The organism is Streptomyces sp. NPDC002809, assembly GCF_040295435.1.
Taxonomy (GTDB): domain Bacteria; phylum Actinomycetota; class Actinomycetes; order Streptomycetales; family Streptomycetaceae; genus Streptomyces.
The window spans coordinates 113,157-170,827 of the sequence record NZ_JBEOVJ010000001.1 but is presented as its reverse complement, the minus strand read 5'-3'; the positions used below and the strand labels follow the sequence as shown (position 1 = coordinate 170,827).

Sequence of the window (57,671 nt, the reverse complement as noted above, 5' to 3'; positions counted from 1 at the left end):
TCAGCACCCAGCCAGTCGTTCGAGCGGAAAGGTGTGGCCGACCGGCCCGCCGTAAACTGCGGGCCATGAGCCCCACTCTGCGCCTCAGCACTGTCATCCTGCCCGTCCGCCGTTGGAACGAGGGAGGGCGCACGCAGTGGCAGCGCGCTGAGGAGCTGGGTCTGCACGCGGCGTACACCTATGACCACCTGGCCTGGCGTGCCTTCCGGGACCGGCCGTGGTTCGGCGCCCTCCCCACCCTGACGGCGGCCGCCTGCGTGACCTCGCGTCTGCGACTGGGGACGCTCGTGACCTCGCCGAACTTCCGGCACCCGGTCATCCTGGCCAAGGAACTCATCTCGCTCGACGACATCTCGGACGGCCGCATCACCCTGGGCATCGGAGCCGGTGGCAACGGGTTCGACGCGACGACGCTCCTGCGGGGTGACGAGCAGCCGTGGACCCCGCGTGAGCGGGCCGACCGGTTCGGTGAGTTCGTTGCGCTGCTGGACGGACTGCTTCGGGAGCCGGCCGGGCTGACGTCCGAGGGCGAGTTCTACGCGGCCACCGAGGCGCGCAATCTTCCTGGCTGCGCACAGCTTCCGCGGCTGCCGTTCGCCGTGGCCGCCACGGGTCCGCGTGGACTCAGGCTCGCCGCACAGCACGGGCAGGCGTGGGTGACCACGGGTGATCCGAAGCTGTACGAGGCGGGCAGTGCGGCGGATTCGCTCGACGCCGTCCGTGGTCAGATCGCCAGGCTGGGCAAGGCCTGTGCCGAGAGCGGCAGGGACGTGGACGCGCTCGACAAGATTCTGCTCACCGGTTTCACACCGGAGTTCAACCCGGCTCTCACCAGTGGCAAGGGCGGGCCGTTCGGATCCGTGGACGCGTTCGTGGACTTCGCGGGCAGGTATGCGGAGCTCGGGTTCACCGAGATCGTGATCCACGCACCGGTGCCCGACGGCAGCCCCGAGTTCTCCGCGGCGGTGGCGGACGAGAAGCTCTTCGAGCGGATTGTGACGCAGGGCCTGGCCCAGCTCGCGGGCTGAGGGCAGGCGGTACGGGAGCGCCCCGGCGACGCGGCGGTGGCTCCACCGTGTCAGTCGGGCAGGCGCAGGAATTCCGGGGGTACAGCGGCGGTGAGCCAGACCCCGTTGGCGCTGACGTAGAAGGTGTGGCCTGCCCGGTGCATGGCACCCGCGTCCACGGACAGGACGACGGGGCGGCCCCGTCGGGCCCCGACGCGGGTCGCCGTCTCGCGGTCGGGCGAGAGGTGGACGTGTGTGCGGTTCATCGGACGCAGCCCCTCAGCGCGGATCGCGTCCAGGGACCGGCCGACCGTGCCGTGATAGAGGTACGCGGGCGGATCGGCCGGAGGCAGGTCCAGGTCCACGTCGACGGTATGTCCCTGGCTCGCCCGGATGCGGTCGCCCACGATGGCGAAGCGCTGCTTGTCGTTGGAGGCGACGACATGGTCGAGCTCGGCACGGGTGAGCGGGAAGTGGTGGAGGGCAACGGCCCGCAACAGCTCGTCGATCGCCACCCAGCCGTTGGCGTCCAGCGTGAGGCCGATTCGTTCGGGCTGATGCCGGAGGTGTTTCGAGAGGTACTTGGACACCTTGACGGTGCGTCTTTCGTCCATGCCGACAGACTGCCCGTGACGTCCTCTCCGGCGCATCCGGATTTGGTTCTGATCTCCCTCAGGAATCTTTGCCCACAGGTTTGATCCACAGCCAACTCGGGTTATCCACAGGTAATTTGGCGATTCTGTGGACAAGTGGCTTGTGAATTAACCTGTTTGATCAACTATGGGCGTATTGGGGTGAGATGAGGTAAGTGCATCCAATGTCCTTGATTGCACCTCTCGTTCGGTGGCAGCCGCGATGAAAGCCTGGGCGTTCTCCCGCCCAACCAGGCGCTCCACAGCACTGATCGTGCCCGCCGGAAGCACGACGGGCACCGGCGAAGGCACGGCTGACGGGACAGCGAAAGGACCCTCGGCGGCGAGGTGGTGCTCCAGATGGCGGGTGGCGAACGTCCGCATGGCCCGCGCCAGTTCGGCGTCCACTGTCTGCTGCGCCAGCGGGCGGAGCCGCCGGACCATCGATGCTGCCTCGGCCGCGTCCGCGTCGGTCGGCGGGCGGTGGCCGAGATACCGGGTGAAGACGTGCTCCGTCGTGAACTCCAGGAAGCGGGAGGCTATCTGTTCGACCTGTCCGCGAAGCTCCCGCAGATGACCGGAGATTGCACTCAGCGGAACGCCGGCGGCGTACAACTCCACCGCCACGGCCAGCTCTTGCGGGCTGGGGACAAGGAACTCGTCGTCGCGTCCCGGGATCGGTTCGAGTACTCCCAGGTCCACCGCTTCGGCGACCGCCTCGTCGTCGGGGCGCCCACCGAACCTCACGCCGAGTTCCGCGCGGGTGATGCGGTCGGCCCGCTCGTCCGTCCATGGCCCGTGCACCTCGGCGACGAGTCCGAGCACACCGCCGAGTCCGCGTCCCGTGTCCCAGGCCTCCAGCAACTCCTTGATACTGGCCAGGGTGTAGCCGCGGTCCAGCAGGTCGGCGATCTGGCGGAGTCGGGCGAGATGGGTGTCCCGGTACACATTGGCCCGGCCACGCCGTTCCGGAGTCGGCAGCAGTCCGCGGTCCTGATAGGCGCGGATGGTGCGGACCGTGGCGCCGCTGGCGTGCGCGAGGTCCTCGATGCGGTACTCGGCGGCTTTCCGGCCGCCGGCCGCCGACGGCCCGGTGGTGCTCACAGCGGCGGCTTCAGCCGGGCGATCCCGCGCAGCACGCCCGGGCTGAGCCGGGACAGGAAGCGGGCGCCGTGGGACTCCGGCGTCACCGGGACGACGGCCTGGTTGCGCGCGACCGCTCTGAGGATCGCGTCAGCGACCTTCTCCGGCGGGTAGTTACGCATCCCGTACAACTTGCTCGTACGCGTTCGCAGCCGCTTCTCCTCCGCCGCGTCGGCCCCGGCGAAGCGCGTGGTCGCGGTGATGTTCGTGTTGACGATGCCGGGACAGATCGCAGTGACGCCGATCGACTTCTCGGCGAGCTCGGCGCGAAGGCATTCGCTCAGCATCAGCACGGCGGCCTTCGACGTGCTGTATGCGGGCAGCGCCCGGGACGGCTGATATGCGGCGGCGGAGGCCGTGTTGACGATGTGGCCGCCCTGCCCGCGGTCGGCCATCTGCTTGCCGAACAGCCGACAGCCGTGGATGACGCCCCACAGGTTCACGTCGAGGACGTTTCGCCACTCCTCGGCGGTCGTCTCCAGGAACGAACCGGAGAGCCCGATCCCCGCGTTGTTGACCAGCACATCGACGATGCCGTACTCGGCCGCGACCTTCTCGGCCAGCTTCTCCATGGCCTGCTCGTCACTGACATCGACGGTCTCGGCCCAGGCTGCCGGGGCACCGATCAGCCGGGCCAGCTCCGCAGTGCGGCTCGCCCCCTCCGCGTCCCGGTCCACGGCCACCACACGGGCGCCGGCCTCGGCGAACGCGAAGGCCGTGGCCCGGCCGATCCCTCCGGCAGCTCCCGTCACCAGGACGAGCTGCCCACCGAACCGGTCCGCGTACGCCCCCTTCGGCGCGGTGTCCTGCACCGGAACCCCACCTTGCAGCGCCGCCTCGTTGGCAGCGGCGAACTCGCCGATCCAGGAAGCCAGCTGGTCCGGCCGTGTGCGCGGCACCCAGTGCTTGGCGGGCAGCGAGCGGCGCGTCAACTGCGGTACCCAGGCGTCGAGTCCGTCATAGAGCTTTTCCGAAAGGAATATGTCGCCGGTCGGGGTGATCAGCTGGACCGGTACATGCGCGAACGCGTCGGCGCGCGGCCTGCGCAACCTGGAACGGACGTTGTCCCGGTAGAGCCAGGCCCCGTGCGCCGCGTCGTCGGGCAGGGACGGCGTCGGGTAGTCACCCGGAGGGACCTTCTCCAGCCGCTCCAGGACGCGGGGCCACAGCTTTCCGAGCGGCCCCCGCCAGGCGAGCTCCGGAAGCACCGGCGTGTGCAGCATGTACACGTACCAGGACTTGGCGCCCTGGCCCAGCAGTTGGCCGACCCGGCGCGGGGTGGGCCGGGACATCCGCTGCTTGATCCAGTGACCGAAGTGGTCCAGCGACGGGCCGGACATCGAGGTGAAGGAGGCGATCCGGCCCTCGGTGCGGTTGACCGTGGCGAACTCCCAGGCCTGCACCGAACCCCAGTCGTGCCCGACCACGTGCACCGGCCGGTCCGGGCTCACCGCATCGACTACGGCCAGGAAGTCGTCGGTCAGCTTCTCCAGCGTGAAGCCGCCGCGCAGCGGCATGGGCGCCGTCGACCTTCCGTGGCCGCGCACGTCGTACAGCACGACGTGCCACTGTTCGGCGAGCTGCCGGGCGACCTGCGTCCAGACCTCCTTGCTGTCCGGATAGCCGTGCACCAGCACGATCGTGGGTTGTTCCGCATCGCCCAGCTCGACGACGCACAGGTCGATACCGCCCGTGGACACCCGGCGCTCGCGCGCCCCCGGCAGATTTCGCAGACTCACGCCGCCACCCTCTCCTCGGCCCAGCGCCGCACATGCGGCAGATCGTCGTCCAGCCAGAAGGCGCTCTGTTCGGGATCCCGCGAGTCCGTGACGACCAGGATCTCCTCGAACTTCGCACCTGTACCCCGGAATCCGAGGTGCGGCTCGACCGCCCACAGGCCCGGCTGCGGGGGATGGTCGGAGAAGCGGTACGGACTCCAGAGCGGCGACCAGCCCTCCCGGTGCCCGTGCACCGCATCGCTCAGAAGTCCCTTGAGCGACTGCGTACCGAACCCGAACACCTGCGGTGACCAACGCCGTTCGGCGACCCGGTCGACCTTGTGCGCGATGACGCCGAACGGATAGGCGCGGTGGCGGTTGGCGTAGCCCTGCCGGATCATCAGGCGCTCGACGTCCTCATAGATCTCGCGCAGCGGACGCCGCTCGCGCACCTCGCGCAGGATCAGCCCGCGGTGCGCCTCAAGATCGGAGAGCAGCCGGTCGTGCAGCGGGTTGAGACCCAGGCAGCCGGAGTATCCGATGTCGGCGGTGAACCCCTTGTACACCGGGGCCATGTCGAGAATGAACGGCATCCCCGGCTCCAGCCGCCGGTCGGTCGGGAAGAACTGCAGCGGCACTCTGAACCCGGTGAACGCCGTGCGGTCCCCGAACCAGGCGAACGGGAGATGGAACCAGTCGCGCACCCCGCGCTCGCGCAGCCACTCGCGCTGCATCCGGGCCGCCTCGCGCTCCGTCACCCCCGGTTTCAGACGGGCGGCGACCGCTTCCGCGCAGGCGTAGGCGAGACGCTGCACTTCCCTGAACCCCTGGAGCTCCGGGGCCCGTTCGTCCTTGACGCGCGAGGCCATGCCACCGTCCGTTCGCTGTCGTGTGCGGTACGTGCCCGTAACGTGACACTGATGAATGTGACAATGTCCGGCGGCTACGTCAAGGGGCGTGCGCAGCCTGTGGACAACCGCAGATCCCGACCGGCCCGACGCGCCCGTTCCGCTTCGCGGTCCTCCTTCGTGGGGTCCCCCTACGGGTCCGTACATCTGGAGTCTGACGGGAATCCAGCCGCCAGGTCTGACGACCGGTGTGGTCCGCGCCACTACCGTCGATGACGTGACAGTCATTGCGACCGAAAGCCTGAGCAAGCGGTTCCCCCGGGTGACCGCGCTTGACCGGCTCTCGTTGGACATCGGCCCCGGTGTGACCGGGCTGGTGGGCGCCAACGGAGCCGGCAAGTCCACGTTGATCAAGATCCTGCTGGGTCTGTCCCCCGCGACCGAGGGCCGGGCTGCAGTGCTCGGGCTCGACGTCTCGACCAGTGGCGCCGCGATCCGGGAACGGGTCGGCTACATGCCCGAGCACGACTGCCTGCCGCCGGACGTCTCGGCCACCGAGTTCGTCGTCCACATGGCGCGGATGTCCGGACTGCCGCCGACGGCGGCCCGGGAACGCACCGCGGACACGCTGCGGCACGTCGGGCTGTACGAGGAGCGCTACCGGCCCATCGGCGGCTACTCGACCGGCATGAAGCAGCGGGTGAAGCTGGCCCAGGCGCTGGTCCACGACCCGCAGCTGGTCCTCCTCGACGAGCCGACCAACGGACTGGACCCGGTCGGCCGCGACGAGATGCTCGGCCTGATCCGGCGTATCCACACCGACTTCGGCATCTCGGTCCTCGTCACCTCTCACCTCCTGGGTGAGCTGGAACGCACCTGCGACCACGTCGTCGTCATCGACGGCGGATCACTGCTGCGCTCCAGCTCCACCAGCGACTTCACCCAGACCACCACGACCCTCGCGGTGGAGGTCACCGACAGCGACACCCACCCGGACGGGACCGACGCCCTGCGACAGGTCCTCACCGGTGCGGGGATCAAGCTGGTGGGACTCGACGGGCTGGACGCGGAGGGCCTGCCCGGGGCGGGCCACATCCTGCTGATCGAGGCGACCGGCGAGGAGACGTACGACCTCGTCCGCGACAGCGTCGCCGGCCTCGGCCTCGGCCTCGTCCGGATGGAACAGCGCCGCCACCACATCGCCGAGGTCTTCCGTACCGAAGAGGCACCGGCAGCGCACCCCGAGGCGCCGACCGCGTCCGTGGCCGCCGGGGCCGTACAGCAGAAGGGGAGCGGGCGCGATGAGCACTGAGACAGGCGCCGCGACCGGGAGCGAGACCTCCCGGATCCACAACATCGGCTACCGCGCCTACGACGGCCCGCGCCTCGGCCGTGCCTACGCACGCCGCTCGCTCTACTCGCAGTCCCTGCGCGGTTCCTTCGGTCTCGGCCGCTCGGCCAAGTCCAAGGTGCTGCCCATGCTGCTGTTCGGCGTGATGTGCCTGGTCGCCGCGATCATCGTGGCAGTCGCCATCGCCACGCCGAACACGACGAAGCTGCCGATCAAGTACACGTCGTTCGCGATCTATCTGCAGGCCGTCATCGGCCTGTTCATCGCCGCGCAGGCACCGCAGTCGGTCTCCAGGGACCTCCGGTTCAAGAGCGTGCCGCTGTACTTCTCCCGGCCGATCGAGCGCAGCGACTACGTCCTCGCGAAGTTCGCGGCCATGGTCTCCGCGCTCTTCGTCCTCACCGGTGCGCCGCTCGTCATCCTGTACGTCGGCGCGCTGCTGGGGAAGTTCGACTTCGCCGACCAGACCAAGTGGTTCGCCCAGGGAATGGTGTCGGTGGCGCTGCTGTCCGTGCTCTTCGCCGGTCTCGGTCTCGTGATGGCCGCGCTCACCCCGCGGCGCGGCTTCGGTGTCGCAGCGGTGATCGCCGTGCTGACGATCACTTACGGCGCGGTCAGCACGATCCAGGGCATCGCCTGGTCGACGGGTTCGACCGGCGCTGTGCCGTGGCTGGGCCTGTTCTCACCGATCACGCTCATCGACGGAGTGCAGACCGCGTTCCTCGGGGCGACCTCCGCCTTCCCCGGAGGGGAAGGCCCGGGGGCCGGTGCCGGTGTGGTCTACCTGATCGTTGTTCTCGCGCTCGTCGCCGGCTCGTACGCCGTACTGATGCGCCGCTACCGGAGGGTCGGGCTGTGACCACCATCGAGATCGACCACACGTCCCGCTGGTTCGGCAATGTGGTCGCCGTCAACGACGTGAGCATGACCGTGGGCCCGGGGGTGACCGGTCTGCTCGGCCCCAACGGCGCCGGCAAGTCCACGCTGATCAACATGATGGCCGGATTTCTCGCGCCGTCGACGGGCACGGTCAAGCTCGACGGCAAGCCGATCTGGCGCAACGAGGCCGTATACCGGCAGATCGGCATCGTGCCGGAGCGCGAAGGGATGTACGACTTCCTGACCGGCCGCGAATTCGTCGTGGCCAACTCCGAACTGCACGGTCTCGGCGACGCCGAGGCGGCCGCCGCGCTGGCCACGGTCCAGATGGAGTACGCGCAGGACCGCAAGATCTCCACGTACAGCAAGGGCATGCGCCAGCGCGTGAAGATGGCGTCCGCGCTGGTCCACAACCCGTCCGTGCTACTGCTCGACGAGCCGTTCAACGGGATGGACCCGCGCCAGCGGATGCAGCTGATGGAGCTGTTGCGACGGATGGGGGCGGAGGGCCGCACGGTTCTCTTCTCCTCCCACATCCTCGAAGAGGTCGAGCAGCTGGCCTCGCACATCGAGGTGATCGTGGCCGGGCGGCACGCCGCGTCCGGTGACTTCCGGAAGATCCGCCGGCTGATGACGGACCGCCCGCACCGCTATCTCGTACGGTCCAGCGACGACCGCGCCCTCGCCGCCGCGCTCATCGCAGACCCGTCGACGGCCGGGATCGAGGTCGACCTCGGCGAGAACGCCCTGCGTATCCAGGCCGTGGACTTCGGACGGTTCACCACGCTGCTGCCGAAGGTGGCACGTGATCAGGGCATTCGTCTTCTGACCGTTTCGCCGTCCGACGAGTCCCTCGAATCGGTCTTTTCCTATCTCGTAGCGGCCTGAGTAGTGGCCTGAAAGGAGCTGTGACGTCATGTACGACCCCACAGTCGCCCGGCTCACCTACCGGGCCCTGCTCGGCCGACGCCGGGCCGCCATCCTCTTCGTCCTGCCCGCGCTCCTGATCGTCATCGCGGTGGCGGTACGGATGTTCGCGGGGGCCGACGACCAGGTGGCCTCGGACGTGCTGGGCGGTTTCGCCATCGCCACCATGGTGCCGCTGATCGGTGTGATCGCCGGGACGGGCGCCATCGGGCCCGAGATCGACGACGGTTCGATCGTCTATCTGCTGGCCAAGCCGGTCACCCGGCCGACGATCATCTTCACCAAGCTGATCGTGGCGATCGCGGTGACGATGGTGTTCTCGGCGGTGCCGACCCTGATCGCCGGTCTGATCCTCAACGGAAACGGCCAGCAGATCGCGGTGGCCTACACGATCGCGGCGTTGGTCGCCTCGATCGCCTACAGCGCGCTGTTCCTGCTGCTGGGCACGGTCAGCCGGCACGCGGTGGTCCTCGGACTCGTCTACGCGCTGGTCTGGGAGGCCCTGTTCGGCAGCCTGGTGCCCGGTGCGCGCACGCTCAGCGTGCAGCAGTGGTCCCTCGCGGTGGCGGAGAAGGTCGGCGGGGGTGGCGCGATCACCTCCGACGTCGGTCTGCCGGTCGCGACGGTGCTGCTGGCGGCGGTGACCGTGGTGGCGACCTGGTACGCGGGCCAGAAGCTGCGGACGCTGAAGCTCGCCGGCGAGGAGTGAGCGCAGGCGGCTTCTGACATGCGAAAACCCCCGTCCCATGGGCGGGGGTTTTCGCATGTCGGACAGTCTTACGCGTAACTGTACGTTTATCGGTTCGTTGTCCCTGATGCGTGGAGGCAACTCGGATCTGTGACGTCGTGGCTTTCGTGAAATCCGGAGAGCCGATGGGGCGGGAATCACCCGTCGGCCGGTCATTGAGTGAGTGGCAACCGTGAGCGTCCTCCGCCCCTGAGGCCCGGGGAGAGGGCTGTCCACCGGCGCATTCACGATCGGAAGGCAGACTCATGCCCACGGAAGTGGCCCTGCTCGAATCACGCGCGTTGCGCGTCGAACAGACGGGGCGTACCGACGCCCCGGACAAGGTGAAAAGCCTTGTCATGCTCCCGGACGGAGTTCACGTTCGCACCGAGTGCGTGGCCCGGTACTTCGAAGTATCCACAGAGGTCGTCAGGAAGGTGACCCAGCGCCATCGAGCAGGGATGGAAGAGAACGGCCTGGCCTTGTTTCGAGGCTCTGACCTGTGAAAATTCCATAGGGACATGATGTCCCTATGGGGCGGCGGTGAAGGCGAAAGTTATCCACAGGCGGCTACCCAGCTCACCCTCTACACCCGCAGAACCGTCCTCGACGTCGCCGTCCTCGACGTCACCGTCCTCAACGTCGCCATGCTCCTTCGCGACAGCGACATCGCCCGATGCGTCCGTACGTATCTCCTCGACGCCGAACAGGACCTGCGCGCCGGGTACGCCTCGCTCGAACACCGCGTCACCCGGGTCGAAAGCTGCCTCACCGGAGTCGGCAACGCCCTGCAGGAGCTCGGGCCGGTCCTGAACCGGATGTCACACCGGCTCGACATCCTCGACCGGAGGCTGGAGGTCACTCACCAGGTGGCCGGGGCCATGAGCGCGCGGCTGGGCGGTGTGTCCGAGGGACATCGTCCGGCTCGACGGGCGCATGGACGAGCTCGCGCGCAACCTCAAGGACCGAGCCGCCGGGACCTGAGCCGCCGGGGCAGGAGCCGCTGAGAAGGTCCGTGGGCCGGTGCCACCCGTAATTGACTGGCACCGGCCCTCGGAGGTACGGCACAGTGGTCGGTACGGCACCCGCCGGGTAAGGCGCCACAGACCGGGAGAGGAGCGCGGCGATGACCGAGAGTCCGAGTCCGTCGAGTTCCCGGCAAGGCGTGCCCGAGCCGGCATCGGAGTAGTCAGCGACTGCTGCGCCGAGCCGCTCCGAGCAGCACGCCGGGGCGGCCGTCCCTGCGCATCGCGCGCGGCCGCCCTCCCGGAGGATTGGCCGAGTGGTAAGGCAGCGGCTTGCTAAGCCGTCGTCGGGGCCGAAAGCCCCGCGCGCGTTCGATCCGCGCATCCTCCGCCTCAGGGCACCCGGACCCAGGGTTTCAGAGCAGTTGCTCCAGCACCACGGCGATCCCGTCGTCCTCGTTCGACGCGGTGATCTCGTGGGCGACGGCCTTCAGCGCCTCGTGTGCGTTGGCCATGGCCACACCGTGCTGCGCCCAGGCGAACATAGGGATGTCGTTCGGCATGTCACCGAAGGCGATCGTGTCCGCCGCCTTCACGCCCAGCCGACGTGCCGCCAGCGAGAGACCGGTGGCCTTGCTGAGTCCGAGCGGCAGGATCTCCACCACGCCCGGACCCGCCATGACCACGTCCACGAGATTGCCGACCGCCGCCCGCGCGGCCTTCGCCAGCGCGTCGTCGTCCAGATCGGGGTGCTGTATGTAGACCTTGTTCAGCGGAGCGGACCACATCTCGGCCGGGTCCTCGACGAGGACGGCCGGAAGCGGGCCCTCCTGTACGCGGTAGCCGGGGCCGACCAGCACTTCGCCGTCGAGCCCGTCACGGCTCGCGGCGAGGGCAAGCGGACCGACCTCGGCCTCGATCTTGGAGAGCGCGAGGCCTGCCAGCTGCCGGTCCAGCGTCAGCGATGTCAGCAGCTTGTGCTCGCCCGCGTGGTAGACCTGCGCGCCCTGGCCGCAGACCGCGAGGCCCTCGTAACCCAGGTCGTCCAGGATGTGCCTGGTCCACGGGACGGCGCGGCCGGTGACGATGATGTGCGCCGCACCGGCCGCGGTGACCGCGGCCAGTGCCTCGCGCGTGCGCTCGGAGACTGTGTCGTCGTCACGCAGCAGCGTGCCGTCGAGGTCGGTCGCGACGAGCTTGTAGGGAAAGGTCACTTGGCGACCGGCTGCAGAACCTCACGCCCGCCGAGGTAGGGACGGAGCACCTCGGGCACCCGTACCGAACCGTCGGCCAGCTGGTGGTTCTCCAGGATCGCCACGATCGTGCGCGGAACGGCGCAGAGCGTGCCGTTCAGCGTGGCGAGCGGCTGCATGACCTTCTTGCCGTCGCGGTTGTCCCGCATGCGGACGGACAGCCGGCGTGCCTGGAAGCTGTCGCAGTTGGAGGCGGAGGTCAGCTCGCGGTACTTGCCCTGGGTCGGGATCCAGGCCTCGCAGTCGTACTTCCTGGAGGCCGATGCGCCGAGGTCGCCGGTGGCGACGTCGATCACCTGGAACGGGAGGCCGAGCGCGGTGAGCCACTGCTTCTCCCAGTCCAGGAGTCGCTGGTGCTCGGCCTCGGCGTCCGCAGGGTCCACGTACGAGAACATCTCGACCTTGTCGAACTGGTGGACCCGGAAGATGCCGCGGGTGTCCTTGCCGTACGTACCCGCCTCGCGGCGGAAGCAGGGCGAGAAGCCCGCATAGCGCAGGGGCAGCTTGTCCGCGTCGATGATCTCGTCCATGTGGTACGCGGCGAGCGGTACCTCGGAGGTCCCGACCAGGTAGAAGTCGTCCTTCTCCAGGTGGTACACGTTCTCCGCGGCCTGGCCGAGGAAACCGGTGCCCTCCATGGCGCGCGGGCGGACCAGCGCGGGGGTGAGCATCGGGATGAAGCCGGCCTCGGTGGCCTGGGCGATCGCCGCGTTGACGAGGGCGAGCTCCAGCAGCGCGCCGACACCCGTCAGGTAGTAGAAGCGCGAACCGGACACCTTGGCGCCGCGCTCCATGTCGATCGCGCCGAGCGCCTCGCCGAGTTCCAGGTGGTCCTTGGGCTCGAAGCCCTCGGCGCCGAAGTCGCGGATGGTGCCGTGCGTCTCCAGGACGACGAAGTCCTCCTCGCCGCCGACCGGCACATCCGTGTGGACGATGTTGCCGAGCCGCAGCAGCAGGCTCTTGGTCTCCTCGTCCGCCTCGTTCTGTGTCGCGTCGGCCGCCTTGACGTCGGCCTTGAGCTGTTCGGCCTTCTTCAGGAGTTCGGCGCGCTCCTCCGGGGAGGCCTTGGGGATGAGCTTGCCGAGCGACTTCTGCTCGGAACGGAGCTCGTCGAACCGGACCCCGGACGACCTACGCCGTTCGTCGGCGGAGAGAAGGGCGTCGACGAGGGCGACGTCCTCTCCACGGGCGCGCTGGGAGGCGCGAACACGGTCGGGGTCCTCACGAAGCAGGCGAAGGTCAATCACCCCCCCAGGCTACCGGTGTCGGCTTCGGTAGTTCGAACCGATATTGCCAAGCGTGTCACTTTGCCCGAATTGCCGGTATTGGTAATGCTGGGGATGGAATCCGTGGCGAGCGCGAACGGGGTGCGTCAGGAAAGAGGCCCTATTCCCCTAAATGGGGCAGAAGGGTTGCGCGTCTTGACGCATCGGCCTTGCCTGAAAGGGGAGTTGGTCGCCGCTTGTCCACAGGGGTGGGTGATCGGGGAAAGTTATCCACAGGCTGTGAGGAAGATCTGTGGACACGGAGGAGATCATTCCGAAAGCCGCATGCCGGCTCGTGGATTCACGGTTCAAACCTCCTTCGCGCGCTCGTTCGGGTGGGAATTCCTCGTCCTAAAGAGTTGATCAATGGAATTGGGCTGACAAGAGGCGACCCATCGACCTGTGGACCGATCTGGGAGGGCTGGGCAGATTTGTCGACCATGTCGCATTCCGGTGTCGACTTGTCCCCAGGTCGAGACGCGCGCCTGTGGATAACTTTGCCGCCGAGGACAATCGGCTGATCGCACCGGGTGTGAGGGCGGTGTCAGGCCGACGGGAGGGGCAGCCGGACCTCCCGGACTGCAGCGGCCGTAGCGACCGAAGCGGCGACGGCCGCGCCGTCCCGAGGGGCGACGACGACCGCGACAGCCGACGGGGCGGCGGCCATGACGACAACGGCCGAAGAGGCTGAATTGTCTACATATGCAGGAAAGGCGTACTGCTCCGGTGGATCCGAGCCCTCAGGCCCGGCCGTCCTGATTCCGTGCCAGCCAGTCGGAGGCCTCGGTGAACGCCTCGTCCGACGTACCCGCACGCAGGGCCCGTACGTCCGCGGGCGCCACACCGGCCCGCGGATAGGAGCCGAGGAACCGCACCTTCGGGCAGATCCGCTTCAGGCCCATGAGCGCCTCGCCGACCCGGCGGTCGAAGATATGGCCTTCGGCGTCCACCGCGAAGCAGTAGTTACCGATCCCCGCGCCCGTCGGCCGGGACTGGATCAGCATCAGGTTCACCCCACGCACCGCGAACTCCTGGAGCAGTTCGAGCAGTGCGCCGGGGTGGTCCTCTCCCAGCCAGATGACCACGGAGGTCTTGTCCGCTCCGGTCGGCGCCGCCGGCCGGGCCGGGCGGCCCACCAGCACGAAGCGGGTCTGGGCGTTCTCCGCGTCGTGGATCTCGGTCACGAGTGGTTCGAGCCCGTAGGTCGCCGCGGCGAACTCACCGGCGAAGGCGGCGTCGTACCGCCCCTCCTGCACGAGCCGCGCGCCGTCCGCGTTGGACGCCGCCGACTCCCATACGGCCTGGGGGAGGTGGGCCGCCATCCAGTTGCGTACCTGGGGCTGCGCGGCCGGGTGCGCGGTGACCGTCTTGACGTCGGACAGCTTGGTGCCGGGACGCACGAGCAGCGCGAAGGTGATGGAGAGGAGCACTTCGCGGTAGATCATCAGCGGTTCGCCGCTGGTCAGCTGGTCGAGCGTGGTGGTGATGCCACCCTCGACGGAGTTCTCGATCGGTACGAGCGCCGCAGCGGCGGTGCCGTTGCGCACCGCGTCCAGCGCCGCCGGTACGGAGACCATCGGGACGAGTTCGCGGGTGGCGGCTTCCGGGAGCGTACGGAGAGCGACCTCGGTGAAGGTGCCCTCGGGGCCGAGATAGGCGTAGCGCGTGGCGGACATACCGTCACCCTAATGCGCCGGGATGGCTCGGAACTCCAGTACGTGGCGCCCCACACCGGGCGGAGACGGCCGCTGCCACCCGCGGTTGCTCAGGACGCCGAGGCCCGCAACTGCTGGGGAAGCCGAGGCCCGCCGCCCGTCCCACCCGCGGTGGCTGGGGAAGCCGAGGCCCGCCGCCCGTCCTCGTCTGTGCCGAGGCCCTCTGCTCGCCCCGCCGAGATGGCTCAGGATGCCGAGGCCCGCTGCCGCCCCCACGCGCGGTGGCTCACGACTCCAGGAGTCGCTGCCCCACGTACTCCCCGTCCGCCGCACCGCCCGGCACCGCGAACAGGCCGCTCGCCTCGTGACGGAGGAACGGAGACAGCGCGTCGCCCCGGTCGAGTTTGCGCTGTACGGGGACGAAGCCGCGCAGCGGATCCGCCTGCCAGCAGATGAACAGCAGCCCGGCGTCCGGGGTGCCGTCCGAGGAGATGCCGTCGTGGTACGAGAACGGGCGCCGCAGCATGGCCGCGCCGCTGTTGCGGTCGGGGGAGGAGATCCGGGCGTGAGCGTTGTCGGGGATCAGGAGCTTGCCGTCGGGGCCCGCCTTGTCGAGGTCCATCTCGGTGGTCTCGGTGCCGCCGCTGAGCGGGGCGCCGTCCGCCTTGCGCCGTCCGATGACCCGCTCCTGATGCTCCACCGTGAGCTTCTCCCAGTCGTCGAGCAGCATCCTGATCCGCCGGACGACCGCGTACGAGCCGCCCACCAGCCAGTCGTGGGTGGCTGCACCGCCGTCCGCCGCCACGAAGACCCGTCGGTCGAAGTCGCTGTCGGCCGGCTTCGGGTTGCCGGTGCCGTCGATCTGGCCCATGAGGTTGCGGGCGGTCATCGGCTTCGCGGTGGCGCCGGGGGTGCGGTTGAAGCCGTCCATCTGCCAGCGCACGGTTGCCGTAGAAGCGGCCTCCTTCTGTACGGCCCGCAACGCGTGGAAGGCGACGAGTGCGTCATCGGAGCCGATCTGTACCCAGAGGTCGCCGTTGGACCGGCCGGCGTCGAGGCGATCGGCGGAGAACGGCGGCAGCGGGTCGAGCCCGGGCGGACGGTGAGCCGTAAGGCCCGTCCGTTCGAAGAAGGTGGCGCCGAAGCCGAAGGTGACGGTCAGCGAGGACGGCCCGGCGTCCAGTGCGATACCGGTGTCGTGCCCCGTACCGTCCGCTGCGCCGCCCGCGGGTCCACCGGCCATCAGCCGCTGTGCCGCAGCCGACCAACGGCGCATCAGGGCCGCCGCCTCCTTGCGCCCGGATCCGGGGGCAAGGTCGAAGGCGATGAGGTGGCCGCGGGCCTGAAGCGGAGTGGTGATCCCCGGTTGATGTTTCCCGTGAAACATCACCTCGGTGGAGCCGACGGAGGCCAGCGCGGCCGGTGCCTCGTCCTGGGCCGCGGCATAGCCGGTGGCGCCGCCGGCCGCTCCGAGCACGAGGCCGGTGGCACCGGCCGCCCCCGCGGTACCGAGCAGCCGCCGCCGGGAGATCGCACCGGTCGCCGGCGGGCCGGAGTCACCCGCGCCCTTGTTCCTGCCGGCCGCACTGCTCGACGCGGTTGTGCTGTTCGTCTTGTTTCCGCTCACGGTCCTGCTCAGCCGATCTTCACGTTCTTGTCGACCGTGGTCTGGTCGATGTCCGAGGTCCGCACGGTGACCGCGACGTTCCAGTTGCCGGCGATCGGGATCTGGACTCCGGTGGAGGTCCAGTGACCTTCTGTCAGCCGGACGGGGAGGGCCGGCAGAGGCCCGATGTCCTTGGACTTCAGGGTGAAGGCGAGCTTCACCTCGGGGACGTCCATGGCCTTCCCGTTGATGTCGTCGATCCAGAGGTGCACCACGTTGGCTCCGGTACGCCCGGGGTCCAGGTCCATGCGGACCGTGCCCTTGCCGTTCTTGCCACCGGTGTCGAAGGGCAGGGTGAGGTTGACGGGACCGCTCGCCGCGGGCGCGGCGGCCGGTGCCGACAAGCGCGCCGCCTCCTCCTCGGTACGGCCGGGTTCGGTCGAGGTGAGGATGGTGGTCACCGCCAGCAGAGCCACCGCGACCCCCACTTCGGCCAGTACCGAGCGGCGCAGTCCCGACCGGTCGGGGTCGGCGTCGCGCATCCGCTTCTTCTCCGTGGTCGCCACGGCGGCCTGCTGCCGCGCGAGCTGGGCGGCGCGTGCGGGATTCTCGGGGGCGGCCGGTTCCGGAGTCTCCGTGTCGACGGACTGCTCCTCCTCGTCCGGTTCCGCGGTGCCGGTTTCCGTACGTGCGCCCCCGCCCCCACCGGTCGCCAGCCGGGCGGTCCACCGGCGCGAGATCCCGGCGACCCCGACGAGCACGGCGACGAGCCCCACCTTCACGAGCAGCAGTTGTCCGTATCCCGTGCCGGTCAGTGCGGACCAGGAGCCGACCTGGCGCCAGGACTGGTAGATCCCGGTGGCTGTGAGCACGAGCACGCTGATGAACGCGACCCGGGAGAAGCGCCGTACCGCGGCGGCCGTGATGTCAGGGGTGCGGTACAGCGCGACCAGCAGGGCCGCGAGCCCGCCGAGCCAGGTGGCGACGGCCAGCAGGTGGAGGACGTCGACCGGCATGGCGATGCCTGGCTGGATCCCGGTCGAGGCGTGCTCGGCCAGGGCCCAGGTCCCGGCGATACCGGCGGCGACGACCGTGCCTCCGATGGCGAGTCCGAAGGTGAGGTCCTTCTTCTCGCGTTCGTCCTCGCGCTTCGCGTACGCCCCGAACAGCACTGCGATGAACAGCGCGCCGGCGCCGAGCAGCAGCAGTCGTGAGACGAGCGCGGCGCCGGGCTTGGTGTCCAGGACCGCCTTCAGCCCGTCGAGGTCGAAGGCGTCGCCGAGTTTCCCGGAACCGGTGTAGGGGCTGCGCAGCAGCAGCATCGCGATCGTGGCGGCGGTGAGGGTCATCCAGCCGCGGACGACGAGGCGCTGGAGCGGGCGGGCGCCCGCACCGCGCTGCCAGCAGGCCAGTACGAAGGCTGCGCCGCCCGCGAGCACGATGAAGCCGGCGTATGCGGCGTAGCGGGCGATGCCGTAGAGCGTGCCGACGAGGCCGCCGCCGGCCTCGTTGTCCGGGAGGGCGACGGTGGTCTCGGAGGGGGCACCGATGGAGAAGGTGAAGGCTCCGGAGACGGGGTGGCTGTCGGCGGAGACGGCCTGCCAGGCGACGGTGTACGTACCGTCGGGCAGCCCGCTGTGCAGGGAGACGCCGTACTTCACGGTGGAGCCGCTGTGCAGATCGCGCGGGGCGTCCTCGGTGTCCGCGCGCTTGCCGTCCGGGTCCAGGACCCGGATGGAGCCCTCCCCCATGGCGACCTGTTCGGAGAAGGTGAGTGTGACTGCCTCGGGCGCGGTGTCGACCACCGCCCCGTCCTGCGGATCGCTCCCGGTGAGCGCGGCATGCGCCGACGCGGGGCCCGCGACGGCCAGCAGCAGACCGAACACCACGCCGGCCAGGGCGGCGAGGAGTCCGGCGACGGCGAGAGGCCGGCGCCGGGCGGTTGCGGACGGGGAGGGCCCGAAGGGCGGGGCGGTGGCTGTCATGGTGTGTCAGTCCCTCACTGCTTCTTCGGGTTGTGGGTGGTCTCCTTCACGGGAAGGTCGACCTTGATGGGACCGGCCTTCTCGAAGTGCAGTTCCACGGACACCGTCTCGCCCTGCTTGGGCTGCTGCTTGAGCTTCATGAACATGATGTGGTTTCCACCGCGTTCCAGATCGAGCTCACCGCCCGCGGGTACGTCGAAGGACGTCACCATGCGCATGGCCTGGTTCTTCGTCTCGTGGATCGTGACGTCGTCCGAGAGCGGACTGGTGACGGAGGTGAGCCGGTCGGAGGCGCCGCCGTTGTTCTGGACGACGAGGAAACCGGCCGCGATGTCGCTGACTGGCTGCGGCATGAACGCGCCGATGACCTTCAAGTCCGGTGTGCCGTCGGAGGTGGAGCACCCCGCCAGCGTCAGACCCATGGAAAGGGCCAGGACGCCGGCGAGGGTGGTGCGGCGGTTCACGGATTCTCCCCCTTGACGATCTTGGGGAGGTCCTTGGTGTAGTCGTCGGGCGTGGTGTCCTCGCTGTAGAGCACGTACCCCTTGTCGGTCTTCGGCGAGAAGGCGATGACCTGGGAGCCGTGCATCGAGACGACCGTGCCGTCCTTCTCCTTCTTGGGCGCGTCGATGCCGATACCGATCTGCCGGGCGCCCGCCTGGATGGTCGGGAAGTCACCGGTGAGACCGATGAAGGAGGGGTCCTGCGACTTGAGCCAGCTGCCCAGCGAGGCCGGGGTGTCCCGCTCCGGGTCGGTGGTGACGAAGACGACCTGGAGCTTCTCCTGGTCGGCCTCGGGGAGCGACTTCTTGGCGATCGCGATGTTGCTCATGATGAGCGGGCAGACGTCGGGGCAGTTGGTGTAGCCGAAGTAGATGAGCGTCGGCTTGCCCTTGGTCTGCTCGCGCAGGTCGTACTTCTTGCCGTGGGTGTCGGTCAGGACGAGATTCGGCTTGGTGAACGGCTGGTCGAGCACCGTCGCGGCCTGGGTCTTCGCCTCAACCGACACGTCGGCGATGGGCTTCTTGCTGTCGTTGTCACTGCCGCCGCAGGCGGACAGGGTGAGCGCGGCCACGGCGACGAGCGCCGCGGCCAGCACAGACTTCTTAACCATGGAGCACTGTTCCTGATGGGTCGGTGTACGGGCGGGGCTTGGGGTGGTCAGGCGGTACGCCGACGGCCGGCCAGGACGCCGAAGGCGACGCCCGCGACACCGACGACGATGCCGACGATGCCGAGCACACGGGCTGTGGTGTCACTGGAGGAGGACGCCGAAGCCGTCGTCTGCTCGTCCTCCGTGTGCTCCGCCGTGGCGTTCTTGTCGGCGGAGTCCGATCCGGAGGCGGGGGTGGCGCCGTGCGCGTCCTCGGTGGCTGCGGTCAGCTTGAGGACCGGGGCGGGGCTCTCGGGCTCCTCCGCACCGTCCTTCTGCTCCTCGATCCAGCGCACGACCTCCTTGTTGTCGTACGTCTGGATGGCCTTGAACACCAGCTGGTCGGCGTCCTCGGGGAGCTGGCCGACCGAGAGCGGGAACTGCTGGAAGCGGCCGGGCTCGATCTTGCTGCCGTCCGCGGTCCAGGTGACCTTGGAGACGGCCTCGTTGATCTTCTTGCCGTGCATGTCGAGCGGCTTGGCCAGCTTGCTCGTGGTGACGTCGATCTTCCAGCCGGGGATCGCCTGCGGCATGACGGACGCCAGCGGGTGGTCGGCCGGGAAGTTGACTTCGAGCTTGGTCGTCGCGGCGTCGTCGCGCTCGTTGGGAACCTTGAAGTTGATGACGGCGTAACCGCCCTTGGCGGCCTCGCCCTGCGGCTGGACGCTGACGTGGGCGGACGCCGTACCGGCGAGGATCAGCACGGTGGACGCGGCGACGCCGCCGACGAGGGCGATGCGGGAAACGTTCATGGCAGGGATCACTCCACAGATGCACGAAGGAAGGGTGCTCCCGCGCGCGGGTGCGCGACGGGATCGCGACACCTCTTCCTCACGAGCGGCGTGCGTACGAAGACCCGTACCGGCACCGCAGGGGTGCGTGGTGTGGGCCGCGCGTGCATCGCGTGGAGGGCGTCGCGTCAGGCTGCGAGGGTGAGTACGGAGGGCGGCCCGCGCCTGATCACCATGTGCTGCAAGTGATCCCCGGTGGCCGGGGACGGTGCGTCCACGGCGGTACGGGGGATGCGCGGCCCGGTGGCCGGTCCGCTGGGGAGTCCGGCACGCAGCGCGGCCACGAGTGCGAGCGCGGCGCGCAACGCCCGCAGCCGGGCCCCGGCCGCCACCTGCTGGGCGCCGTGGAGCGACAGCCGGGCGAGGCGGAACAGGGCGATCTCGCCGCGTCGCAGCAGCCAGCCGGCGGCTACTGCGGCCAGGAGATGGCCGAGCACCATGGGAAGGTCCGGCAGCATCCCGGCAAGGCCGGCCGAGCCTTCGGAGGCGGCGGTCGTCAGGTGCTGGTGGGTCTGCTCGGTCACCGAGGCAGGGTCGATGCCCGCGGTGGTGACGATGCGGTGGGCGTCGGTGGCGGTCAAACGGTCGGGCCCGGCGCCGCAGACGAGGCTTGCCGCGAACCGGATCAACGCGTCCTCGCCGGCCGGAACCCGGGGCGAGGCGGTGTGCGTACCCACGCCGAAGAGCGTGTGCAGGATGATCTGTCCACCGGCCAGGGCCGCGGCGATGGACGGCAGTGAACGTTCGCGTCCGGCGAGAGGAACCGCCACTGCGAGGATTCCCAGGAATCCGGCGAGCAACGTCCACCAGGGGACGGTCGCGCAGGCGGCCAGCGCGTGCCCGGCTGCGGACAACGCGATACAGACCGCGGCGAACACCGCGGCCCTCAGCAGCCGCATACCGGCTCCGGCGCGTCCCACAGACGTAGTCATGGCCGGGACATCATCCCACTGCGCCCCCTGCCTCCGTACGGCAGGTCCGGAAGGTCGTCTTCCACCCGAATAGGCGGGAGCCGGGCTGTTCGGACTGGTTACGGATGGGGCAGAACGGTTCTGTGGGCCGGGGATGCACAGGTGTGGCGAGCACGGGTATCCGCCGAATGAGCGGTCTCACATCCCGTCCGTGCTTACGAATGGCCTCGGGCGGCAATACGTATCGGTATGTCGAGCCGCAGCCAGGAGGCTGGAGCATGAGCATCTGGTGGTCACTCCATTTGCGGCGCGAAGCTGCGAGCGTTCCGCTCGCCCGTCGGTTCCTGCTCGGCACGATGGAATCCGCGGGCGTGGATCCGGACATCTCCTTCGACCTGTCGCTCGCCCTGAGCGAAGCCTGTGCCAACGCCGTCGAGCACGGCGGGACCCAAGGCGGTACGGGCGATGACACGGAGCCCTGGGACGCCTGGGAGGAGCCGTCCGGTGCTGCCTGCGGGCAGTACCGGGTCACCGCGTATCTGGACGGCGAGAAATGCCGTATCGAAGTCGCCGATTCCGGACCGGGCTTCCCCGCCAGGCGCGTACTTCGCACCGCCGCACAGCAGCACGAAGCGCATCAGCAGCACGAAGCGCATCAGAAACATGAACCGAGCCGGCAGCACGGACCTCAGCAGTACGACACGGCGCCGCCGTACGACACGAGGCAGCCGTACGGAACGCAGTACGCCGAGTACCCACCGCTCACCGCCGAGGACGGGCGGGGGCTCTGCCTGATCGAGCAGCTCGCCGATCACGTCCACTTCGGCAACAGGCCGGGGCGCGGCGGCGCGGTGGTGAGCTTCGACAAGGTACTGAAATGGCGGGAGGGCGCCCTGCTCATGGTGTCCTGAGCAGGGCGCCCTCCCGGCGCGGGGTCAGCCCTTGAGCCGGGCCATCCACGCCTCGACCTCGTCGGCCTGCCGCGGCAGCTTGTCCGAGAGGTTCCGGTTGCCGTCCTCGGTGACGAGGATGTCGTCCTCGATCCGGACGCCGATGCCGCGGTACTCCTCGGGAACCGTCAGGTCGTCGGCCTGGAAGTAGAGACCGGGCTCCACAGTGAGGCAGACACCGGGCTCCAGCGTTCCGTTGACGTACGACTCGGTCCGCGCACCGGCACAGTCGTGGACGTCCATGCCGAGCATGTGACCGGTGCCGTGCAGCGTCCAACGGCGCTGGAGGCCCAGCTCAAGGACCTTGTCCACGGACAGGTCGCCGAACAGACCCCACTCGACGAGCTTCTCGGTGAGCACGCGCTGCGCGGCGTCGTGGAAGTCGCGGAAGTCGGCGCCGGGCTTCACCGCGGCGATGCCCGCCTCCTGCGCCTCGTACACCGCGTCGTAGATCTTCCGCTGCAGCGGCGTGAACGTGCCGTTGATGGGCAGCGTGCGGGTCACATCGGCGGTGTAGAGGTCGTTGGTCTCCACACCGGCGTCGAGCAGCAGCAGTTCGCCGGGGCGCACGGCGCCGTCGTTGCGCACCCAGTGCAGGGTGGTGGCATGCGGGCCCGCGGCGCAGATCGAGCCGTAGCCGATGTCGTTGCCCTCGATGCGGGCGCGGAGGAAGAACGTTCCCTCGATGTAGCGCTCGCTCGTGGCCTCGGCCTTGTCGAGGACCTTCACGACGTCCTCGAAGCCGCGCGCGGTGCTGTCGCAGGCCTTCTCCAGCTCGGCGATCTCGAAGGCGTCCTTGACCAGGCGCGCCTCGGAGAGGAAGACCCGCAGCTCCTCGTCGCGCTCCGCGGTGACCTTGTCGGTCAGCGCGGTCTCGATGCCGGCGTCGTGACCGCGGACGTTACGGACCGGGCCGGTGGCCTCGGTCAGCGCGGCGGGCAGCTCGCGGACGTCCTTCGCCGGGATGCCCAGCAGCTGCTCGGCCTCGGTCAGGGAGTGACGGCGGCCGACCCACAACTCGCCCTGGCCGTCGAGCCAGAACTCGCCGTTCTCCCGGTCGGAGCGCGGCAGCAGGTAGACGGTCGCCTCGTGGCCGTCGCCCTTCGGCTCCAGGACGAGGACGCCGTCCTGGGTCTGGTCACCGGTGAGGTACGCGTACTCGGTGGAGGCGCGGAAGGCGTACTCGGTGTCGTTGGACCGGGTCTTCAGCCGGCCGGCCGGGATGACCAGCCGCTCGCCAGGGAAGCGCGCCGACAGAGCGGCACGGCGGTCGGCGGTGTGTCCGGCCTGGGCGATCGGCTCCAAGCCGTGCAGCTCGGTGTCGGCCCAACCGGACTTCATGCTCGCGGCGAGCTCATCGGAGACGCCCGGGTACAGGCCGTTCTTCCGCTGCTTGACCGGTTCTGTCTCTTCGGTCTCCGGGTTCTCCGGGGTGAGCTCCTCAGACACGACTTGTCTCTCCTTGATACGACACTGGACCCCCTCCATCGTACGGGCGTACGGAAGGGGGCCCAGGGCCGGAAGGCCTCTTACACAGGGTGGCCCGCCCGTGCCGGCGGGTGCGCGGCGCGCTCAGTCGAAACGGGCGGCGAGCAGGACCACGTCCTCGGTGCCGTCGCCCTGGTCGATCCCGTCGGGCAGCACGGTCCGCACCACATGGTCGGCGACCGACCCGGCATCGTGGCGCAGCGCCTTGGGGACGCTCGCCGCCGCCGAGTGAAGCCGTGCGAACGCCCGGTCCATCGAGTCACCGGCGCGGCGCAGCAGACCGTCCGTGTACAGCAGGACCGTCTCGCCCGGTGCCGGGACGATCTCCACGCTCGGCGCCTCCCAGCAGGCGAGCATGCCCAACGGGGCGGAGAGAGTGGTCTCGACGTACTCGGTGCGCCGGTCGCCGACGATCAGCGGCGGGGTGTGCCCGGCACCGGCCAGCAGGATCTTGTGGCGGGAGGGCTCGCAGTACGCGAAGAGCGCGGTCGCGGAACGGGCCGGCTCGGTCAGCCGCATCAGGAGTTCGAGATCGGAGAGCACGGCGACCGGATCCTCGCCTTCCATCACCGCGTACGCCCGCAGGCCTGCCCGCAGCCGTCCCATGGCGGCGAGGGCGCTGGGACCGGAGCCGCCGACCGAGCCCACGGCGAGGCCGAGCGCACCCTCCGGCAGGGCCAGCGCGTCGTACCAGTCGCTGCCGCTCTGCGGCGCGGCGTGATGGCGAACGGCCAGCTGCACGCCGGGCACGCGGGGCAGCCGGCTGGGCAGAAGTTCCTCGGTGATGGTGGCGACGTCGGTCCTGGCCCGCTCCAGTTCCAGCAGCCGGGCCAGATGCTCGGCGGCGTACCCGGCGTAGAGCCCGACGAGATGGCGCTGACGTTCCAGCGGTTCGGCGGGTTCGTCGTAGAGCCAGACCGCGGCGGCGAGCCGTCCGGTGCGCTCGGTGGTGATCGGCAGCGCGTAGCTGGCGGCGTAGCCGAGACGGGCGGCGACCTCGCGCCTGCGGGGGTCCAGGCTGGTGTCGCCGAGCAGATCGGGGGTGGTCAGCGGGCCGTCGGCGTTGGGCAGACCCTCCAGGATGCGGCCGTAGGAGGTGGCACTCCTCGGCACCGTCTCGATCTGGCCGAGCTCCGCGTGGGCCAGCCCGAGACCGATGGTGCTGACGGGGCCGCGGAGGTCGGACGGTTCGAAGACGACCAGTCCGCGACGGGCGCCGACCAGAGAGGCTCCGGCGTCGAGAAGCTCGTGCAGGGCGTCGTCGAGGGTGCTGGTTCTGGCCAGCCGTTCGGTGAGCTCGTGCAGCGTTGTGAGGTCGGAGACCCAGCCCGCCAGACGGTCCTGGATGAAGGCGCCGGGCGCGGCCGGTACCTCGGAGAGAGGTCCGGCAGTGTGCGCCGAAACCGGAACTGTGGGATCGATTCCAGCCACTTTCGGCAGGTGTGGGGCGCTCATGGTCGCCGGCTTTCCGACTGGTTTGTTTCGTCGAATAGCATCGCAAACCCCCATGTCATTCTGCGCCGCTATCAGTGCATCCACATGTACACGCACAAGTAAGGCGATGTCCAGCATTGTCCCTGCGGGATTTGTGGTGTCCGAGGGGTAAGTAAGTTGGCCAAAAAATGCACCCTGCGGCGGTCATTTGCGGTCGACTGGGTCTGCTCGACCGGGGGTTGCCCTCGGATGAAGTCCCGGGGGCAGCGTCATTCCGGGCATGCTGGGTACGTGAATCTGTAGATGACCAGGGGCGGTCCCGACCACCTCCGGAACCTGACAGCGGGCCCGGGCGTCCTCACCTTTGACGGCCACGCCCCCTCCCCGAGTGGCGAGGGCTGTACGACGGACGGCAGGCGCGGCACGCGCCCTGCACCTAGCCATGATTTCGACTGGAACCGGCTCGATTCGGCTCAGCACAGCTCACGCTCGGTAGCGAAGACCAACCCGTACCGCAGGCTCGACGAGCATGTACACACAGTGAAGATTCGCACACGTGGTGTGACGCGCGCGTGGTGTGATGTGGACCCTCGGCGTTCAACGGAAAGGAACGAGCGCTCATGCGCGAGATCCTCGGAAGGCGACGCAGGATGCGGTTCGGACGCAGGGGTGGGGCCGCTCGTCTGGACGCGGCCCTGACCTGTGCCACCGCATGGCAGTGGCCCGTGCTCCCCGGAGTGGGCCTCCGGCCCGCCGGCAGTCGTGGTGAGCGTGGCCGCGGCTGCGCCTGTCCCGATCCCGAGTGCGCCGTGCCCGGCGCGCACCCCTTCGATCCCGGACTCCTCGCCGCGACGACCGACGCCCGGATGGTGCGCTGGTGGTGGGCGAACCGGCCCGCCGCGCCGGTCCTGCTGGCCACGGGCGGGCGTGCGCCGTGCGCACTGAGCCTGCCGGCGGTGGCCGGGGCCCGCGCACTGGCCGAGCTCGACCGGATGGGCATGCGGCTCGGCCCCGTGGTGGCGACGCCGACCCGGTGGTCGCTGCTGGTCGCTCCGTACACCCTCGAACGGCTCGGTGAACTACTGCACGCCCAGGACTGGGTGCCGAGTTCGCTGCGGTTCCACGGCGAGGGCGGCTATCTGGTTCTTCCGCCGTCCGAGATCGGCACGGGGCAGGTGCGCTGGGAGCGGGCTCCGGACCGGGGCTCCAGGCCGGGCCCCGGGGGCGGAGCGCCGGTCCGGGCGGTGGCGTCGCCGTGGCTGCCGGATGTGGGGGCGGTGCTGGACGCGCTGGTCCAGGCGAGCAACAGTGCCCCGGACGGCGGAAGCCGGCTCGCGTACTGACCGACGGGCTGCGGGCCGATGGCTCGCGCACTGACCGACGGGCGCTGGCCGATGGCGTACGTACTGACCGACGGTCGCGGGCCGATGGGGGGCGGGTTCGCTCTGCCGGGTCCGGTTGGGTCGCTGGGGCCGGTTCGGGCCGACGGGCCGAGGGGCGGACGACCGGGGCGAAGGGCGGACGGCCGGGGGCGAAGGGCGGACGGCCGCTCCGCCGTACTTCGCGTGCACTGCTGGAAGTGGCGCGCGGTCGGCGGCCGGATGCCTCGGGAATGTCGGGTCCGGTATGCCCGCGATGGTCGGCGTTCGCCGTGCCGCTTCCGTTCTTGATCCTTATCTGTTCTTTTCGGTCCGCCCTCATTGCCGACCGCTGTCGGGTACCTGGCGTTTCACTTCCGGGTGAGGTGATCGATGCGGGTGTTTCGGTCATGCGATGAAGGCTGTTTCGGTCATGTGGTGAGTGCTGTTTCAGTCATGCAAAGTCTGCCGGTGCAAAGTCTGCCGGTGGTCGGCTTTCTGATGCGCCTTCCGAAAGTCGTTCGAACTGTCTTCGAGGATCTCTTCGGGAGTTGCTCCGAGGCATATTCGGAAAGGGAGCGGGCCGGCGACTTCTGTCCGATACCGAGCGGTCCGGTGACGCGAGGCGCCGTTGTCGTCGCAGGGTCCAACCGGGCTTCCCTGGAGGAAGGTTGACGCCACGCCACTGCGGAAGCCGCCGCAGGGGTGCGTGAAGGGCGGCGGGGGCGGGGCGGGGCGGCACGTGAAGCCGAGGCTTGCCCAGGGGAGTCTGTGCAGGGCCTGTGCGCGGTTCGTGCGCCGCGTGGTGCGCCGTGCGCGCCGGGCCTGGACATGAGGATGCCCGATCGCTGGCGACGGGGGATGCACCAGCGACCGGGCTTCTAGAACGGTAACAAGAGATCTGCCGTTCGCAAATTCGATCTCGCGTATTCGGACAGCGATTTACCTGTGAGTACGGTGAGTTGTGACGGGTGTCACCGTACGGGCCGGGTGATGGTCACTGTCAGCTGAGGGTCACTTGGCGGTTGGTGAGCCCGCCACGCGCCCGCCGCTCCTCGGCCGTGAGCGGCGCGTCCGAAGCGAGCGCCGTCGCGAGCCGTTCCGCGAACGCGGCGGCGGGCTTCTCGCAGTCCTCGGCGACCATGGCGCTCGGCAGGTCCCAGACAGGGACCATCAGGCCGTGCGCGCGGAAGGAGCCGACCAGCCGGGTCCCCTCACCGAGCGACGAGGTGCCGGCGGCGTGCAGCCGGGCGAGTGCGTCGAGGAGCTGCTCCTCGGGGTGCGGCATGACCCAGCGCAGGTGGTTCTTCTCCGGGGTCTCGCACCAGTAGGCGGCGTCCACTCCGGAGAGGAGGACGGTCGGGATCGCCGCGTCGTTGGCGCGCTCCAGGGACGCGGACACCTCGGCCGTGGCGTTCTCGGCGTCCGGTACCCAGAACTCGAAGCCCGGGTGCACGACGGGCGCGAACGGCGCGTCGGCGTCGAGGACGTCCTGGAGCCGCGGCCCCTCGGCGGGTACGCGCCTGGCGGCGACGGGCGAGCCGGGCTCGGCCTCCAGGGCTCGCTGGAGGGTGTCGGCGAGGTCGCGGCTGAGGTCGCCCGAGGAGGTGTCGTTCTGCAGGGCGAGCAGGACCGAACCGTCGTCGCGGCGCAGGGCGGGCCACGCCATCGGGAGGACGGTCGCGAGCGTCACCGACGGCACGCCCTCGGGCAGTCCGCCCTTCAGCGTCAGTTCGACCGTCGCGGCGGGCACCAGTTCACGCAGTGCGACCCAGTCGCATTCGCCGGCCAGCCCTTCGAAGGGGCGCTGGACCAGCTCGGTCACGGCCTGGGCGGCGGCGCGGCCGTGACAGGCCTTGTACCGGCGGCCCGAACCGCACGGGCAGGGCTCGCGAGCCCCGACCACCGGGATCTCGCCGTCCGTGAGCTGCTGCTTCCCGGCCTTGGTCTGAGGGCGCTTCTTCGCCATGGTGGGCTTTCTCCCGATTGCGACAGTGCGGTCTGGGCCGCGAGCCTAGCCGTCCGTGCGCCGTCCGGGGGGCGTGGGCGGCGCACGGACGGCGGACACGGCGCCGCCGCGGGGCTCCGTCGCGCCGGTTGCCCGTCGGCGCGGGAGTCGGGGCACGCCCTGGAGACCGTGCTCGCCGGGGCCTGCGAGCAGGATGGACGGCCTGCCGGGCCAGTTCCTGGGGGTGGGTGCCCGGTCACTGCCGGTGCGCCGCCCGGCTTCAGCCCGCGTCGTCGAACGTGCCGGCGAAATCCAGCCCGCCGAGGTCTGCCGCACCGGCCGTACCCGAGCCGCCGCCCGGCAGTCCTGACACCCGCGGGGCTCGCCCGTTGTTCCGGGCGCCGCCCGGCTGCTCGCCCGGCCGCTCGTCGGGGCGGCCGTGTCCCTCGTTGACCAGCACCCAGACCGTGACCTCGCCGGACGAGTCGTCACGTACGCCCCACTCCTCGGCGAGGGCGCTGATGATGTTGAGCCCCCGGCCGCCGCGAGCGGTCACCGACGGAGTGGCCGGAACCGGCCGGGTCGGACCGCCTCCGTCCGTCACCTCGACGGTCAGCCCGCCCGCTCTGTCGACGCGCCAGGCGGCGCGCACGTCGCCGTCTCCCACGTCGGTGTGCAGGCCCAGCGGCCTGCCGTGCCGGCAGGCGTTGCTGAGCAGTTCGGAAAGGATCAATACAGCATCGTCGACGACCGAATCGGACACCCCGTGGCTGCGCAACTGCTCACGCATCCGGTGCCGTGCCTGACCCACGCCCGCAGGGCCATGGGGTACGGCCATGCTCGACGACGTGGGCACTTCCTGTGCCACCACCAACGCCACCCCCGAGACCTCCTTTGCCCCACGCCACGGAGTGGATGCCCCCCTGGACTGGACCGGAAACCGGCCAATGGCCTGCGAGTGACGCACTCGTAACGATCGGGTACGCGCCGAATGCGCCGGTGTACTCCCTGTGATCGGTGGTGAGCGGGTGCCGTCCCTCGTTGCCGACGGGCCCTAGGCGCGCCCCAGCTGTGCCAGAACCTGCTTCGGGCGGTTGGTGATGATGGCCTCGACGCCGAGCCGGACGCAGAGCTCGACGTCCTCCGGTTCGTTGACCGTCCAGACGTGCGCCTGATGACCGGAGCGGTGCAGACGGTCGATGTACCCCGGGTGGTTGCGTACGATCCGCATCCCCGGTCCCGCGACGAGGGCACCCGCCGGCAGCCGTCCGTCGCGCAGTCGCGGTGAGACGAACTGCATCAGGTATACGGTGGGAAGTTCGGGTGCGGCGTCCTGGATACGGTGCAGTGAGCGGGCCGAGAAGCTCATGATGCGGACCGGCGAGGGGCCGTCGGAGGGCGGCACGTCGAGCTCGAAGCGCTTCAGAAGGTGCAGCAGCCGCTCCTCGACCTGGCCGGCCCAGCGCGTCGGGTGCTTGGTCTCGATGGCCAGCTGCAGCGGACGGCCGCCGGCTCTCGTCTCGACGAGGAGCTCGAGGAGCCGTTCCAGGGTGAGTACGGAGGTGAGCTCGCCCGGCACCGGATCCCAGTCCGGTGACTCGGCCTCCTCGCGGTCCTTCCACGAGCCGAAGTCGAGGGCTGCGAGTTCGTTGAGCTCCAGGGCGGAGACGGCGCCGCGGCCGTTGGAGGTGCGGTTCACCCGGCGGTCGTGTACGCATACGAGATGGCCGTCGGCCGTGAGCCGTACATCGCACTCCAGGGCGTCCGCACCGTCCTCGATCGCCTTCCGGTACGCGGCCAGGGTGTGCTCGGGGGCGTCGTCGGACGCGCCCCGGTGTGCGATGACCTGGATGGGATGCTGGCTGGGGCGCTGCGGCCGTGCTTGGGTCACCCGCATCATGGTGTCACCGGGAGACCATGGACGTGCGCACCTTGTGGCGCGAGGCCGTTTTGTCCGATGTAAAGGCTCGTGCACAGATGCACAGGTCCTGCTTACAGTGGCCTGACGTGCTGTGGGAAAAGCTGACTCCAGACACGTACACAGCGGATCTCTTGCCGAATCATGATGTGGAACCGAGGAGTAAAGAGCTGTGAGCACAGAGAACGAGGGCAACGAGGGCACCGCGGCCGAGGCCGCCCCGTCCGTTCCGTCCGCACCTCCAGTGCCGGCCGACGCTCCCCAGGGACTCCCCGAGAGCGCGCCCGCCGCCCCGACGTACCCGGACGCGACGGCCACACAGCAGCAGCCGGCCGCATCCGCCCAGGAGCCGGAGACCGCCCCCGTGGCCCCGGTCCCGTCGGACGTGCCGCAGTACGCGCCCCCGCCGGCACCGCAGTCCGCAGCCGACGCCGGCTGGCCCCCGCCCCCGCCGGCGGTCCCGGCGTACGCGCACGGGGCGCAGGGCGGCGGCCCGGCATGGGGCCCGCCCGGTCAGCTGCAGACGCCCGACGCGCCGCGCAAGCGGGGTGCGGGCGGCCTGGTGGCCGCGGTGGTCGTGGCGGCACTCGTCGCGGGCGGAGTCGGCGGTGCCCTCGGTTTCTGGGCCGCGGACAGCAACAACGGCTCCGGCTCCTCCGGTTCGACCACGGTCTCCGCGTCGGGCACTCCGCAGGACCTCAAGCGCGACCCGGGAACGGTCGCGGGCGTCGCGGCCAAGGCGCTCCCCAGCGTGGTCACGATCGACGCGCAGAGCGGTGACGGGGAGGGTGGCACCGGCACCGGCTTCGTGTACGACAAGGAAGGCCACATCCTCACGAACAACCACGTGGTGGCCTCGGCTGCGGACAGCGGCCAGCTCACGGCGACGTTCTCCAACGGCAAGAAGTACGACGCCGAGGTGGTCGGCCGGGCCCAGGGCTACGACGTGGCCGTCCTGAAGCTCAAGAACCCGCCGCAGGGACTCACCCCGCTGCCGCTGGGCAACTCGGACCAGGTGGCGGTGGGCGATTCGACGATCGCGATCGGTGCCCCGTTCGGCCTGTCCAACACGGTCACCACGGGCATCATCAGCGCGAAGAACCGCCCGGTGGCCTCCGGCGACGGCTCGGGCGGCAGCAACTCGTACATGAGCGCGCTGCAGACGGACGCCTCCATCAACCCGGGCAACTCCGGCGGCCCGCTGCTGAGCGCCGGCGGCGCGGTCATCGGCATCAACTCGGCGATCCAGTCGACCGGAAGCACCGGCCAGAGCCAGGCCGGTTCCATCGGCCTCGGCTTCGCGATCCCGATCAACCAGGCGAAGAACGTCGCCCAGCAGCTGATCAAGACCGGCCAGCCGGTCTACCCGGTCATCGGCGCCACGGTGACGATGGACGAGAAGACCGGCGGCGCGGTCATCTCGGACCAGGGCGCGGGCGGCACGGAAGCGGTCAGCAAGGACGGCCCCGCGGCCAGGGCCGGGCTCAGGGCGGGCGACGTCATCACGAAGTTCAACGACACCGTCGTCGACAGCGGCCCGACCCTGATCGGCGAGATCTGGACCCACAAGCCGGGCGACAAGGTCAAGCTGACCTACAAGCGCGACGGCAAGACGTCCACGGTGGAAGTCACCCTGGGCGAGCGCAAGGGCGACAGCTGACCCGCTAGGCTGTCCTCCGCGTCGAAGCGGGTCTTCGCTGACCGTCGGCGCGAGGTGGGTTGCCCGAGCGGCCTAAGGGAACGGTCTTGAAAACCGTCGTGGCAGCGATGTCACCGTGGGTTCAAATCCCACACCCACCGCACAGGTGAGAGAAGTAGCAGGTAACAGGGCGGGTCTCCGGTTCGGAGGCCCGCCCTGTGCGTTCCCCGCGGGTCATCCGTATCCGGTTTCTGCTCGGCGGGTACGGGCGATGAGCGGGCCGGACTCACCTACCCCAGCCGGTCTCTGCCGCCCACCGCTCGGCGGGTGGTGAGGCGGGCGGCCGAGGCGATGGTGGCCCGGGCCTCGTGATCGGGGAGGCCGGTGCTGACGGCGGCTCGGGTGAGGGCGTCGGCCAACGCGTCTCCGAAGCCGTGTTCGTAGGCGCGGCAGGCCGCCCAGAAGAGCCGGGTGTTGCGCTGGCCCTCGTCCGCGGCCAGGACGAACTGGATCAGGCCGCGGCCCCGGTCGGGGTGGTCGTCCTGGCGCCGGGGGCGGGCAGGGGGCGTCAGGAGGTGGAGCAGGGCGCTGGGGCACGGCGCGGGCGGGAGGTTGCCGGTGCCGGGCACGAGGCGGTAGGTGCCGTGGGCGGTGACCGAGCCGGGGCCGACCAGATAGCCGCCGGCGCCTCGGATGTCGATGCCGGGGGCGAGGCGGCCGGCCGAGTTCGGTACGGCCACGCCGGGTGGGCCGGACAGCCAGATGTGGCGGCCGCCGCTGGGGGTGAGCACCGTGACGCTCGGCGGAAGAGTGAACAGGTGTTGCAGGGCCAGGTGTTGCAGGGCTGCCACGGAGTCGGTGCGGCCGGTGGTGTCGACGTCGAGGTCGATGCCGATGAGGTGGTGCGGGGCGCGTCCGCACGCGATGCCGTAGCCGGTGGCCCAGGGGGCGGCGGCGAAGAGGGCGCGTACGGCGGCAGGGTCGGTGGTGGCGTCGTGAACGCCGTGCCCGGGCCGCCCGCAGGCGCCCCGGCAGTCGGACGACGGGCTTTCGTCACGGTGCGGTGAACGCAGGGCGGGGAGTTTGTTGGCGGACAGCGGGATGACGGGGAGCCCGTGCTCGGCGGCGGAGAGCGCGTGGGCCAGGGCCAGGGTGGCGGTTCGCCGGTCGGTGGTGGCCATGGTTCTATGTTCGTACGAATGTTCGAATAAGGGAAGAGGGTGAGTGCTCGGGGGTGGTGGTCGCCGGTCGGTGGCGGAACGCTTCTTCCCCTGCGGGGCGTGGGTCCCCTCCGTGGGGCGGGGTTGGCCTGGGCGTTTGTGCGATCTGGGGGTTTATCTTCGCTTCCTCATGCTTGCGGGGGAATCAGGAAGTGTGGGCGGTTCGCCGGTTCGGTGCTGGGCAGCTCTGATCTCGCGACGTCGTGACCATCACCGGGGCGGTCGGCCAACTGGCCCGGGTTCAGCTTTGTTTCCGGTTCCTGGAGGAATAGACATGGCAAGCATCCGTACCGCTCGCGCCCTCGCCGTTGTTGCCGCCCTGCCTCTCGCCGCCGCCCTCTTCAGTGGTGTGGCCCAGGCCGACAACGGCTCCTTCGCGAACGACGGATCGAACGCGGGCGTGGCCACGATCAGCGGCAGCGGGGTCGGTGGGGACAACTTCGGGAATTCGTCCACCTCGCAGCAGCAGGCCACCGGATCCGGGGCGTCGAATCAGAGCAACTCCGCCCAGGTGAACGGCTCCGCGTTCACCGACATCGACCAGTCCACCCACAACCTGGCGGTGAACTTCACCAATCTCTGGTGAGCCGGCGCCTGCTGCCGTCCGGTCGGGGGGCCGGGCGGCGGCCGGGGGGGACGACGGCCTGCGTGGCGCCACTGCGGTGGCGGCGCGCGGGCCGTTCGGCCTCCGGGGTCAGGTGGGGATCGGGTGCGGAATCGAGGCGGGTCCGGGTGTCCGGTGCCTTGACAGCCGAGCAGAATCTGACGGACAGTCAGAAACCCTGATCCCCAAGCCTGTTCCAGGGAGGCAGCGCCGTGCATCTGGCCCCGACCGAGCGTCAGCAGGAGCTGCGCGCCGAACTTCGCGCCTACTTCGGTGAAGTGATGCCCGCGGGCGGTGGACACGCCGGCTCCGCCGCCCTGAACCCGGATGTCCAGGGCCTGGATGTCCAGGGCCCGGATGTCCAGAACCCGGGTGCCCAGGGTCCGGGCGCCCGGAGCCCCGACGCACAGCGGCGGCTGCTGCGCCGGATCGGTGCCGACGGGATGCTCGGTCTGGGCTGGCCCGTCGAGTACGGGGGGCAGGGCCGCGGCGCGGACGAACAGTTCGTGTTCTTCGACGAGGCCTACCGGGCCGGTGCCCCGGTTTCCATGGTCACCCTCAACACGGTCGGCCCCACACTCATGAAGTACGGGACCGAGGCGCAGAAGGAGTACTTCCTGCCGCGCATCCTGGCCGGCGAGCTCGTCTTCGCCATCGGCTACAGCGAGCCGGAGGCCGGGACCGACCTGGCCGCGCTACGCACCAGGGCCGTACGCGACGGCGACTCCTGGGTCATCGACGGGCAGAAGATCTTCACCAGCAACGCGCAGAACGCGGACTGGATCTGGCTCGCCTGCCGTACGGATCCGGACGTGCCCAAGCACCGGGGCATCTCGATCGTTCTCGTGCCGACGGATGCGCCCGGCTTCTCCTGGACGCCCATCGAGACCGTGGGCGGGCTGACGACGACCGCCACGTACTACGACGGCGTGCGGGTGCCCGCGACCGCGCTGGTCGGGGCGGAGAACGGCGGCTGGGGGCTGATCACCAACCAGCTGAACCATGAACGGGTGGCGCTCGCCGCGATCGGCATGCAGGCCGAGGACTTCTACGAAGCGGCGCTCGCCTCCGCCCGGACCCCCGACCCCGGGACGGGGCGACGGCCGGCCGACGAGCCGTGGGTCCGCTCGCGGCTGGCCGAGGCGCATGCCCGGCTGGCGGCGACACGCCTGCTCAACTGGCGCCTGGTGGGGGCTGTGGGAGCGGGAGCGCTGGCTCCCGGGGACGCGAGCGGCGTGAAGTTCGCGGGAACCGAGAGCGCCGTGGAGGTCTATCGGATGTGCCAGGAGATCACGGGAGACAGCGGAACGGTCCGGGGCGGCTCGCCCGGCACCTTCGGGGACGGGGAGCTGGAGCGGATGAACAGGGCGGCGCAGATCAACACCTTCGGGGGCGGGGTGAGCGAGGTGCAGCGGGAGATCGTCGCGACGATGCGGCTCGGCATGAAGAGGGGGAAGCGGTGACGGCCGGGCAGGGCGTGCGGGACGAGTTGTACGAGCGGCTGAGGGTTTACGAGGGCCGGGCGGCGGCCACGTCGGGCGTCGGCAAGGACCTGGTCAACGAGCCGATGATCAGGCATTGGTGCGAGGCGATGGGGGACACGCACCCCGCCTACGGCGGACCTGGCGCTGTCGCCCCGCCGACGATGCTCCAGGCGTGGACGATGGGCGGGCTCTCCGGGCACACGGACCGGAGCGGGGCGTACGACGAACTGTTCGGTCTCCTCGACGGGTCCGGTTACACCTCCGTGGTCGCGACGGACTGCGAACAGGAGTATCTGCGCCCTCTGCGGCCCGGGGACCGGATCACCTTCGACGCGGTGATCGAGGCGGTGTCGGAGCGCAAGACGACGAAGCTGGGAACGGGTTACTTCGTCACCACGCGCATGGACGTCCGGGCGCAGGACGAACCCGCCGGGACACACCGCTTCCGAATCCTCAAGTACCGGCCGTCGAAGCCGATGCCCGAGCCGATGAGCAACCCGAACCCCGAGCCGATGCGCAACCCGAACCCTGAGCCGATGCCCGATCCGAAGCTGATGCCCAATCCGAAGTCGGATCCGAATCCGAAGGCCGAGCCGGTGGAGGAACCGGCGAGGAAGCTGCGGTCCAGGCCGGTGATCAACCGGGACAACGCCGGATTCTGGGAGGGTGTCGCCGCCCACCGGCTGCTGATTCAGCGGTGCACGGCGTGCGGCACACTGCGCTTCCCCTGGCTGCCCGGATGCAACGCCTGTGGGGCGTCCGAGTGGGACACGGTCGAGGCGTCGGGCGAGGGCACTGTCTTCAGCCATGTCGTGATGCACCACCCGTCCTTCCCCGCGTTCGGTGAGAACGGCGAGGGCGGGCCGTACGCGGTCGCGTTGATCGAGCTCGCGGAGGGCGTCCGGATGGTCAGCAGCGTCATCGGGGTGCCCTGCGACAAGGTGCGGGTGGGCATGCCGGTGCGGCTGGAATTCCTGCGAACGGACCCCGAGCTGGTACTGCCGGTCTTCCGGGGAAGTGAGGGCTGACATGGATTTCACGCCGAGCGAGGAACAGGCGGCGGCGCAGGGACTCGCCGCGCGGATCCTCGGCGATCTGTCGACGCACGATCGTCTGGTCGAGGCCGGCAGCGGTACGGACGCCGAGCTGTGGAAGGAACTCTGCGCGGCCGGTCTCCTCGGCGCGGTCGAGGAGACCGGACTACTCGGGTTGGTGCTGCTGGCGGAGGAGCAGGGCCGGACGACCGCACAGGTCCCCTTCGTGGCGAGCTGTGTGTACGGGCTCCTCGCCGTCGCCGGGCACGGTACGGAGGAGCAGCGGGGGCGCCTGCTGCCACCGCTCCGGGACGGTACGGCCGTGGTGGCAGGGGCCTTCCCGGCCCGCGGCACCGTCCAGGCGGAGCCGGACGACGGGCTGAGCGGCCTCGTGCCGCCGGCCGTGGGTGGTGGGGTGAGCGACACCGTGCCTGCGGCCGCGGTTGGTGGGGTGAGCGGCATCGTGCCTCCGGCCGCGGGAGGCGGGCTGAGCGGCACCGCGCTCCCGGCCGGGAGCGGCACCGTGTCGCCGGCCGCGGGCGGACGGCTGAGCGGGAGTGTTCCGCTGGTGCCGTGGCTGCGCGACGCCACCCACGTCCTGGTCGCGGCCGCGGACCGGAGCCTGTGGATCGTACGGACCGCGGACTCCGGGGTGGTGACCGAACCCGTGGAGACCACGGCCCCGTGGTCGGCCGGACGGCTCGTGCTGGCCGGGGCGCCCGCGGAGCGGCTGGGCGGACCGGGGGCGTACGAGGAGATGCTGGCCACCGCCCGGACGGCGTTTGCCGGAGTGCAGGCGGGCGTGTGCGCCGGTTCACTGGCCCGTGCGGTTGAACACACCGGTACGCGAGAGCAGTTCGGGCGCCCGCTCTCGACCAATCAGGCGGTGCTGCTGCGGGCCGCCGACGCGTACATGGACACCGAGGCGATACGCGTCACGGCATACGAAGCGGCATGGCGGCACGACGAAGGACTGCCGTACGGGGAGCAGGCGCTGACGGCGGCGTGGTGGGCGTCCGAGGGCGGAAGGCGGGTCGTCCACGCAGGTCAGCATCTGCACGGCGGCACGGGCGCCGACCTCGACCATCCCGTGCACCGCCACTTCCTCTGGGGGCGCCAACTCGACGCCCATCTCGGTGGCAGCGGCACGGTGCTTCAGGAACTCGGCGAACTACTGGTGAAGGAGGGACCGGAGTGAAGACCGGCGAGGAACTGGCACCGCTGGAGATCGCGGTGACCCGCACCCTGATCGTTGCGGGCGCGATCGCCTCCCGCGACTACCAGGACGTGCACCACGACGCGGAGCTGGCGCAGGAGAAGGGGTCTCCGGACATCTTCATGAACATCCTGACGACCAACGGCCTGGTCGGACGGTATGTCACCGACCACTTCGGGCCATCGGCCGTGCTCAGGCGGGTCGCCATCAGGCTCGGCGCTCCCAACTACCCGGGCGACACGATGGTGTTGAGCGGGACGGTCACCTCGGTGGCGGACGACGGAACGGCCGAGGTGTCGATTGTCGGCGACAACGGGATCGGCAGGCACGTGACCGGTTCGGTGACCGTCGGTGTGCCGGAGGGCTCCGCATGAGCGTGCGCAGAGCCGATTCGCTCGGCGGGAAGGCGGCGGTGGCGGGGATCGGGGCGACCGAGTTCTCCAAGCAGTCCGGCCGCAGCGAACTCAAACTGGCCGTCGAGGCGGTGCACGCGGCCCTCGACGACGCGGGGCTCACGCCCGCCGACGTCGACGGACTGGTCACCTTCACCATGGACACCAGCCCGGAGATCACCGTCGCGCAGGCGGCCGGCATCGGTGAGCTGTCGTTCTTCTCGCGCATCCACTACGGCGGTGGCGCGGCCTGTGCCACGGTTCAGCAGGCGGCCCTCGCCGTCGCCTGCGGGGTGGCCGACGTCGTCGTCTGCTACCGGGCGTTCAACGAGCGGTCGGGGCGCCGCTTCGGCTCCGGGGTGCAGCAGCGGGAGCCCACGGCCGAGGGGGCCGCGCTCGGCTGGAACCTGCCCTTCGGGCTGCTCACGCCCGCCTCCTGGGTGGCCATGGCGGCCCAGCGCTATCTGCACACGTACGGGCTGACGCCGGAGGCCTTCGGCCACGTAGCGGTCACCGACCGGCGCCATGCCGCCAACAACCCGGCCGCCTACTTCTACGGGAAGCCGATCACCCTCGCCGACCACGCCGCTTCGCGGTGGATCGTCGAACCCCTGCGGCTTCTCGACTGCTGCCAGGAGACGGACGGCGGGCAGGCGATCGTCGTCACCAGCGCGGAACGGGCCCAGGACCTGCGGCAGCCGCCCGCGGTGATCGTCGCGGCCGCCCAGGGTGCCGGACGGGCGCAGGAGCAGATGACGAGCTTCTACCGCGACGACCTGACGGGGCTGCCGGAGATGGGCGTCGTCGCCCGCCAGTTGTGGCGCAACTCGGGCCTGGCCGCCGCCGACATCGACGTGGCGATCCTGTACGACCACTTCACCCCCTTCGTGCTGATGCAGTTGGAGGAGTTCGGCTTCTGCGGACCGGGGGAGGCCGCGGACTTCGTGGCCGACGGCGCACTGCCCCTGAACACCCACGGCGGTCAGCTGGGGGAGGCCTATCTGCACGGGATGAACGGCATCGCGGAGGCGGTCCGGCAGATCCGGGGGACTTCGGTGAACCAGATACCCGGAGCGGCCACCTCCCTGGTCACGGCAGGCACAGGGGTGCCGACCTCGGGCCTCGTGCTGGGCCGGGCGCGGTGAACGGCCGGGCCCGTTCCGAGGAGGGCGGGCCGCGGTCCGGGTCCGCGGCCCGGGGGGCGACCCTGAGTGCGGGAGGACGGCCCCTCCACCTTCAGGAGGTGGAGGGGGCCCCGCCCCTACACCCTGAGGCGGACGCCGTTTCGGGACCTGGGGCCGATCCCCGCGACAGTGCCCGCTCCTAGCGTGGAGTTATGACCACGCCAGTCTGCACGGGCGCCTCCAGGGGAGCCGCTGTCACCACCCCGGACGCGCAGCGCGGCCCGCATGCGCCGACGCACACCGCGCCCCCGCCGCGCGGGCAGCACACGGTGCCCGCCGCGCATCCGCCGCGCTCGTCGCTCGCCCCGTACGCCGTGCCGCGTACCCCGGCCGCCACGCGCGGCCCGGCCACCGCGCGATCGCCCTACCGTGCGCGCACGCCGTACGTCCCGTACCCGTCGTTCACGTCCTTCGTGAAGGCCCGCGGGCCGGTGCTGCTGCGCGCCGCCCGCTCGCTCACCGCGAACCCCAGCGACGCCGAGGACCTGCTGCAGACCGCGCTGACCAAGACGTACGTCGCCTGGGAGCGGATCGAGGACCACCGGGCGCTCGACGGCTACGTCCGCAGGGCCCTGCTGAACACCCGCACCTCGCAGTGGCGTAAACGCAAGGTCGACGAGTTCGCCTGCGAAGAGCTGCCGGAGCAGGAAACGGTGCCCGGCCCCGACCCGGCCGAACAGCAGACGCTGCACGACGCCATGTGGCGTGCCGTGCTGAAGCTCCCCGACCGTCAGCGGGCCATGGTCGTCCTGCGCTACTACGAGGACCTCAGCGAGGCCCAGACCGCCGAGGTCCTCGGGGTGTCCATCGGGACGGTCAAGAGCGCGGTGTCCCGGGCGCTCGGCAAACTGCGCCAGGACCCGGAGCTGACCCCCGTCCGATGAGCGTCCAGCCCTCGGCGAACGGGCCTGCCTCGGCGAACGGGCCTGCCTCGGTGCGCGGCCAGCCCTGCCCCGGTGACCGGACAACCCTCGGCGAACGGGCCTGCCTCCGACGGTCAGGCCCGACCCACCAGCAGGCTGCCCCCTGCTGGCGGGCTGCCCCGCTGGTGGCAGACGCCTGACCTCGGTGATCGGCGTGCCCCGGGCGGCCGACGTGTCACGGGCACGCACGGGAGCGGGAGCGTACTCCGGCCTGTCCGGCTGGTGTGAATTTGCCGGACGCCACCGAATTCGTTCTCCCGGGAGTAGTGACATACCGCTCGGTATGTGCGCAGAATCAGCGGAACCTTACTGCCGCGTAGCGCCCACCGGGAGGACGCCGTGCTCAGCACCATGCAGGACGTACCGCTGACTGTCACCCGCATCCTGACCCATGGGATGACCATCCACGGCAAGTCGCAGGTCACGACCTGGACCGGAGAGCCGGAGCCGCACCGGCGCAGCTTCGCCGAGATCGGCCGGCGGGCCACCCAGCTCGCCCACGCCCTGCACGACGAGCTGGGCATCGACGGGGACCAGAGGATCGCAACCCTCATGTGGAACAACTCCGAGCACGTGGAGGCGTACCTCGCCATCCCGTCGATGGGAGCCGTTCTGCACACCCTCAACCTCCGGCTCCCCGCCGAGCAGCTGGTCTGGATCGTCAAGCACGCCGACGACAAGGTCGTCATCGTCAACGGCTCGCTGCTTCCGCTCCTCGCCCCGCTGCTCCCCCAGCTGACATCGCTGGAGCACGTCGTCGTCGCGGGTCCCGGTGACCGCTCCGTCCTGGACGGCGCCGCGGCGCGGGTGCACGAGTACGAGGAGCTGATCGCCGGCCGTCCCACCAGCTACGACTGGCCCGAGCTGGACGAACGCCAGGCCGCAGCCATGTGCTACACCTCCGGCACCACGGGGGACCCCAAGGGCGTCGTCTACTCCCACCGCTCGATCTACCTGCACTCCATGCAGGTCAACATGTCCGAGTCGATGGGCCTGACGGACAAAGACACCACCCTGGTGGTCGTCCCGCAGTTCCACGTCAACGCCTGGGGTCTGCCGCACGCCACGTTCATGTCCGGCATCAACATGCTGATGCCGGACCGCTTCCTGCAGCCCGCCCCGCTCGCGGACATGATCGAGCGCGAGCGCCCGAGCCACGCCGCGGCCGTCCCCACGATCTGGCAGGGGCTGCTGGCCGAGGTCACGGCCAACCCCCGCGACCTCACCTCGATGGCCAACGTCACCATCGGCGGCGCCGCCTGTCCGCCTTCCCTCATGGAGGCGTACGACAAGCTCGGCGTCCGCCTCTCCCACGCCTGGGGCATGACGGAGACCTCGCCGCTCGGCACCATGGCCAACCCGCCGGCCGGGCTGACCGAGGAGCAGGAGTGGCCCTACCGCATCACGCAGGGCCGTTTCCCGGCCGGTGTCGAGGCGCGGCTGTCGGGTCCCGCCGGCGAGCATCTGCCGTGGGACGGGGAGTCGGCCGGTGAGCTGGAGGTGCGCGGTCCCTGGATCGCCGGTGCGTACTACGGCGGCGCCGACGGCGAGGCGCTGCGGCCGGAGGACAAGTTCAGCGAGGACGGCTGGCTGAAGACCGGCGACGTCGGTGTGATCAGCCCCGACGGCTTCCTCACGCTCACGGACCGGGCCAAGGACGTCATCAAGTCCGGTGGGGAATGGATCTCCAGTGTCGAGCTGGAGAACGCCCTGATGGCGCACCCCGATGTGGCCGAGGCCGCGGTCGTGGCCGTTCCGGACGACAAGTGGGGCGAGCGCCCGCTCGCGACCGTCGTTCTCAAGGAGGGCGCCACGGCCGACTACGAGGCGCTGAAGACGTTCCTCGCCGAGTCGGGCATCGCCAAGTGGCAGCTGCCGGAGCGTTGGTCGGTCATCGCGTCCGTGCCGAAGACGAGTGTCGGAAAGTTCGACAAGAAGGTGATCCGGAAGCAGTACGCGGCGGGCGAGCTGGACATCACCCAGCTCTGAACCACCGACGGCGGATACCCGGATACGCGGGTACGCGGATACCCGGAAACGCGGATATGACGAGGGCGGTACGGGATCCGTACCGCCCTCGTCTCCTTCGTGTTCCGCTGCCGGGAGGCGGTCAGTTCGTGCCGATCTTCGCGAGCAGATCGACGATGCGGGACTGCACCTCGTCGCTTGTCGAGCGTTCCGCGAGGAAGAGGACCGTCTCGCCCGAGCTCAGCTTCGGCAGCTCCGAGCGGTTCATGTCGGCCGAGGTGTAGACGACCAGCGGGGTGCGGTTGAGCTGGCCGTTGGCGCGCAGCCAGTCGACGATCCCGGCGCGGCGGCGGCGTACCTGCATCAGGTCCATCACCACCAGGTTCGGCCGCATCCGGGTCGCGAGCGAGACCGCCTCGCTGTCCGTCGCGGCGCAGGCGACCTGCATGCCACGCCGCTCCAGCGTCTGGGTCAGCGCGAGCGCGATCTCCTCGTGCTCCTCGATCAGCAGGACGCGGGGCGGATGCTGTTCGCTGTCGCGCGGTGCGAGTGCCTTGAGGAGTACGGCGGGGTCGGCACCGTACGCCGCGTCCCGCGAGGCCTGTCCCAGACCGGCGGTCACCAGGACCGGCACCTCGGCCGCCACCGCCGCCTGGCGCAGCGACTGCAGTGCCTTGCGGGTGATGGGGCCGGTCAGCGGGTCCACGAAGAGCGCGGCGGGGAACGCCGCGATCTGTGCGTCGACCTCCTCGCGCGAGTGCACGATCACCGGCCGGTAGCCGCGGTCGCTCAGCGCCTGCTGGGTGGAGACGTCGGGGGCGGGCCAGACGAGGAGCCGGCGCGGGTTGTCCAGCGGCTCCGGGGGCAGTTCGTCGTCGACGGGCTGCGGCGACGGGCGGTTGGCGACCTCGACCGCGCCGCCGGGGCCGTCGAGCGGCTCCGGTCCCTCGGCGGCGCCCTCGTCGGGCGCCCCTATGGCGTACGCGCGTCCTTCGGCCGCCGGAGCGGCGAGCAACTGCCCCGAACCCTGGCCCTGCACGGTGCCGCCCGTGCCACCGGGGCCGGTCTGCGGGGCGGGCGGCTGCGGCGCGGTGACGGCCGGTGCGGTGGCCGCCGACGGCAGGGCGGCGCGCTCGTTGCGGTCGCCCTCGGGGGGTGCGGCGAGCTTGCGGCGCCGGCCGGCTCCGCCGCTGCCGCCGAGCGTCTGGTTCTGCTGGTGGGCGATGTGCTGGGCGAACGGCACGCCCTGCCCCAGCGTCCGCACGCTGAACGCCCGCCCTTGCGTCGAGTCCGACGAGCCGGGCATGGGAGCCTCGGCGGGCAGCGGCTGCCGCCGCGCGTTCGGGCCGGGCGAGAGCGTCCGTGGACGTGTGCCGTCGTGTGCCGTCGGGTCCGGGGGCCCTGCCGGGCCCGCAGGGCCGTCGGCGCCATCGGGAGCGGCGCCACGGGCGTTTCCGGCCGTGGTCGTACCGGTGGTGTGCGTGGTCCGCCCGGAGGCGGCCGGGGCGGGGTCGCCTTCGAGTCCTTCCAGGGCGGCGGGGCCCTGGCCCGACGCGTCGTCCATCTCCCAGCCGCCGGGCTGCACGGGCGGCGAGGGCCGATCCGAAGCGCCGGCGGGCCCGCCCTGCTCGGGCAGCCCGAACGGCGTGTCCTGCTCCTCCGGTGGAGCCGGAGGAGCATCGGCGTGCCGGGCCCGGCGTCGCCCGGTCGGGACGGGGTGCGCCTGCGGCGGGGTGTGGTCGTGCTCCGGCGCGCCGGACACCGCGTCATGGCGTCCGGGAAGCGAGGCGTCCGCCTCACCGGCGGTGGGCGGTACCCGGTCGGCGTCGGCGGGCGGGAGCGCGAAGGGGACGCGGGGGCCCGCCTCGGCCTGGGCGGCCCGGTCCTGGGCGGCCGACAGGGCGCGACGGGCGCGCCGTCCGGTCGACTGCTGCGCCGGCGCACCGGCCGGTGCCGGTGCCTGTCCGTACGCCGGCTCTTCGGACATCGCTTGTCCGGGCGTCGGCTGTTCGGACACCGCTTGTCCGGACACCGCTTGTCCGGACACCGCTTGTCCGGGCGTCGGCTGTCCGTACGCAGGTTGTGCGTGTGCAGGCTGTCCGTGCGCAGGCCGTCCGTGCGTCGACTGTCCGTGCGACCGGGCGGTTTCTTCGTGTCCGGGGAAGGCCGCGGAGCCCACGGCCTCCACTGCGGTTCCGGCGGTTCCGGTGGCTCCGGACCCGGCGGTTCCGGCGGTTCCGGCGGCTCCGGACCCGGCGGTTCCGGCGGTTCCGGCGGCTCCGGACGCTGCGGTGTTCCCGGCGGCCGGAAGTGCCAGTTGGTTCTCGCCGCCCCGGTGCGCCCGGTGTCCGCCCGCCGGCACCGGCACCGGCGCCTCGGCCGGAACACCCTGCGGAGGAACGGTCTGTCCGCGCTGCGGACGGCCACCGGCTCCCTGCGCCCCCTCGGCGGCCGTCACGACGGACCCCTCCGACGGCGCCGGGGCCGCGACCGCGGGCAGTGCGAGAGCCTGTCCGGGCCCCTGCTGCCCGGTGCCGGCCGGGTCGCCGCTCTCCGCCGGGCTCGGCCGGCCGCGCCTGCGCCCGGATCCCCCGCTCCGCGGGGCCGGGGAGAGTTCGGGCGGGCCCGCAGCGTCGGGCGCGGGCATTTCCGCGGACTCGTGTGCGGGGTCGCCCCCGGCCTCCCGGCGCGCACGCCGCCGCCCGGTCGGCTCGGCCGCCCCGGTACCGGCAACTCCGGACTCGGCGGCCCCGAGCTCGCCCGCGCCGTCGGAGCCGCCCACAGGGCTCTCCAGGAAGGCATCCGTGGATGACCGGCGCGCCCGGCGCCGCCCCCTGCCGCCCTCGGTGACCGGGACCTCGCCCGACGCCCCGGAATCGCCCTGGGCCTCAGGGACCGGCGGAGCCACAGCGGCCTCGGGAGCCATCGGCGGCATCACGGTCCCGGAACCCGCGCCCAGCGGGACCTCGAGCACGTACGCACTGCCGCTCATCCCGGGCATCTCATGCGTCTGGAGCACACCACCGTGCGCCCGCACGATCCCGCGCACGATCGGTTCGTGCACCGGGTCTCCCCCGGCGAACGGTCCACGCACCTCGATCCTTACGACGTCGCCGCGCTGCGCCGCCGCCACGACGACCGTCGAGTCGACGTACCCGCCGCCCGGCACCAGCCGGGCCTTTCCGGTGGAGTCGACCCCGGCGACGTCCGCGACCAGGTGCGCGAGCGCGGTCACCAGCCGCCCCGCGTCGACCTCGGCCTCGATCGGGGGCGCGTGCACGGCGAACTGGGCGCGGCCCGGCCCGATCAGCTCGACCGCGGCGTCGATACCGGCCGTGACCACCCCGTCGAGCAGCACGTTCGTCTTGACGAGTGCCTCGGAGCCGCCGTCCAGGCGCTGGTAGCTCAGTACGTTGTCGACGAGGGTCGTCATACGCGCGTAGCCCGCGGCCAGGTGGTGCAGGATCTGGTTGGCCTCGGGCCACAGCTGGCCCGCGGGGTCGGCGGCGAGCGTGGACAGTTCGCCGCGCAGCTCCTGGAGCGGCCCGCGCAGCGACTCGCCGAGCACGGCGGTCAGCTGGGTGTGCCGGGCGGACAGGTCCGCCAGCCGCTCGGCCTGCTCCTCCAGCTCGGAGGCGTACCGCTCGGTGCGGTCCGCCAGTTCGGCAGCGTGCTGTTCCGTCAGCCCGGAGACCTCGGCGGCGTGCCGCTCGGTCAGGTCCGTGACCTCGGCGGTGTGGCTCGCGGTCAGCTCGGTGACCTCGGTCCTGCGCTGCTCGTCGAGCTCCTCGTACGGCCGGCGGTCGGTGAAGGTCATGACCGCGCCGACGAGCTGGTCGCCGTCGCGCACGGGCGCCGTGGTCAGGTCGACGGGCACCTGCGCACCGCTCTTGGACCACAGGACCTGCCCGCGCACCCGATGCTTGCGCCCCGACTTGAGGGTGTCCGCCAGTGGCGACTCCTCGTACGGGAACGGCTCACCCTCGGCGCGCGAGTGCAGGATCAGGGGATGGAGCTCCTGGCCGCCCAGGTCGCTGGCGCGGAAGCCCAGGATCTGCGCGGCGGCGGGGTTCACGAGGACGACCCGGCCGTCCGTGTCGGTGCCGACGACGCCCTCGGCCGCGGCGCGCAGGATCATCTCGGTCTGGCGCTGGGACCGGGCCAGCTCGGCCTCGGTGTCGACGGTGCCCGACAGATCGCGCACGACGAGCATCAGCAGCTCGTCGCCCGTGTAGCTGCCGCTGTAGGAGCTCTGGACGTCGGTGTAAGCCGCCTGCCCGTCCTCCAGGCTGGCGCTCGTCACCTCGACGGGGTACTCGTTGCCGTCGGTACGCCGCGCGGTCATCCGCGTGGGCTTGGTCCGGCCCCGCTCGTCCGCAGCCTCCGGCCTCCGCATCGACCCCGGGATCAGCTTGGAGTCGAACTCCGGCAGCAGATCGAGCAGTCCGCGACCCACGAGCGCGGTGCCCGGAGTCTCGAACATTTCGAGGGCGATGGTGTTGGCGTTGACGACCGTACCGTTGCAGTTGACGAGCAGAAGCCCGTCCGGAAGGGCGTCGAGTATGGCTGCGAGGCGAGCAGCGCCTCGGGATGGCCTGCTGCTCACGACGACGCTTCCTCCCTGGTTACTGCACCTTGCCGACAGCGGGCCCCATCTTGCCCCTCGGGCCTCAGGCTGTCACTGGAGGAGTCTAAAGGCTGGGGAGGGGCCAGGGGCGGCGGATGAGGGGGAGCTCTCACCAAGGTTCTGTGCATACGGTGTACGACTCTGGCCCATTACGTGCACCGCGGGCCGCCCCGCGAGGGGTGCAGCCGCAGCTCACCGCACGTTCGGGAGCACCGGCCGCAGGCTGTTCCACCGCCCGATCTCGCACCCGTTGGTCCGCTCGAACGCGGAGTCGATGCTTCGCCCCTGCCACGTTCCGGTGATGCGGGCGGTGGCGGTTCCGCCGAACTGCTGCGTGCACATCGCGTCCCGGGGGACCGGCGCGAACGGGTCCGCGCTCTCGTGCGGCAGCCGCGCCAGCCGGTCGCAGGCCTGCTGCGCCACGGGGTGGCTGCCGCCCGCGGGCTCGCACTCCAGCTCGTAACGGCCGTCGGCCTCCGGGTTGCCCGACCCCGAGACGACGACGGTGAGATGCGTGCTCGTGTCCTCGGCCGGCAGCACGGGCAGCGGAAGCGACAGCGGCAGCGGAAGAGGACCGGCCACGGCCGTCGCCGCGGGTGCGGCTGCGGCCAGCGCGGCCAGCGACACGACGGCGGTGAGGGCGAGACGACGCATCATGCGGGCTCCTGTGGTCGTGCGTGTCGCCGGTCCGGGCCGGCGACGGAGGGAAACGAAGGGCGGGCGCCCCGCCATGACTAACGCTCGGCACGCCACGGCGTTGCGCAATCGCAGGCGCTTTGCCCTCGCGGCCGACTGCCTAGTACCGTAGGCAGCGATTGGTGACGCAACGCTCAGCTGTGTCATCATCTGCACGCACCACTCGCGTTCGCGCGGGGTGTGCTGGAGGCGTCGCCTAGTCCGGTCTATGGCGCCGCACTGCTAATGCGGTTTGGGTCTTAAAGCCCATCGAGGGTTCAAATCCCTCCGCCTCCGCTTGAACACCGAAGCCCCGTGCCACTGGCCGGGGCTTCGGTCGTTCCTGCGTCGGGGTGCGGTGGAGGCGGGGCCGTGAGGGGGCTGGGGCGGGGCTGGCCGGGGGCGTCTCGAACCGGTGTTCTCGCAGCTCAGCAGCGGTACGGCTAATGGATTTCGCGTCACGGCGCAGGTCATGTAATGTTGTTCTCGCAACGCCGACGGGGCAGAAAAAAGCCCGGGAAGCACAAGCACTCGTAGCTTAACGGATAGAGCATCTGACTACGGATCAGAAGGTTGCAGGTTCGAATCCTGCCGAGTGCACAGCAGGCGAGAGGCCCTCAGGAGAAATCCTGAGGGCCTCTCGCGTTGTCCGGGCAGCTGCCCTGGCCGGCGCGCGGCAGGTGTCATGGGTCCGCAGAACGGTGAAGGCGTCGTGATCGGCATGGAGCGACAGGACTGTTGCGGAACGGCTCCCGCAACCTGGGAGGACCCTTTGTATCCCGGGCACGGTGACGGGTCGATGCTCGGCGCCGACGGCTGCGGAGCCGAGGCCGTGCATGTGGACGCGACGCCCGGACCTGACAGCCGCGGCGAGGGGGAGGAGCCCCCGATCGGTGAACTCTGCTGAGCCGGGGCTTCGTTGTCTCAGGTCCAGTTACGCTCGGCCGCCGCGACGGACACCTGGCTGGTACTTGCCGCGCTGGGGAACCTGGGCGAGCGGGACACCCGCCGGCTGTACACGAACCGGCTCGTGGACGAGGTGCTGCTGTACGAGTTCACCGGGGTGCGCCGTGGGCGTACCGACGCTCGGCACGGCCCTGCCCCACGTGATCGGCGGGGACGGCGAGAGGATGCGCCCACCACACCGACAGAGACGAGGAAGAGCCCGTGAGTGGACAGACCCCGCGCAGTGCCACGGCTTTGTATGCGACAGCCGCGACCTGCGCGGCCATAGGTGCTCTGCTGTGGCTGCGCAGCCGGACCAGCACGGCATCCAGCCTCTACCTGTATGGATCCTCCCCGGACGGCGGCAGCTACAAGCCGTCGGCCTGGCGGGTGTGGTCGCCGGTGGTGCCCGAGGAACGTCTTGGCATGTATCTCCTCGCGGCAGCGCTCGTACTGGCCCTTGCGGCGCGCCTGGTTGCCACCTGGCGCGAGTGAACCGTGCCGGAGCGACGTTCCCGGCGACAGCGTCAGCAGGTACGTAGCTGCCCGTAAAGACGAAGTGCCGGGCACAGGAGCGCTGAGCCGCTGTGCCCGGCATGGACCCGGTACGCCGCCTTGGGTCAGGCCTCGGCGTTGGCGGCCGCGGTCACCTGGGGCTGCTGCGCGGGGCGGACGACCGGCCGGCGCCTGGCCGGGAGGCCGAGGGTGGGGTGGGCGACGCCCCAGGCCGTGCCCTTGCAGACCAGTTCCTTGTAGACGGCGGCGAGCCGGCCGGTCAGGGCAGCACTCACGGCGCGGTCGTCGGCGGTGACGTACTGGATGAGGCCCTCCCTGCGGCCCAGCGAGATGCACTGGTTGAAGTAGCGGAGCGGGGTCTTCGGCATCTTCGTGCCGGTCAGGCGTGCCGCGATGGCGTCGGCGGCCTGCCAGGCGGTGGGGACGCCCGACGCGCACGACATCCGCAGCGGCTTGTCGCCGGGGCCCGCCACCAGGGCCGCGTCGCCGACGGCGTACACGTCCGGGTGCGAGAGCGAGCGCATGGTCGCGTCGACCACGATCCGGCCGGTGTCGGAGACCTCCAGCGTGGTGGCCTCGGCGATCGGGTGGACCGCGAAGCCCGCGGTCCAGACGGTGGCGGAGGCGGGGATGGAGGCGCCGTCCGCGGTCGTGACGTGGTCGGCCGCCACCTCGGTGACGGTGGTGCGCTCGTGCACGGTGATGCCGAGCTTGTCGAACACCCTCCGCAGGTGCCCGCGGCCCTTGGGGGAGAGAGTGTCGCCGAGGCCGCTCCGGACGGCGAGGGCGATGTCGAGGTCCGGGCGGGCCTCGGCGAATTCGGTCGCGGCCTCCACGCCGGTGAGGCCGCCGCCGATGACGAGGACCTGCTGACCGGCGTCCAGGCCGGCGAGGTGTTCGCGCAGCCGGAGTGCGCCGGAGCGGCCGGCGATCTCGTGGGCGTGCTCGGCGGCACCGGGGACGCCCTGGCTGTTCCAGCCGCTGCCGAGGGCGTACACGAGGGTGTCGTACGGCAGTTCCTCGGCGCCGTCCGCCGCGCCGTTGGAGTCCACGACGGTGACGTGCTTGCGGTCCGCGTCGACCGCGGTGACCTTCGCGTACTTCAGGGCGACGCCCGTGCCCGCGAACATCTCCCCGAAGGGCCTGGGTGTCAGCTCCTGGCCGACGGCCAGCTGATGCATCCGGACGCGCTCGACGAAGTCGGGTTCGGCGTTGACGAGGGTGATGGCGACGTCTTCGCGGCGCAGCCGCTTGGCAAGGCGGCCGGCGGCGGTGGCTCCCGAGTATCCGGCGCCGAGGACGATGATGCGGTGCTGCTGGTGCTGCTGCATTTCCCTGCTCCTGTCTCGCGCGGTTTCCGCCCCTTGAACCGGGCAGCCCCGCGATTCCTGACAGGAGGGTTATGTGAGCTGCGTCACAGGGAGGTCAGAAGGCCCTGAACAGGGGTTCTCCGTGGTCGGACGCCGCCCAGCGCCGCGTGGCGCGTTCGAGCTTGTCGGGGTTGACCTGGTTACGGAACGCGGCGATGCCCTCGGGGGTGATCTCCAGGCACATGACGCCGATGACCCGGCCGTCGATGACCGCCAGGACGGCAGGGGCGCCGTTGGCGGTCGTGACGTGGACGTCGGGAGAACCACCGGCAATGTTGCGCTTGGCCTTGCTGGGCTTGAACAGGCCGCGCATGAACTTCGCGACCGCGAGAGCGCCCTCGAACGCCTTGGCGCGGGCCGGGACCTTGCCGCCGCCGTCGCCGATCGCGACGGCGTCCTCGGTGAGCAGCCGTACGAGCGGCTCGGTCCGGCCGCTGGTGGCGGCCGCGAGGAACTCCTCGACGATCCGCCGGGCGGCCGCCCCGTCGATCTCGGTGCGGGTCCTGCCGTGCGCGATGTGCTTCTTGGCGCGGTGGAAGATCTGCTGGGCGGCGGCCTCGGTGAGGTCGAGTATCTCGGCGATCTCGCGGTGCGGATAGCCGAAGGCCTCCCGGAGGACGTACACCGCCCGCTCGTTGGGGGAGAGCCGCTCCATGAGGGTGAGGACCGCGTACGAGACGGAGTCACGCTGCTCGGCCGTGTCGGCGGGGCCGAGCATCCTGTCCCCGGTGAGCAGGGGCTCGGGGAGCCATTCGCCCACGTAGGTCTCGCGCCGGGCGCGGGCCGAGGTGAGCTGGTTGAGGCACAGGTTGGTGAGCGCCTTCGTCAGCCAGGCCTCGGGGACCTCGATCCGGTCGACGTCGGCGGCCTGCCAGCGCAGGAAGGTGTCCTGCACGGCGTCCTCGGCCTCGCTCGCGGAGCCGAGGAGACGGTAGGCGATGGCCTCCAGACGCGGCCTGGAAGCCTCGAACCGGTCCACGTCCTGCACGGTCAGGGGCATGGCCCGGATCCTAACGCTCGCGGTGCGCGCCGGGCCGTGGACCGTTGTGGTGCGTGGTGCGCGTCGGCCGTGGACCGTGCGTGGTGCTTGGCGCTGGCACGGCTGCGGCGCTCGCGACCTGGGTGTGTATGCGCCGGTCGCCGCAGCGTCGGACCGGTGCGCGCGGGGCTCATGCCGGGCGGCGCCCGCTCCGGCCCGGCCCCGCGACGCGGCCCACGCCGGTCCTGTGCGGGTGGGGTCAGTTCCGGATGCGGCGGACCTCGGCCACGAGGTCCTGGGGCAGTCCGGGCCCCGCGCACGCGTAGTCGATCAGCAGGTCCCGGTAGGACGTATTCGGTATTTCCGGTGCCAGCACCACCAGGGCGCGCAGGTCCTCGGGCGAGCCGGACAGACGTGTGCGGTAGGCGGCTGCCGCCGCACGCAGGGACGCTTCCTGTGGTTCGTGCCGCAGGCCCTGTTCGGCCAGCGCGGCGGCTGCGGCGAAGTCGCCCTGCTCGGCACGCACGTCGCCGAGGTCCAGGCAGAGGGACCAGTTGTGAGGGTCCAGGGCCAGGGCGTCCTCGAAGGCTGCCGCGGCCCGGTCGAGATCGCCCATGGCCCGCCAGGTGCTCGCTCGTGCCACCGCGGTCCACATGACCCGCTCGACGGCATCGGCGCGGTCGCACAGGGCGAAGGACTGTTCGTAGTGGCCGCAGGCCCGTGGCAGCCGGGCCATCGCGGCCAGTGACTCCGGTACCGGACTGCGTCGGGAGACCCTGTCGATGGCGCGGAACCAGGGTGCGAACCGCTCACGCATCTCGTCGCTGTCCAGGTCGTGGGCGTGGTCCAGGGTCCGCAGACACGCCTCGGCCAGCGCCTCGGCGCTCACCGTGCCGAGGAATCGCTCATCGCCGAACCATGGGGCAGCGCCCCACGACACGTCGGGACGCGCCCCCGCGACCGAACCCAGGGCCATCACCGCGTTGTCCATGTCCCCATCGAGGAACAGGAAGTAGGCCTGCGCCGCAACGGAGCTCAGGGAACCGTCCCCTTCGAGGCCCGCCTTCAGCTCCGGGCGCCGGTCCCGCCACAACTCGGCGAGGGCCGCATAGGGCTCGGTCGAACCCGGCGCGGAGGTGACAGCCCCCACCAGCAACTTCACGGCGCCTACCGGGTTCCCGCCGCAGTGCGCCATGACGCCGGCGAGAGTGACGCCCGCCGCCACGGATTGATTCGTCATGGCCGAAGAGTAATCGCTGGAGGCGATCGCCGGAGAACGTCTGTGGCCGGCCTTCGTGAAGCAGTTGGACCACCCTCCCCGCGATCCCGATCCTGCGAACCCGATCCTGCGGGTCTACATGCGTACGGGTTCGCGGGTCTGGGGGGTCTTCACGCCGCGGCCGGCGCGATGTTCTGGTTGGCGTGGAAGAAGTTGTCCGGGTCGTAGGTGCGCTTGGCCGCGGCCAGTCGGTCGTAGGTGCCGCGGTAGGTGGACCGGACACGGTCCGGGGCCTCGGCCTCGCCGAGGAAGTTGATGTACGCGCCGCCCATGGAGTGCGGGTGCAGTTCGGTCCAGTAGTCGACGCACCACTGGCGGATCGCCTCGGCGTTGGCGGGATCGGGGTCGATGCCGGCGATGACGCCGGACCACATGGCGTCCCGGTAGGCCCAGGGGGTCGCGTCGGAGCCGACCCGGTGGGCCGCTCCGTCCACCGGGTACAGGTGCATCGTCGACAGGCCTGTGGGGAGGTTGCGGCCGTACTTCGCGTGCACCTCGATCGCCTCGTCCGAGATCGCGTCGAAGAAGTCGCCGCGCCAGTACCACTGGAGGCCCTTGGGGAGCAGGTCGTCGAACATGGACTGCAGGGCCGGGTACGGCATGGGGCTGGTGAAGTGGAAGGCGGGCGGTGCCGGGTCGTTGACCACCGACAGGGTCTCCTCCAGCTTGCCTGCCGCGAGGTCGCCCGTGTAGCACCAGACGACGCCGCACATCTTCTGTCCGTGGATCTCCTCGGGGAAGGGCGGTCCGGGCGGGACGGTCAGAAGAGCGAAGAAGCCGTTCAGGTCGTCCGGCGCGGCGGGCATGAACTCCCGGTACCACCGCAGCACTTCCGCCGTGCGGTCGACCGGCCACACGGTCACCGCGACCCCGACCGTGTCCACCGGGTGCAGCCGGTACGTGAACGACGTGACCACGCCGAAGTTGCCGCCGCCGCCCCTCAGCGCCCAGAACAGGTCCGGGTGTTCGGTCTCGGAGGCGGTGACGAACACGCCGTCGGCCAGGACGACGTCCGCGGCGAGCAGGCTGTCGATCGTGAGGCCGTACGCGCGTGTCAGGTGGCCGTGCCCGCCGCCCAGCGTGAGGCCGCCCACGCCGGTGGTCGACATGATCCCGGCCGGTACGCCGAGGCCGAAGGTGTGCGTCGCGTGGTCCAGGTCGCCCAACTGGCTTCCCCCGCCCACCTGTGCCGTGCGGGCCTCGGGGTCGACGCGCACCCAGCGCATCGGGGAGAGGTCGAGGGTCAGCCCGTCGTCGAGCACGCACAGCCCCGGCCCGCTGTGTCCGCCGCCGCGCACGGCCAGGTCCAGCCCGGCGTCCTGGGCGAAGGCGAGGGTGGCCCGCACGTCCGCCACGTCCACGCACTGGGCGATGGCGGCGGGGCGCCGGTCGATCATGGCGTTGTAGATGCCGCGGCCCGTGTCGTAGTCCGCGTCCCCCGGCGCGATCACAGGCCCCCGCACGTTCGAGCGCAGGCTGTCGAGAGCAGTGGCTTTGATGCTGGTCATGGTCGAACACCTCTGAGGGATCCTGGGATCGGGCCCACCACCCATCCAGTGTGACGCGGATCACAGTGGATGGCGATATGTGGAAGCATGGCGGGTTCGCATCCATGCGTTTCGCGTCCATCCGTCTCGCATTCGTCCGTTTCACATCCAGGAGTCCGGGAGTTCGCGCATGGAGTGGCAGTGCACCGGTCTCCGGTGGCCGGACGAGCGGGGCGGGCCCGTGCTCGGGTGGCAGAAGGGCCGTCGGACGAGGGGGAGCGTCCTCGCGTACGGGACCGAGCTCGGTTTCCGGGCCTCGGGCGGGCGGACCTGCGTCGGGGCGCGGGGGAACGCCTGCCCGATGGCGGCCGTGGTTCCGGAGCGGAGCACGGGCGCGCGATGCGCCGAGTGCGGGCGGCTGGACCGGGCGCACTCGGTGGCGGCCGACACGATTCCCGACGACCCGCGTACGTACCGCGTCTACCTCGCATGGTTCGGGGCCGGGATGGTGAAGGTCGGGATCACCGCCGAGGAGCGGGGTGCGGCCCGGCTGCGGGAGCAGGGGGCGGTGGTCTTCAGCTGGCTGGGGCGGGGGCCGTTGATGGCGGCACGGCGGGCCGAGGAGGTGCTGCGGGCGGCGCTCGGGGTGCCGGACCGGATCGCGTACGCGCGCAAGCGGGCGGTGCGGGCGGAGCTCCCGGGAGCCGGTGAGCGGGCCGGCGAGGTGGCGGAGCTGTACGGGAGGGCGGTGACGCTCGACGGGGGCGGCTGGCCCGAGGCGCTGGAGCGGCTGCCGTTCGACGCGGTCGACCATGCGGGGATCTTCGGGATCGACGGGCCGGGCGGGCCGGGCGGGGCGGTGCGCGCGGTGACCGGGCTGGTGGACGGTGGCGTGGTCGTGGGGCGGCTGATCGCGGCGGCCGGGCCGGATCTGCATCTGGACACCGGTGCGGACGGGGTCGTCGTCGTGGACACCCGGCTGATGACCGGCTGGGCACTGACGGCGGCCGGGCCGGCGGCCGGAACCGGAAGCGGAACCGGGGTGAGTGTGCCGACCGTCGTCGTCGGGGGCGGCGCTTCGCAGGACGGGCTGTTCTGAGAGCTTCGGGGGCGGCGCTTCGCAGGACGGGCTGTTCCGAGAGCTCCGGGGGCGGCGCTTCGCAGGACGGGCTGTTCCGAGAGCTTCGGGGGTGGCGCCTCGCCGGGCAGGCTGCTCTGAGATCGTCGGAGCGTGGCCGAGAGGGCAGGAGCGCCTGATGAGTGACGAACGCGACGACGTGGTGCGGTTCTGGGAACGGCTCGGGCTGCCCGGGATCATCGACATCCATACGCATTTCATGCCGGAACAAGTACTGCGCAAGGTCTGGGCGTACTTCGACTCGGTCGGGCCGCTGACCGGGATGGAGTGGCCGATCGCCTACCGGCACGACGAGGACGAACGGCTCGCGTTGCTGCGTTCGTTCGGCGTGCTCCGGTTCACCTCGATGCTCTACCCGCACAAGGCGGGCATGGCGCCCTGGCTGAACGGCTGGGCGGCCGACTTCGCCGGCCGGGTGCCCGACTGTCTGCACACCGCGACCTTCTTCCCCGAGGAGGGAGCCGAGACGTATGTGGCGGAGGCCGTCGAGGCCGGGGCGCGGGTCTTCAAGTCGCATATCCAGGTCGGGGCGTACGACCCGAACGATCCGCTGCTGGAACCGGTGTGGGGGCTGCTCGCGGAGGCCGGAGTCCCCGTCGTGACGCACTGCGGGTCCGGGCCCGCGCCCGGCAGGCACACCGGGCCCGAACCCATCGGCCGGCTCCTCGCCCGGCACCCCCGGCTGCGGCTGATCGTGGCGCACATGGGGATGCCTGAGTACGCGGAGTTCCTGACGCTCGCGGAGACGTACCGGGAGGTCCGGCTCGACACGACGATGGCCTTCACGGACTTCACGGAGGACTTCATCCCCTTCCCGGTGGCCGATCGGGGACGGCTCGCGGCGCTCGGGGACCGGATTCTGCTGGGGACGGACTTCCCGAACATTCCGTATCCGTACGCACACCAGCTGCACGCCCTGGAGCGGCTGGAACTCGGGGACGACTGGCTGCGGGCGGTCTGCCACGACAACGCGAAGGCGCTGTTCGACGACAACGCGAAGGCGCTGTTCGACCGCTGAGGCGGCGGGCGCCCGGCCACTCGCCCGGGACGGCCCGGCCACTGGCTCGGGACTGCCGGTCACCCGCGTGGGGTCGCCCGGTCACCCGCCCGGGGTGGCCCGGCCGCCCCGAGCGCATTCTCAGGGAATTCACAGAATCGGAAAAGAACTCTCTCAGGGGCGTCTCGGAGGGTTGAGGCATGACGACGACGACCTCGCCCCAGGGGCGTACCGAACTGCTCAGGCCGGACCGGACCCCCGTCCGGGTCCTGGTCGTGGACGACGAGGCCCCGCTGGCCGAGCTGCTCTCCATGGCGCTTCGCTACGAGGGCTGGGAGGTGCGCAGTGCGGGGGACGGCGCCGGTGCCCTGCGTACGGCCCGGGACTTCCGGCCCGACGCGGTGATCCTCGACGTGATGCTGCCCGACATGGACGGGCTCGCCGTGCTCGGCAGGCTGCGCCGGGAGCTCTCCGAGGTGCCCGTGCTGTTCCTGACCGCCCGCGACTCGGTGGAGGACCGGATCGCCGGGCTCACCGCCGGCGGCGACGACTACGTCACCAAGCCGTTCAGCCTGGAGGAGGTCGTCGCGAGGCTTCGCGGGCTGATCCGGCGGTCCGGCACGGCGGCGGTACGCAGCGAGTCGACGCTCGTCGTCGGCGACCTGATGCTGGACGAGGACAGCCACGAGGTGAGCCGCGGCGGAGCCAACATCCACCTCACCGCGACCGAGTTCGAGCTCCTGCGGTTCCTGATGCGCAATCCGCGCCGGGTGCTGAGCAAGGCGCAGATCCTGGACCGGGTCTGGAACTACGACTTCGGCGGCCAGGCCAACGTCGTCGAGCTCTACATCTCGTACCTGCGCAAGAAGATCGACGCGGGCCGGACGCCCATGATCCATACCCGGCGCGGGGCGGGATACCTCATCAAGCCCGGTGAGTAGCCGCGTGAAACGGCTGACGAAGGGGCCGTGGACGCTGCGGACCCGGCTTGCGGTCTCCTCGGTGATGCTGATCGCGGTCGTCGCGGCCGTGATCGGCACGGTCACCGCCATCGCCTTCCACACCTACATGTACGGGAAGCTGGACGGCCAGCTGCGCGACATCGCGGTACAGGCCGAACGGAAGCCGGGTGCGCCCGTTCCCGGCGGGCCCAAGGACAAGGATCCGCTCGGCTTCATCGGTATGGGCGGCCAGCCCCTCAAGACCTTCGGCGCGCTCTCCTCGGACGGTGGGGTCACCGATTCCGTGGTCGTGAAGGACGGCGGACTCGACCCCGAGGAGAACACCGAGCCGCTGACCGGCGCACAGCAGGCCGCCCTGGAGGCGGCCGGAGTCCCCGCGGACAGGAAAGCGCACGACGTCGAGCTGCCCGGACTCGGCGGCTACCGGGTGGAGGCCGTGCACGAGGCCGACGGGACGACCGTGCTCGTCGGCATTCCCACCACCGAGGTGAGCCGGGCCCTCACCACCCTGGTCCTCGTCGAGGTCTGCGTCACCGGCGCCGGACTGATCGCGGCCGGGATCGCGGGCGCCGCCATGGTCACGGTCGCCCTGCGGCCGCTGCGACGGGTGGCCGCCACCGCGACGCGCGTCTCCGAACTCCCGCTGCACAGCGGCGAGGTCGCCCTCCTCGAACGGGTCCCGGACGCCGAGGCCGATCCGCGTACCGAGGTCGGCCAGGTCGGTGCCGCCCTCAACCGGATGCTGGGACACGTCGGTTCGGCGCTGGACGCGCGGCAGAAGAGCGAGATGCGGGTACGGCAGTTCGTCGCCGACGCCAGCCATGAGCTGCGCACCCCGCTCGCCTCGATCCGCGGGTACGCCGAACTCACCAGGCGAGGCCGGGAGGAAACCGGCCCCGACACCCGGCACGCACTGGGGCGGATCGAGTCCGAGGCGCAGCGCATGACGGGCATGGTGGAGGATCTGCTGCTGCTCGCCCGGCTGGACGCGGGCCGCCCCCTCAGTTACGAGAGCACCGATCTCTCCCCGCTCGTCATAGACGCGGTGAGCGACGCACGCGTCACGGGCCGGGCCGCCTCCGGGGACGGGTCCGGGCCCACCCATCACTGGCGGCTGGAA

Annotated in this window: 46 protein-coding genes, 4 tRNA genes and 1 pseudogene (1 of these 51 only partly in view); 26 read left to right on the top strand and 25 right to left on the bottom strand. The window is 70.8% G+C overall.

Annotated elements, in window-relative coordinates; translation table 11 throughout:
* Positions 1–65 precede the first annotated feature (65 nt).
* Entirely contained in the window at positions 66–1,028 is a 963-nt protein-coding gene (locus ABT025_RS00770) for an LLM class flavin-dependent oxidoreductase (RefSeq protein WP_350988288.1), read from the top strand.
* A 50-nt stretch (positions 1,029–1,078) separates the two neighbouring features.
* On the opposite strand, the gene ABT025_RS00765 is transcribed toward ABT025_RS00770, so the two are convergent.
* The 4 genes from ABT025_RS00765 to ABT025_RS00750 all read right to left on the bottom strand — a co-directional run bounded on the left by ABT025_RS00765 (position 1,079) and on the right by ABT025_RS00750 (position 5,369).
* Positions 1,079–1,621, bottom strand: a complete 543-nt coding sequence (locus ABT025_RS00765; RefSeq protein ID WP_350988286.1) for an RNA 2'-phosphotransferase — start codon at positions 1,619–1,621, stop codon at positions 1,079–1,081.
* A gap of 147 nt (positions 1,622–1,768) precedes the next feature.
* Positions 1,769–2,743 (bottom strand): MerR family transcriptional regulator, encoded by a 975-nt coding sequence (locus ABT025_RS00760; protein WP_350988284.1) that lies wholly within the window; start codon positions 2,741–2,743, stop codon positions 1,769–1,771.
* Complete coding sequence (locus ABT025_RS00755; protein ID WP_350988282.1) at positions 2,740–4,521, bottom strand: SDR family oxidoreductase; 1,782 nt, start codon at positions 4,519–4,521, stop codon at positions 2,740–2,742. The genes ABT025_RS00760 and ABT025_RS00755 overlap by 4 nt, the downstream gene beginning before the upstream one ends.
* Positions 4,518–5,369 carry a M24 family metallopeptidase gene (locus tag ABT025_RS00750; RefSeq protein ID WP_350988280.1) on the bottom strand — a complete coding sequence of 284 codons (852 nt, stop codon included), beginning with the start codon at positions 5,367–5,369 and terminating at the stop codon, positions 4,518–4,520. The genes ABT025_RS00755 and ABT025_RS00750 overlap by 4 nt, the downstream gene beginning before the upstream one ends.
* Positions 5,370–5,625: 256 nt before the next feature.
* Here ABT025_RS00750 and ABT025_RS00745 point away from each other — a divergent pair, with 256 nt between their 5' ends.
* The 6 genes and pseudogenes from ABT025_RS00745 (at position 5,626) to ABT025_RS00720 (ending at position 10,588) form a co-directional block, all read left to right on the top strand.
* Positions 5,626–6,660: an ABC transporter ATP-binding protein gene (locus tag ABT025_RS00745; RefSeq protein ID WP_350988278.1), complete on the top strand. Its 1,035-nt coding sequence runs from the start codon at positions 5,626–5,628 to the stop codon at positions 6,658–6,660.
* Positions 6,650–7,558, top strand: a complete 909-nt coding sequence (locus ABT025_RS00740) for an ABC transporter permease (RefSeq protein WP_350988276.1) — start codon at positions 6,650–6,652, stop codon at positions 7,556–7,558. The genes ABT025_RS00745 and ABT025_RS00740 overlap by 11 nt, the downstream gene beginning before the upstream one ends.
* Positions 7,555–8,466 (top strand): ABC transporter ATP-binding protein, encoded by a 912-nt coding sequence (locus ABT025_RS00735; protein WP_350988274.1) that lies wholly within the window; start codon positions 7,555–7,557, stop codon positions 8,464–8,466. The genes ABT025_RS00740 and ABT025_RS00735 overlap by 4 nt, the downstream gene beginning before the upstream one ends.
* Before the next feature lie 28 nt (positions 8,467–8,494).
* Positions 8,495–9,214, top strand: a complete 720-nt coding sequence (locus ABT025_RS00730; RefSeq protein ID WP_350988272.1) for an ABC transporter permease — start codon at positions 8,495–8,497, stop codon at positions 9,212–9,214.
* Positions 9,215–9,498: 284 nt separating this feature from the next.
* Positions 9,499–10,216, top strand: a pseudogene (locus ABT025_RS00725) (hypothetical protein).
* Between the two features lie 284 nt (positions 10,217–10,500).
* Positions 10,501–10,588: transfer RNA gene (locus ABT025_RS00720), tRNA-Ser, on the top strand.
* Positions 10,589–10,613: 25 nt separating this feature from the next.
* Here ABT025_RS00720 and ABT025_RS00715 read toward each other — a convergent pair.
* From ABT025_RS00715 to ABT025_RS00675, 9 genes are all read right to left on the bottom strand, one after another.
* Positions 10,614–11,411: an HAD family hydrolase gene (locus ABT025_RS00715; RefSeq protein ID WP_350988270.1), complete on the bottom strand. Its 798-nt coding sequence runs from the start codon at positions 11,409–11,411 to the stop codon at positions 10,614–10,616.
* On the bottom strand, positions 11,408–12,697 hold the full coding sequence (gene serS / locus ABT025_RS00710) for a serine--tRNA ligase (protein WP_350988265.1): 1,290 nt from the start codon (positions 12,695–12,697) through the stop codon (positions 11,408–11,410). Before serS ends, ABT025_RS00715 begins: the two co-directional genes overlap by 4 nt.
* A 758-nt stretch (positions 12,698–13,455) precedes the next feature.
* Positions 13,456–14,391 (bottom strand): prephenate dehydratase, encoded by a 936-nt coding sequence (pheA, locus tag ABT025_RS00705; protein ID WP_350988263.1) that lies wholly within the window; start codon positions 14,389–14,391, stop codon positions 13,456–13,458.
* A 265-nt stretch (positions 14,392–14,656) separates the two neighbouring features.
* Positions 14,657–15,901 carry an iron uptake transporter deferrochelatase/peroxidase subunit gene (efeB, locus tag ABT025_RS00700; protein WP_502971870.1) on the bottom strand — a complete coding sequence of 415 codons (1,245 nt, stop codon included), beginning with the start codon at positions 15,899–15,901 and terminating at the stop codon, positions 14,657–14,659.
* A 104-nt stretch (positions 15,902–16,005) separates the two neighbouring features.
* Entirely contained in the window at positions 16,006–17,961 is a 1,956-nt protein-coding gene (locus tag ABT025_RS00695) for a copper resistance CopC/CopD family protein (RefSeq protein WP_350988259.1), read from the bottom strand.
* Between the two features lie 14 nt (positions 17,962–17,975).
* On the bottom strand, positions 17,976–18,425 hold the full coding sequence (locus ABT025_RS00690) for a copper chaperone PCu(A)C (protein WP_350988257.1): 450 nt from the start codon (positions 18,423–18,425) through the stop codon (positions 17,976–17,978).
* On the bottom strand, positions 18,422–19,075 hold the full coding sequence (locus ABT025_RS00685; RefSeq protein ID WP_350988254.1) for an SCO family protein: 654 nt from the start codon (positions 19,073–19,075) through the stop codon (positions 18,422–18,424). Before ABT025_RS00685 ends, ABT025_RS00690 begins: the two co-directional genes overlap by 4 nt.
* A 47-nt stretch (positions 19,076–19,122) precedes the next feature.
* The gene (locus ABT025_RS00680) at positions 19,123–19,866 is read right to left on the bottom strand and encodes a YcnI family copper-binding membrane protein (RefSeq protein ID WP_350988252.1); all 744 of its coding nucleotides are present in this window, start codon (positions 19,864–19,866) and stop codon (positions 19,123–19,125) included.
* Positions 19,867–20,033: 167 nt separating this feature from the next.
* On the bottom strand, positions 20,034–20,837 hold the full coding sequence (locus tag ABT025_RS00675; RefSeq protein ID WP_350988250.1) for a hypothetical protein: 804 nt from the start codon (positions 20,835–20,837) through the stop codon (positions 20,034–20,036).
* 257 nt (positions 20,838–21,094) lie between these two features.
* Here ABT025_RS00675 and ABT025_RS00670 point away from each other — a divergent pair, with 257 nt between their 5' ends.
* Positions 21,095–21,727 carry an ATP-binding protein gene (locus ABT025_RS00670; RefSeq protein WP_350988248.1) on the top strand — a complete coding sequence of 211 codons (633 nt, stop codon included), beginning with the start codon at positions 21,095–21,097 and terminating at the stop codon, positions 21,725–21,727.
* 24 nt (positions 21,728–21,751) lie between these two features.
* Here the strand turns inward: ABT025_RS00670 and ABT025_RS00665 are convergent, their stop codons facing one another.
* Together ABT025_RS00665 and ABT025_RS00660 are read right to left on the bottom strand one after the other, a co-directional pair.
* Complete coding sequence (locus tag ABT025_RS00665) at positions 21,752–23,215, bottom strand: aminopeptidase P family protein (RefSeq protein ID WP_350988246.1); 1,464 nt, start codon at positions 23,213–23,215, stop codon at positions 21,752–21,754.
* 123 nt (positions 23,216–23,338) lie between these two features.
* Positions 23,339–24,709 carry a PP2C family protein-serine/threonine phosphatase gene (locus ABT025_RS00660; RefSeq protein ID WP_350988244.1) on the bottom strand — a complete coding sequence of 457 codons (1,371 nt, stop codon included), beginning with the start codon at positions 24,707–24,709 and terminating at the stop codon, positions 23,339–23,341.
* Positions 24,710–25,308: 599 nt separating this feature from the next.
* Here ABT025_RS00660 and ABT025_RS00655 point away from each other — a divergent pair.
* Positions 25,309–26,031, top strand: coding sequence for a bifunctional DNA primase/polymerase (locus ABT025_RS00655; protein WP_350988242.1), 723 nt, complete (start codon positions 25,309–25,311; stop codon positions 26,029–26,031).
* A 1,018-nt stretch (positions 26,032–27,049) separates the two neighbouring features.
* Here ABT025_RS00655 and ABT025_RS00650 read toward each other — a convergent pair.
* The 3 genes from ABT025_RS00650 to ABT025_RS00640 form a co-directional block, all read right to left on the bottom strand.
* Positions 27,050–28,015, bottom strand: coding sequence for a DUF5926 family protein (locus tag ABT025_RS00650; RefSeq protein ID WP_350988240.1), 966 nt, complete (start codon positions 28,013–28,015; stop codon positions 27,050–27,052).
* A 259-nt stretch (positions 28,016–28,274) separates the two neighbouring features.
* Complete coding sequence (locus ABT025_RS00645) at positions 28,275–28,961, bottom strand: ATP-binding protein (RefSeq protein WP_350988238.1); 687 nt, start codon at positions 28,959–28,961, stop codon at positions 28,275–28,277.
* 87 nt (positions 28,962–29,048) lie between these two features.
* A complete protein-coding gene (locus tag ABT025_RS00640) occupies positions 29,049–29,894 on the bottom strand; it encodes a glycerophosphodiester phosphodiesterase (RefSeq protein WP_350988236.1) in 846 nt (281 codons plus the stop codon).
* Between the two features lie 190 nt (positions 29,895–30,084).
* Between ABT025_RS00640 and ABT025_RS00635 the strand changes: the two genes are divergently transcribed.
* Together ABT025_RS00635 and ABT025_RS00630 are read left to right on the top strand one after the other, a co-directional pair.
* The gene (locus ABT025_RS00635) at positions 30,085–31,572 is read left to right on the top strand and encodes a S1C family serine protease (RefSeq protein ID WP_350988233.1); all 1,488 of its coding nucleotides are present in this window, start codon (positions 30,085–30,087) and stop codon (positions 31,570–31,572) included.
* Between the two features lie 53 nt (positions 31,573–31,625).
* Positions 31,626–31,712 (top strand) — tRNA-Ser (locus tag ABT025_RS00630).
* A gap of 129 nt (positions 31,713–31,841) precedes the next feature.
* Here the strand turns inward: ABT025_RS00630 and ABT025_RS00625 are convergent.
* Positions 31,842–32,732, bottom strand: coding sequence for a bifunctional DNA primase/polymerase (locus ABT025_RS00625; protein WP_350988229.1), 891 nt, complete (start codon positions 32,730–32,732; stop codon positions 31,842–31,844).
* Between the two features lie 313 nt (positions 32,733–33,045).
* Here ABT025_RS00625 and ABT025_RS00620 point away from each other — a divergent pair, with 313 nt between their 5' ends.
* The 8 genes from ABT025_RS00620 (at position 33,046) to ABT025_RS00585 (ending at position 41,597) form a co-directional block, all read left to right on the top strand.
* Positions 33,046–33,357: a hypothetical protein gene (locus ABT025_RS00620; RefSeq protein WP_350988227.1), complete on the top strand. Its 312-nt coding sequence runs from the start codon at positions 33,046–33,048 to the stop codon at positions 33,355–33,357.
* Positions 33,358–33,587: 230 nt separating this feature from the next.
* Positions 33,588–34,838: an acyl-CoA dehydrogenase family protein gene (locus ABT025_RS00615; protein WP_350988225.1), complete on the top strand. Its 1,251-nt coding sequence runs from the start codon at positions 33,588–33,590 to the stop codon at positions 34,836–34,838.
* Positions 34,835–35,887 carry a bifunctional MaoC family dehydratase N-terminal/OB-fold nucleic acid binding domain-containing protein gene (locus ABT025_RS00610; protein ID WP_350988223.1) on the top strand — a complete coding sequence of 351 codons (1,053 nt, stop codon included), beginning with the start codon at positions 34,835–34,837 and terminating at the stop codon, positions 35,885–35,887. Before ABT025_RS00615 ends, ABT025_RS00610 begins: the two co-directional genes overlap by 4 nt.
* A 1-nt stretch (position 35,888) precedes the next feature.
* Positions 35,889–37,091, top strand: coding sequence for an acyl-CoA dehydrogenase family protein (locus tag ABT025_RS00605; RefSeq protein WP_350988221.1), 1,203 nt, complete (start codon positions 35,889–35,891; stop codon positions 37,089–37,091).
* Positions 37,088–37,483, top strand: coding sequence for a MaoC family dehydratase (locus ABT025_RS00600; RefSeq protein WP_350988219.1), 396 nt, complete (start codon positions 37,088–37,090; stop codon positions 37,481–37,483). The genes ABT025_RS00605 and ABT025_RS00600 overlap by 4 nt, the downstream gene beginning before the upstream one ends.
* Entirely contained in the window at positions 37,480–38,646 is a 1,167-nt protein-coding gene (locus tag ABT025_RS00595) for a lipid-transfer protein (protein WP_350988217.1), read from the top strand. The genes ABT025_RS00600 and ABT025_RS00595 overlap by 4 nt, the downstream gene beginning before the upstream one ends.
* A 353-nt stretch (positions 38,647–38,999) precedes the next feature.
* Entirely contained in the window at positions 39,000–39,569 is a 570-nt protein-coding gene (locus ABT025_RS00590) for a SigE family RNA polymerase sigma factor (protein ID WP_502971869.1), read from the top strand.
* Positions 39,570–39,947: 378 nt separating this feature from the next.
* Complete coding sequence (locus tag ABT025_RS00585; protein ID WP_350988215.1) at positions 39,948–41,597, top strand: long-chain fatty acid--CoA ligase; 1,650 nt, start codon at positions 39,948–39,950, stop codon at positions 41,595–41,597.
* 121 nt (positions 41,598–41,718) lie between these two features.
* Here ABT025_RS00585 and ABT025_RS00580 read toward each other — a convergent pair whose 3' ends face one another.
* Positions 41,719–46,182, bottom strand: coding sequence for a response regulator (locus ABT025_RS00580; RefSeq protein ID WP_350988213.1), 4,464 nt, complete (start codon positions 46,180–46,182; stop codon positions 41,719–41,721).
* A 213-nt stretch (positions 46,183–46,395) separates the two neighbouring features.
* On the bottom strand, positions 46,396–46,860 hold the full coding sequence (locus ABT025_RS00575) for an SSI family serine proteinase inhibitor (RefSeq protein ID WP_350988211.1): 465 nt from the start codon (positions 46,858–46,860) through the stop codon (positions 46,396–46,398).
* A 224-nt stretch (positions 46,861–47,084) separates the two neighbouring features.
* Between ABT025_RS00575 and ABT025_RS00570 the strand changes: the two genes are divergently transcribed.
* From ABT025_RS00570 to ABT025_RS00560, 3 genes are all read left to right on the top strand, one after another.
* Positions 47,085–47,175 (top strand) — tRNA-Ser (locus ABT025_RS00570).
* 230 nt (positions 47,176–47,405) lie between these two features.
* Positions 47,406–47,478: transfer RNA gene (locus tag ABT025_RS00565), tRNA-Arg, on the top strand.
* 567 nt (positions 47,479–48,045) lie between these two features.
* Positions 48,046–48,318 (top strand): hypothetical protein, encoded by a 273-nt coding sequence (locus tag ABT025_RS00560; RefSeq protein WP_350988209.1) that lies wholly within the window; start codon positions 48,046–48,048, stop codon positions 48,316–48,318.
* A 125-nt stretch (positions 48,319–48,443) separates the two neighbouring features.
* On the opposite strand, the gene ABT025_RS00555 is transcribed toward ABT025_RS00560, so the two are convergent.
* From ABT025_RS00555 to ABT025_RS00540, 4 genes are all read right to left on the bottom strand, one after another.
* Complete coding sequence (locus ABT025_RS00555; RefSeq protein ID WP_350988207.1) at positions 48,444–49,670, bottom strand: NAD(P)/FAD-dependent oxidoreductase; 1,227 nt, start codon at positions 49,668–49,670, stop codon at positions 48,444–48,446.
* Positions 49,671–49,764: 94 nt separating this feature from the next.
* On the bottom strand, positions 49,765–50,709 hold the full coding sequence (locus ABT025_RS00550; protein WP_350988205.1) for an RNA polymerase sigma-70 factor: 945 nt from the start codon (positions 50,707–50,709) through the stop codon (positions 49,765–49,767).
* Between the two features lie 238 nt (positions 50,710–50,947).
* Entirely contained in the window at positions 50,948–51,928 is a 981-nt protein-coding gene (locus ABT025_RS00545) for a tetratricopeptide repeat protein (RefSeq protein ID WP_350988203.1), read from the bottom strand.
* A gap of 149 nt (positions 51,929–52,077) precedes the next feature.
* On the bottom strand, positions 52,078–53,475 hold the full coding sequence (locus tag ABT025_RS00540) for an FAD-binding oxidoreductase (RefSeq protein ID WP_350988201.1): 1,398 nt from the start codon (positions 53,473–53,475) through the stop codon (positions 52,078–52,080).
* Positions 53,476–53,644: 169 nt separating this feature from the next.
* Here ABT025_RS00540 and ABT025_RS00535 point away from each other — a divergent pair, with 169 nt between their 5' ends.
* From ABT025_RS00535 to ABT025_RS00520, 4 genes are all read left to right on the top strand, one after another.
* Complete coding sequence (locus ABT025_RS00535) at positions 53,645–54,553, top strand: DUF2797 domain-containing protein (protein WP_350988198.1); 909 nt, start codon at positions 53,645–53,647, stop codon at positions 54,551–54,553.
* A 157-nt stretch (positions 54,554–54,710) separates the two neighbouring features.
* On the top strand, positions 54,711–55,610 hold the full coding sequence (locus tag ABT025_RS00530) for an amidohydrolase family protein (RefSeq protein ID WP_350988197.1): 900 nt from the start codon (positions 54,711–54,713) through the stop codon (positions 55,608–55,610).
* A 179-nt stretch (positions 55,611–55,789) separates the two neighbouring features.
* Positions 55,790–56,530, top strand: a complete 741-nt coding sequence (locus ABT025_RS00525; RefSeq protein WP_350988195.1) for a response regulator transcription factor — start codon at positions 55,790–55,792, stop codon at positions 56,528–56,530.
* A 64-nt stretch (positions 56,531–56,594) separates the two neighbouring features.
* Positions 56,595–57,671, top strand: partial view of a HAMP domain-containing sensor histidine kinase gene (locus ABT025_RS00520; RefSeq protein WP_350988487.1) — the 5' portion only. The gene runs 465 nt beyond the window's last position; only the first 1,077 of its 1,542 coding nucleotides appear in the window; its start codon is at positions 56,595–56,597; the stop codon falls past the right edge of the window.

Coding starts and splice junctions, on each gene's coding strand:
- ABT025_RS00770 (WP_350988288.1), top strand. CDS start 66: ATGAGCCCCACTCTGCGCCTCAGCACTGTCATCCTGCCCGTCCGCCGT.
- ABT025_RS00765 (WP_350988286.1), bottom strand. CDS start 1,621: ATGGACGAAAGACGCACCGTCAAGGTGTCCAAGTACCTCTCGAAACAC.
- ABT025_RS00750 (WP_350988280.1), bottom strand. CDS start 5,369: ATGGCCTCGCGCGTCAAGGACGAACGGGCCCCGGAGCTCCAGGGGTTC.
- ABT025_RS00740 (WP_350988276.1), top strand. CDS start 6,650: ATGAGCACTGAGACAGGCGCCGCGACCGGGAGCGAGACCTCCCGGATC.
- ABT025_RS00730 (WP_350988272.1), top strand. CDS start 8,495: ATGTACGACCCCACAGTCGCCCGGCTCACCTACCGGGCCCTGCTCGGC.
- pheA (WP_350988263.1), bottom strand. CDS start 14,391: ATGTCCGCCACGCGCTACGCCTATCTCGGCCCCGAGGGCACCTTCACC.
- ABT025_RS00695 (WP_350988259.1), bottom strand. CDS start 17,961: ATGACAGCCACCGCCCCGCCCTTCGGGCCCTCCCCGTCCGCAACCGCC.
- ABT025_RS00685 (WP_350988254.1), bottom strand. CDS start 19,075: ATGGTTAAGAAGTCTGTGCTGGCCGCGGCGCTCGTCGCCGTGGCCGCG.
- ABT025_RS00680 (WP_350988252.1), bottom strand. CDS start 19,866: ATGAACGTTTCCCGCATCGCCCTCGTCGGCGGCGTCGCCGCGTCCACC.
- ABT025_RS00675 (WP_350988250.1), bottom strand. CDS start 20,837: ATGACTACGTCTGTGGGACGCGCCGGAGCCGGTATGCGGCTGCTGAGG.
- ABT025_RS00670 (WP_350988248.1), top strand. CDS start 21,095: ATGAGCATCTGGTGGTCACTCCATTTGCGGCGCGAAGCTGCGAGCGTT.
- ABT025_RS00660 (WP_350988244.1), bottom strand. CDS start 24,709: ATGAGCGCCCCACACCTGCCGAAAGTGGCTGGAATCGATCCCACAGTT.
- ABT025_RS00655 (WP_350988242.1), top strand. CDS start 25,309: ATGCGCGAGATCCTCGGAAGGCGACGCAGGATGCGGTTCGGACGCAGG.
- ABT025_RS00650 (WP_350988240.1), bottom strand. CDS start 28,015: ATGGCGAAGAAGCGCCCTCAGACCAAGGCCGGGAAGCAGCAGCTCACG.
- ABT025_RS00640 (WP_350988236.1), bottom strand. CDS start 29,894: ATGATGCGGGTGACCCAAGCACGGCCGCAGCGCCCCAGCCAGCATCCC.
- ABT025_RS00625 (WP_350988229.1), bottom strand. CDS start 32,732: ATGGCCACCACCGACCGGCGAACCGCCACCCTGGCCCTGGCCCACGCG.
- ABT025_RS00620 (WP_350988227.1), top strand. CDS start 33,046: ATGGCAAGCATCCGTACCGCTCGCGCCCTCGCCGTTGTTGCCGCCCTG.
- ABT025_RS00605 (WP_350988221.1), top strand. CDS start 35,889: ATGGATTTCACGCCGAGCGAGGAACAGGCGGCGGCGCAGGGACTCGCC.
- ABT025_RS00595 (WP_350988217.1), top strand. CDS start 37,480: ATGAGCGTGCGCAGAGCCGATTCGCTCGGCGGGAAGGCGGCGGTGGCG.
- ABT025_RS00575 (WP_350988211.1), bottom strand. CDS start 46,860: ATGATGCGTCGTCTCGCCCTCACCGCCGTCGTGTCGCTGGCCGCGCTG.
- ABT025_RS00555 (WP_350988207.1), bottom strand. CDS start 49,670: ATGCAGCAGCACCAGCAGCACCGCATCATCGTCCTCGGCGCCGGATAC.
- ABT025_RS00550 (WP_350988205.1), bottom strand. CDS start 50,709: ATGCCCCTGACCGTGCAGGACGTGGACCGGTTCGAGGCTTCCAGGCCG.
- ABT025_RS00545 (WP_350988203.1), bottom strand. CDS start 51,928: ATGACGAATCAATCCGTGGCGGCGGGCGTCACTCTCGCCGGCGTCATG.
- ABT025_RS00540 (WP_350988201.1), bottom strand. CDS start 53,475: ATGACCAGCATCAAAGCCACTGCTCTCGACAGCCTGCGCTCGAACGTG.
- ABT025_RS00535 (WP_350988198.1), top strand. CDS start 53,645: ATGGAGTGGCAGTGCACCGGTCTCCGGTGGCCGGACGAGCGGGGCGGG.
- ABT025_RS00530 (WP_350988197.1), top strand. CDS start 54,711: ATGAGTGACGAACGCGACGACGTGGTGCGGTTCTGGGAACGGCTCGGG.
- ABT025_RS00525 (WP_350988195.1), top strand. CDS start 55,790: ATGACGACGACGACCTCGCCCCAGGGGCGTACCGAACTGCTCAGGCCG.